Origin of the sequence: Streptosporangium sp. LJ11 (assembly GCF_051918945.1) — a bacterium.
Classification (GTDB): Bacteria; Actinomycetota; Actinomycetes; order Streptosporangiales; family Streptosporangiaceae; genus Streptosporangium.
The window spans coordinates 1-56,665 of record NZ_JBPXMB010000037.1 but is presented as its reverse complement, the minus strand read 5'-3'; the positions used below and the strand labels follow the sequence as shown (position 1 = coordinate 56,665).

The 56,665-nt window shown below is 69.2% G+C and carries 50 protein-coding genes (1 of these 50 cut by a window edge); 22 read left to right on the top strand and 28 right to left on the bottom strand.

Features of this window, described 5'->3' with window-relative positions:
• The 3 genes from ACTOQ3_RS38400 to ACTOQ3_RS38390 all read left to right on the top strand — a co-directional run.
• A protein-coding gene (locus tag ACTOQ3_RS38400) for an HD-GYP domain-containing protein (protein WP_440088588.1) crosses the window boundary here: on the top strand, positions 1-1,089 show its 3' portion. The gene continues 267 nt to the left of window position 1, outside the view; only the last 1,089 of its 1,356 coding nucleotides appear in the window; its start codon lies beyond the left edge, outside the window; its stop codon occupies positions 1,087-1,089.
• Positions 1,086-2,366 (top strand): HD-GYP domain-containing protein, encoded by a 1,281-nt coding sequence (locus ACTOQ3_RS38395; RefSeq protein ID WP_440088586.1) that lies wholly within the window; start codon positions 1,086-1,088, stop codon positions 2,364-2,366. Before ACTOQ3_RS38400 ends, ACTOQ3_RS38395 begins: the two co-directional genes overlap by 4 nt.
• A gap of 172 nt (positions 2,367-2,538) precedes the next feature.
• On the top strand, positions 2,539-2,751 hold the full coding sequence (locus ACTOQ3_RS38390) for a biotin/lipoyl-binding carrier protein (protein WP_440088585.1): 213 nt from the start codon (positions 2,539-2,541) through the stop codon (positions 2,749-2,751).
• Here the strand turns inward: ACTOQ3_RS38390 and ACTOQ3_RS38385 are convergent.
• Positions 2,741-3,139 (bottom strand): thioesterase family protein, encoded by a 399-nt coding sequence (locus tag ACTOQ3_RS38385; protein WP_440088584.1) that lies wholly within the window; start codon positions 3,137-3,139, stop codon positions 2,741-2,743. The two genes, ACTOQ3_RS38390 and ACTOQ3_RS38385, sit on opposite strands and share 11 nt — an antisense overlap.
• Here ACTOQ3_RS38385 and bsaP point away from each other — a divergent pair.
• Both bsaP and ACTOQ3_RS38375 read left to right on the top strand, forming a co-directional pair.
• Complete coding sequence (bsaP, locus tag ACTOQ3_RS38380) at positions 3,138-3,347, top strand: biotin synthase auxiliary protein BsaP (protein ID WP_440073019.1); 210 nt, start codon at positions 3,138-3,140, stop codon at positions 3,345-3,347. The genes ACTOQ3_RS38385 and bsaP overlap by 2 nt on opposite strands.
• Positions 3,348-3,671: 324 nt before the next feature.
• On the top strand, positions 3,672-5,465 hold the full coding sequence (locus ACTOQ3_RS38375; protein ID WP_440088582.1) for a serine/threonine protein kinase: 1,794 nt from the start codon (positions 3,672-3,674) through the stop codon (positions 5,463-5,465).
• A 102-nt stretch (positions 5,466-5,567) separates the two neighbouring features.
• Here ACTOQ3_RS38375 and ACTOQ3_RS38370 read toward each other — a convergent pair whose 3' ends face one another.
• From ACTOQ3_RS38370 to ACTOQ3_RS38350, 5 genes are all read right to left on the bottom strand, one after another.
• Positions 5,568-7,220 carry an acetolactate synthase gene (locus tag ACTOQ3_RS38370; RefSeq protein ID WP_440088580.1) on the bottom strand — a complete coding sequence of 551 codons (1,653 nt, stop codon included), beginning with the start codon at positions 7,218-7,220 and terminating at the stop codon, positions 5,568-5,570.
• Between the two features lie 247 nt (positions 7,221-7,467).
• A complete protein-coding gene (bioB, locus tag ACTOQ3_RS38365; protein WP_440088579.1) occupies positions 7,468-8,463 on the bottom strand; it encodes a biotin synthase BioB in 996 nt (331 codons plus the stop codon).
• Positions 8,464-8,502: 39 nt separating this feature from the next.
• Entirely contained in the window at positions 8,503-9,225 is a 723-nt protein-coding gene (gene bioD / locus ACTOQ3_RS38360) for a dethiobiotin synthase (RefSeq protein WP_440088577.1), read from the bottom strand.
• Positions 9,226-9,306: 81 nt separating this feature from the next.
• Positions 9,307-10,026, bottom strand: coding sequence for a GntR family transcriptional regulator (locus ACTOQ3_RS38355; protein ID WP_350976883.1), 720 nt, complete (start codon positions 10,024-10,026; stop codon positions 9,307-9,309).
• Complete coding sequence (locus ACTOQ3_RS38350; RefSeq protein WP_440088576.1) at positions 10,023-11,183, bottom strand: 8-amino-7-oxononanoate synthase; 1,161 nt, start codon at positions 11,181-11,183, stop codon at positions 10,023-10,025. The genes ACTOQ3_RS38355 and ACTOQ3_RS38350 overlap by 4 nt, the downstream gene beginning before the upstream one ends.
• 68 nt (positions 11,184-11,251) lie before the next feature.
• Between ACTOQ3_RS38350 and ACTOQ3_RS38345 the strand changes: the two genes are divergently transcribed.
• Positions 11,252-12,715, top strand: coding sequence for a sensor histidine kinase (locus tag ACTOQ3_RS38345; protein WP_440073013.1), 1,464 nt, complete (start codon positions 11,252-11,254; stop codon positions 12,713-12,715).
• 181 nt (positions 12,716-12,896) lie between these two features.
• On the opposite strand, the gene ACTOQ3_RS38340 is transcribed toward ACTOQ3_RS38345, so the two are convergent.
• Positions 12,897-13,151 (bottom strand): WhiB family transcriptional regulator, encoded by a 255-nt coding sequence (locus ACTOQ3_RS38340; RefSeq protein ID WP_440088575.1) that lies wholly within the window; start codon positions 13,149-13,151, stop codon positions 12,897-12,899.
• A 280-nt stretch (positions 13,152-13,431) separates the two neighbouring features.
• Positions 13,432-14,391, bottom strand: a complete 960-nt coding sequence (locus ACTOQ3_RS38335) for a diacylglycerol/lipid kinase family protein (protein ID WP_440088573.1) — start codon at positions 14,389-14,391, stop codon at positions 13,432-13,434.
• A 78-nt stretch (positions 14,392-14,469) separates the two neighbouring features.
• Here ACTOQ3_RS38335 and ACTOQ3_RS38330 point away from each other — a divergent pair, with 78 nt between their 5' ends.
• Complete coding sequence (locus ACTOQ3_RS38330) at positions 14,470-14,865, top strand: hypothetical protein (RefSeq protein WP_440088572.1); 396 nt, start codon at positions 14,470-14,472, stop codon at positions 14,863-14,865.
• On the opposite strand, the gene ACTOQ3_RS38325 is transcribed toward ACTOQ3_RS38330, so the two are convergent.
• The 3 genes from ACTOQ3_RS38325 to sodN form a co-directional block, all read right to left on the bottom strand.
• A complete protein-coding gene (locus tag ACTOQ3_RS38325; RefSeq protein ID WP_362697768.1) occupies positions 14,862-15,641 on the bottom strand; it encodes an RNA polymerase sigma factor SigF in 780 nt (259 codons plus the stop codon). The genes ACTOQ3_RS38330 and ACTOQ3_RS38325 overlap by 4 nt on opposite strands.
• 17 nt (positions 15,642-15,658) lie before the next feature.
• Positions 15,659-16,084 (bottom strand): anti-sigma factor, encoded by a 426-nt coding sequence (locus ACTOQ3_RS38320; RefSeq protein ID WP_030924831.1) that lies wholly within the window; start codon positions 16,082-16,084, stop codon positions 15,659-15,661.
• Between the two features lie 345 nt (positions 16,085-16,429).
• A complete protein-coding gene (gene sodN / locus ACTOQ3_RS38315) occupies positions 16,430-16,831 on the bottom strand; it encodes a superoxide dismutase, Ni (RefSeq protein ID WP_440088571.1) in 402 nt (133 codons plus the stop codon).
• A 90-nt stretch (positions 16,832-16,921) separates the two neighbouring features.
• Between sodN and sodX the strand changes: the two genes are divergently transcribed.
• Positions 16,922-17,224 carry a nickel-type superoxide dismutase maturation protease gene (gene sodX / locus ACTOQ3_RS38310; protein WP_440088568.1) on the top strand — a complete coding sequence of 101 codons (303 nt, stop codon included), beginning with the start codon at positions 16,922-16,924 and terminating at the stop codon, positions 17,222-17,224.
• A gap of 22 nt (positions 17,225-17,246) precedes the next feature.
• Here sodX and ACTOQ3_RS38305 read toward each other — a convergent pair whose 3' ends face one another.
• On the bottom strand, positions 17,247-17,777 hold the full coding sequence (locus tag ACTOQ3_RS38305; protein ID WP_362697777.1) for a CGNR zinc finger domain-containing protein: 531 nt from the start codon (positions 17,775-17,777) through the stop codon (positions 17,247-17,249).
• Positions 17,778-18,057: 280 nt separating this feature from the next.
• On the opposite strand from ACTOQ3_RS38305, the gene ACTOQ3_RS38300 reads away from it, so the two are divergent.
• Both ACTOQ3_RS38300 and ACTOQ3_RS38295 read left to right on the top strand, forming a co-directional pair.
• Complete coding sequence (locus ACTOQ3_RS38300) at positions 18,058-19,251, top strand: NAD(P)-dependent malic enzyme (protein ID WP_440088609.1); 1,194 nt, start codon at positions 18,058-18,060, stop codon at positions 19,249-19,251.
• 294 nt (positions 19,252-19,545) lie between these two features.
• Positions 19,546-20,904, top strand: coding sequence for a hypothetical protein (locus ACTOQ3_RS38295; protein ID WP_440088566.1), 1,359 nt, complete (start codon positions 19,546-19,548; stop codon positions 20,902-20,904).
• A 146-nt stretch (positions 20,905-21,050) separates the two neighbouring features.
• Here the strand turns inward: ACTOQ3_RS38295 and ACTOQ3_RS38290 are convergent, their stop codons facing one another.
• From ACTOQ3_RS38290 to ACTOQ3_RS38275, 4 genes are all read right to left on the bottom strand, one after another.
• Positions 21,051-22,556, bottom strand: a complete 1,506-nt coding sequence (locus ACTOQ3_RS38290; RefSeq protein ID WP_440088565.1) for a trypsin-like serine peptidase — start codon at positions 22,554-22,556, stop codon at positions 21,051-21,053.
• A 514-nt stretch (positions 22,557-23,070) separates the two neighbouring features.
• Positions 23,071-24,231, bottom strand: coding sequence for a trypsin-like serine peptidase (locus tag ACTOQ3_RS38285; RefSeq protein ID WP_440088564.1), 1,161 nt, complete (start codon positions 24,229-24,231; stop codon positions 23,071-23,073).
• A 134-nt stretch (positions 24,232-24,365) separates the two neighbouring features.
• Positions 24,366-25,586: a trypsin-like serine peptidase gene (locus ACTOQ3_RS38280; protein ID WP_440088563.1), complete on the bottom strand. Its 1,221-nt coding sequence runs from the start codon at positions 25,584-25,586 to the stop codon at positions 24,366-24,368.
• A gap of 211 nt (positions 25,587-25,797) precedes the next feature.
• Positions 25,798-27,354 carry a hypothetical protein gene (locus ACTOQ3_RS38275; RefSeq protein ID WP_440088562.1) on the bottom strand — a complete coding sequence of 519 codons (1,557 nt, stop codon included), beginning with the start codon at positions 27,352-27,354 and terminating at the stop codon, positions 25,798-25,800.
• 318 nt (positions 27,355-27,672) lie between these two features.
• Here ACTOQ3_RS38275 and ACTOQ3_RS38270 point away from each other — a divergent pair, with 318 nt between their 5' ends.
• On the top strand, positions 27,673-28,323 hold the full coding sequence (locus tag ACTOQ3_RS38270) for an SSI family serine proteinase inhibitor (RefSeq protein WP_440088560.1): 651 nt from the start codon (positions 27,673-27,675) through the stop codon (positions 28,321-28,323).
• Between the two features lie 122 nt (positions 28,324-28,445).
• Here the strand turns inward: ACTOQ3_RS38270 and ACTOQ3_RS38265 are convergent, their stop codons facing one another.
• On the bottom strand, positions 28,446-29,561 hold the full coding sequence (locus tag ACTOQ3_RS38265; RefSeq protein WP_440088559.1) for a trypsin-like serine peptidase: 1,116 nt from the start codon (positions 29,559-29,561) through the stop codon (positions 28,446-28,448).
• Between the two features lie 671 nt (positions 29,562-30,232).
• On the opposite strand from ACTOQ3_RS38265, the gene ACTOQ3_RS38260 reads away from it, so the two are divergent.
• Both ACTOQ3_RS38260 and ACTOQ3_RS38255 read left to right on the top strand, forming a co-directional pair.
• A complete protein-coding gene (locus ACTOQ3_RS38260; protein WP_440088558.1) occupies positions 30,233-31,117 on the top strand; it encodes a hypothetical protein in 885 nt (294 codons plus the stop codon).
• Between the two features lie 158 nt (positions 31,118-31,275).
• On the top strand, positions 31,276-32,238 hold the full coding sequence (locus tag ACTOQ3_RS38255) for a zinc-binding dehydrogenase (protein WP_440088556.1): 963 nt from the start codon (positions 31,276-31,278) through the stop codon (positions 32,236-32,238).
• A gap of 165 nt (positions 32,239-32,403) precedes the next feature.
• Here ACTOQ3_RS38255 and ACTOQ3_RS38250 read toward each other — a convergent pair whose 3' ends face one another.
• From ACTOQ3_RS38250 to ACTOQ3_RS38210, 9 genes are all read right to left on the bottom strand, one after another.
• The gene (locus tag ACTOQ3_RS38250) at positions 32,404-33,093 is read right to left on the bottom strand and encodes a PadR family transcriptional regulator (protein WP_440088554.1); all 690 of its coding nucleotides are present in this window, start codon (positions 33,091-33,093) and stop codon (positions 32,404-32,406) included.
• Positions 33,090-33,887 (bottom strand): DUF4097 family beta strand repeat-containing protein, encoded by a 798-nt coding sequence (locus ACTOQ3_RS38245; protein WP_440088552.1) that lies wholly within the window; start codon positions 33,885-33,887, stop codon positions 33,090-33,092. The genes ACTOQ3_RS38250 and ACTOQ3_RS38245 overlap by 4 nt, the downstream gene beginning before the upstream one ends.
• Before the next feature lie 70 nt (positions 33,888-33,957).
• Complete coding sequence (locus ACTOQ3_RS38240; protein ID WP_329094229.1) at positions 33,958-34,134, bottom strand: DUF6104 family protein; 177 nt, start codon at positions 34,132-34,134, stop codon at positions 33,958-33,960.
• Positions 34,135-34,281: 147 nt separating this feature from the next.
• A complete protein-coding gene (locus tag ACTOQ3_RS38235) occupies positions 34,282-37,980 on the bottom strand; it encodes a multifunctional oxoglutarate decarboxylase/oxoglutarate dehydrogenase thiamine pyrophosphate-binding subunit/dihydrolipoyllysine-residue succinyltransferase subunit (protein ID WP_440088550.1) in 3,699 nt (1,232 codons plus the stop codon).
• 193 nt (positions 37,981-38,173) lie between these two features.
• Complete coding sequence (locus ACTOQ3_RS38230; protein ID WP_440088548.1) at positions 38,174-38,839, bottom strand: B3/B4 domain-containing protein; 666 nt, start codon at positions 38,837-38,839, stop codon at positions 38,174-38,176.
• Positions 38,840-38,885: 46 nt separating this feature from the next.
• Positions 38,886-39,164, bottom strand: coding sequence for a helix-turn-helix domain-containing protein (locus ACTOQ3_RS38225; protein WP_362846078.1), 279 nt, complete (start codon positions 39,162-39,164; stop codon positions 38,886-38,888).
• Positions 39,165-39,171: 7 nt separating this feature from the next.
• Positions 39,172-39,531 carry a type II toxin-antitoxin system RelE/ParE family toxin gene (locus ACTOQ3_RS38220; RefSeq protein ID WP_440088547.1) on the bottom strand — a complete coding sequence of 120 codons (360 nt, stop codon included), beginning with the start codon at positions 39,529-39,531 and terminating at the stop codon, positions 39,172-39,174.
• Positions 39,532-39,645: 114 nt separating this feature from the next.
• The gene (locus tag ACTOQ3_RS38215) at positions 39,646-42,183 is read right to left on the bottom strand and encodes a glycoside hydrolase family 9 protein (protein ID WP_440088546.1); all 2,538 of its coding nucleotides are present in this window, start codon (positions 42,181-42,183) and stop codon (positions 39,646-39,648) included.
• A 217-nt stretch (positions 42,184-42,400) separates the two neighbouring features.
• On the bottom strand, positions 42,401-43,294 hold the full coding sequence (locus ACTOQ3_RS38210; protein ID WP_440088545.1) for a glutathione S-transferase family protein: 894 nt from the start codon (positions 43,292-43,294) through the stop codon (positions 42,401-42,403).
• A gap of 318 nt (positions 43,295-43,612) precedes the next feature.
• Between ACTOQ3_RS38210 and ACTOQ3_RS38205 the strand changes: the two genes are divergently transcribed.
• The 3 genes from ACTOQ3_RS38205 (at position 43,613) to ACTOQ3_RS38195 (ending at position 45,538) form a co-directional block, all read left to right on the top strand.
• Positions 43,613-44,395: an ABC transporter ATP-binding protein gene (locus ACTOQ3_RS38205; RefSeq protein WP_440088543.1), complete on the top strand. Its 783-nt coding sequence runs from the start codon at positions 43,613-43,615 to the stop codon at positions 44,393-44,395.
• Positions 44,392-44,913 (top strand): NADPH-dependent FMN reductase, encoded by a 522-nt coding sequence (locus ACTOQ3_RS38200; RefSeq protein ID WP_440088542.1) that lies wholly within the window; start codon positions 44,392-44,394, stop codon positions 44,911-44,913. The genes ACTOQ3_RS38205 and ACTOQ3_RS38200 overlap by 4 nt, the downstream gene beginning before the upstream one ends.
• Before the next feature lie 118 nt (positions 44,914-45,031).
• On the top strand, positions 45,032-45,538 hold the full coding sequence (locus tag ACTOQ3_RS38195) for a flavin reductase family protein (RefSeq protein WP_440088541.1): 507 nt from the start codon (positions 45,032-45,034) through the stop codon (positions 45,536-45,538).
• 361 nt (positions 45,539-45,899) lie between these two features.
• Here ACTOQ3_RS38195 and ACTOQ3_RS38190 read toward each other — a convergent pair whose 3' ends face one another.
• Positions 45,900-46,958, bottom strand: coding sequence for an NAD(P)H-dependent amine dehydrogenase family protein (locus tag ACTOQ3_RS38190; RefSeq protein WP_440088540.1), 1,059 nt, complete (start codon positions 46,956-46,958; stop codon positions 45,900-45,902).
• 339 nt (positions 46,959-47,297) lie between these two features.
• Between ACTOQ3_RS38190 and ACTOQ3_RS38185 the strand changes: the two genes are divergently transcribed.
• Complete coding sequence (locus ACTOQ3_RS38185) at positions 47,298-48,194, top strand: SDR family oxidoreductase (RefSeq protein ID WP_440088539.1); 897 nt, start codon at positions 47,298-47,300, stop codon at positions 48,192-48,194.
• 156 nt (positions 48,195-48,350) lie between these two features.
• Here ACTOQ3_RS38185 and ACTOQ3_RS38180 read toward each other — a convergent pair whose 3' ends face one another.
• Positions 48,351-48,842 (bottom strand): MarR family winged helix-turn-helix transcriptional regulator, encoded by a 492-nt coding sequence (locus tag ACTOQ3_RS38180; protein WP_440088538.1) that lies wholly within the window; start codon positions 48,840-48,842, stop codon positions 48,351-48,353.
• Positions 48,843-48,956: 114 nt separating this feature from the next.
• Between ACTOQ3_RS38180 and ACTOQ3_RS38175 the strand changes: the two genes are divergently transcribed.
• From ACTOQ3_RS38175 to ACTOQ3_RS38155, 5 genes are all read left to right on the top strand, one after another.
• Positions 48,957-49,760 (top strand): SDR family NAD(P)-dependent oxidoreductase, encoded by an 804-nt coding sequence (locus ACTOQ3_RS38175; RefSeq protein WP_440088537.1) that lies wholly within the window; start codon positions 48,957-48,959, stop codon positions 49,758-49,760.
• 477 nt (positions 49,761-50,237) lie between these two features.
• Entirely contained in the window at positions 50,238-50,861 is a 624-nt protein-coding gene (wrbA, locus tag ACTOQ3_RS38170; protein ID WP_440088535.1) for an NAD(P)H:quinone oxidoreductase, read from the top strand.
• Positions 50,862-51,698: 837 nt separating this feature from the next.
• A complete protein-coding gene (locus tag ACTOQ3_RS38165; RefSeq protein WP_440088533.1) occupies positions 51,699-55,157 on the top strand; it encodes a ThuA domain-containing protein in 3,459 nt (1,152 codons plus the stop codon).
• Between the two features lie 133 nt (positions 55,158-55,290).
• The gene (locus ACTOQ3_RS38160) at positions 55,291-56,472 is read left to right on the top strand and encodes an ROK family protein (RefSeq protein ID WP_440088531.1); all 1,182 of its coding nucleotides are present in this window, start codon (positions 55,291-55,293) and stop codon (positions 56,470-56,472) included.
• Positions 56,469-56,665 (top strand): ATP-binding cassette domain-containing protein (locus ACTOQ3_RS38155; RefSeq protein WP_440088530.1); only part of this gene is annotated, 197 nt, incomplete at its 3' end. The genes ACTOQ3_RS38160 and ACTOQ3_RS38155, both read left to right, overlap by 4 nt.

The window sequence follows — 56,665 nt, the reverse complement described above, 5'->3', positions numbered from 1 at the left end:
GTCGGCATGACGGCCATGTTCAGCGTGCGGCCCGGCCTGCCGCTGGTGAAGCGGCTGTTCAACAGCGCCCAGTTCGCGATCTGCGGCTATGTCGCGGGCCGGGTCTACGTGTGGCTCGGCGGCAGGTCCGGGGTGCCGACCATCGACGGGTTCGACGCCATCATCGTGCCGTTCGCGGGCGCGGCGGCCGTCTTCGTGCCCCTCAACTTCGTCCTGATCGCGATCGTGCTGAAGCTCACCGGCCAGGCCGACCAGGTGCCGTTGCGGGGCGTGGCGCAGTTCATGGTCTCCTACTTCGGCTACGCCACCTTCGGGCTGCTGATCGCCGGGCTGTGGGCCACGGTCAGCTCGATCTCCGCGGTGCTCGTGCTGCTTCCGCTCTTCGTGGCCCGCTGGGCCTTCGGCCAGTACCTCGCGCAGCAGCGCTCCTACGACGCGACGATCGCCGCGCTCTGCCAGGCCGTGGAGACCAAGGACTACTACACGCGCGGCCACTGCACCCGCGTCTCCCTGGCCGCCGGAATGATCGCCGAGGAGATCGGCATGGGGTCCGAGCGGCTGCGCGCGATCCGCTACGCCGGGATGCTGCACGACGTCGGCAAGCTGGGCGTGCCGACCAAGGTGCTGCAAAAGGACGGCCCGCTCAGCGAGGAGGAGTTCGCGGCCATCCAGCTCCATCCGATGCGCGGGCTGGAGATCGTGCGCGGCATCGACTTCCTGGACGAGGCGTTCGCCGGGATCATGCACCACCACGAGCGGCAGGACGGCAAGGGTTACCCGATGGGCCTGGCGGGGGACGAGATCCCGGAGTTCGCCAGGATCATCGCGGTGGCCGACGCCTTCGACTCGATGACCTCCGACCGCTCCTACCGCAACGCCCGCTCGCGCGAGGTGGCGATGGCCGAGCTGCGCAAGGGCGCCGGCACCCAGTTCGACCCGGTGATGGTGGTCGCCTTCGTCAAGGCCGTCGACCGTGACGGCTGGGAGCCGCCGCGCACGGTCGTCACGCCCCCGGTCGACGTGTCGGAGACCACGGCGAAGGACCACGACGACCCGACCGTGCCCATCCAGGTGGTGTCCGAGCGATGAACGGCTCCGGCGCCAACCGGGTTTTCCAGACGCTCGACTCGGGCCAGCTCCTGCTGATCTGCGCGGCGGGGCTCCTGGCGGTGGCCGGGGTGGCCCACACGGCCGCGACCGGCCTGCTCGACCCCCAGATCGCCGTCGCCTTCGGCGCGCTGATCGCGATCGGGGAGCTGGCCAGGCTCACCATGCCCGGCAACAGGGAGGTGGCGCCGATCGGCGCGGCGGCCGCGCTCGGTTACACGCTCCTGCTGGACATGGGCGGCGTTCCCGCGGAGCATTCGGCGCTGCAGGTCGTCGCGGTGCTGGCGGCCGGCATGGTCGCGGGGGCGCTGCCGCACCTCGCGGTGGGCCGCCCGCCCCAGCTGGACGGGATGGCACGCAGGCTCTTCACCGGCGCCCTGCTCGCGCTGGCCTACCGGCCCCTGGCCGGGCCGTTGTTCGACCTGGCCAGGGGCGGGGAGAGCGGCTGGTGGCCCGCGCTCGGCGTGATGGCCCTGTTCATCCTGCTCATGGTGGTGGTCGACGTGCTGCTGGCCGCCGTGCTGCGGGCCGAGCAGGTGCGTGCCGCTCTCAGGGTGGCCGTCCACGACGAGCTGTGGATGGCCGCGCCGCTGGGGGCCGCCGTCGCCGCCTCGGGCATCCTGCTCGCGCTCGCCTCGCACAGCATGGGCATGACCGCGCTGCTGGTCTTCGCCGCGCCGCTGCTGGTCACCCAGGTCGCCTTCCGCAAGTACGCCGGGATCAGGGCGACCTACCTGCAGACCGTACGGGCGCTGGCGCGGGTCACCGAGGTCGGCGGGTACGTCGAGCCGGGGCACTCCCGCCGGGTGAGCCGCCTGTCGGTGGCGGTCGGGCGGGAGCTCGGCACGGCGGAGCCCGAGCTGCTGGAGCTGGAGTACGCCGCGCTCATGCACGACATCGGCCAGCTGTCGTTGCGCGATCCCATTCCCGGCGGCGCCACGGTCCTCACCGACCCCGAGCAGGCGCGGCGCATCGCCGAGCTGGGCGCGGAGGTGATCAAGCAGACCGGGGTGCTGGACCGGGTGGCCGAGATCGTCCGCCGCCAGTGCGACACCTGCGCGGAGCAGCCTCCGATGGCCAGCCGCATCATCAAGGCGGCCAACGCCTACGACGATCTCGTCGGTGGTTCCAGCGACCGCGACCGGGCGGGTGCCGCCCTGGAACGGCTCCGGCTCGGCGTGGGCCGGGAGTACGACCCGACGGTCGTGGAGGCGATGGCCCGGGTGATCGACAGGCTGGCCCCGATTCACCGTCTCTAGGCCTCACGCGGGCTACGCGGAGGATCCCGGGCGGTTCCTCCGTTCTACGCCGGGTCGCCGGAACGGCCGGAACTCGTCGGCGAAAACCGCGACACGGAACTGGCGGTCCGTATACGGACGTGATCGGCTCTGTCTGGCACAGTTGAAGAACGTTGAACGATGGGAGTTTCCGGTGGCTGAGATCCGCGCCGAGATGGTGGCGAACGTCTGGAAGATCCTCGTGGCCGAGGGGGACCCCGTCGAGGAAGGCGACCCCGTGGTCATCCTCGAGTCGATGAAGATGGAGATCCCGGTTCTCGCCGAGGAGGGCGGCGTGATCGCCAGGCTTCAGGTCGCCGATGGCGACGTCATCCAGGAGGGCGACCTGATCGCCGTCATCGAGTAGTCCCGTCGTCGCTGACGAGCCGGGCGAGGAAGCGCTCGCGGTCGACGACGACGCGCTCGATCGTTCCCGAGGCGACGAGGGCCTTCCGGTCGCGGGCGGTGAAGCCGAAGACCAGGCGGCGCCCGTCGACCTCGGTGAGCTCGACGGCGATCTCGACGTGCGTGCCGATCGGGCTGGCCTCCAGGTGCTCCAGGGAGACCCGGGTGCCCACGGAGGTCTGGCCCGGGGCCAGGGCGCCCGCGATCGCCTGGACGGTGGCCCGCTCGGCGAAGGCGAGCAGGCGGGGAGTCGCCAGCACCGGCACGTCACCGCTGCCGACCTTCGTCGCGGTGTCCTCCCTTTCCACCATGATGAGAAGCCGTGCCTGCAGACCGGGAGCGAGCGTCATGCGCGTCAGCATAGGGTCTGGTCCCGTGACCCCGTACTGCGACCACTGCGGGCGCCCGGAGGGCGAGGCCGACCACGCCGCGTGCCTGGCGGCCCGTGCGATGGAGCCGCCCCGTTACTGTTCCCGCTGCCGCCGCCGGATGGTGGTGCAGGTGACCCCCGGCGGCTGGTCCGCGCGCTGCGCCGAGCACGGCACGACGAGCGGTTGACACCGGCCGGTTTCACCCCGGCTTAGGTGTTTTTTGCGTACCCTTGTAGGGTTTTAGGGAGTTCACCCCGGATATCTCGGGGTGACGCCGTGGCACCCGGGTTGGCTGTTTCCTGCGTGACTCCCGAGTGGCCCTGGACACAAGGGCCTGCAAGGTGCACAAGTACGCCCAAAAGCGCCGGGTTTTGTGCGATGCTACGGCACGCGTCTCGTTTGTGAGCCATCTGGCATGCAGGGTTTCGTTACAGCGCTGTGACGGTGCCGCGATACGGGTGCGCTTTGTTGAGAGCTCTGAGGTAGGAGTGGAGAGGGTTACGGGGGAGTCATGGTGGCCCAAGGCACGACGCTGGCGGGGCGGTATCGCCTAAGCACCCGCATCGGCGCCGGCGGTATGGGCGAGGTGTGGAAGGGCGAGGACATCGTCCTGGCCCGCACTGTCGCCGTAAAGGTGCTGCTTCCGGGCCGTACCGACGATCCGGGCTTCCTGGTTCGCTTCCAGGGTGAGGCCCGGGCGATGGCGACGATCAACCACCCCGGGGTCGTCGACGTGTACGACTACGGGGTTCACGAGGTGCCTGGCGCGGGGGCGACGGCATACCTGGTGATGAAGTTCGTCGACGGCGAGCCGCTCGACCGCCTGCTCGGGCGGCTGCGAAGGATCGCTCCAGGGGCCGCGATGGACCTCATCGCCCAGGCGGCCTCGGCACTGCAGGCGGTCCACGACCAGGGCATCGTCCACCGGGACATCAAGCCGGGCAACCTGCTGGTGCGTTCGGACGGCACGCTCGTGCTCACCGACTTCGGCATCGCGAGGTCCGACACCGCGAGCCGACTCACGGACGCGGGCATGGTGCTCGGCACCGCCGCCTACTGCGCGCCCGAGCAGGCCGAGGGTGCGCCCGTCACACCCGCCGTGGACATCTACGCGCTGGGCGTGGTGGCGTACGAGTGCCTGGCCGGGCAGCGCCCGTTCGACGGCGACACGCCCGTCACCATCGCGCTCAAGCACATCCGCGAGGCGCCGCCGCCGCTGCCGCCGGACATTCCGCCCGCGGTTCGCGCGCTTGTGGAGCGCTCCCTCGCCAAGGATCCGGCCCGGCGCTTTCCCAGCGCCGCGGCCATGAGCGCCGCCGCCAGGCAGGCGGCCTTCGGCACGGAGGGCGGCGACACGCTGTCGTCCGCGCAGCAGGCCGCGCCGCCGGAGACCGGCTGGCAGGCGCAGGCTCCCCAGGCGGGTCCGCAAGGGCAGACCGGCTGGCAGTCACAGGCTCCGCAGGCAGGCTCGCAGGGGCAGACCGGCTGGCAGGGCCAGGGATCGGCCACGCCCCAAACGGGCTGGCAGGGCGCTCAGAGCCCCGCCGGCGGCTGGCAGGACGCCCAGGCGCCGACCGGAAACTGGCAGGGATCGCAGGCGTCGACCGGCGGCTGGCAGGGAGGCTCGCAGCACTTCACCGCGCCGACGGCGGGAGCCGGGGCGGCCGTCGAGGCGGGCGGGCAGGGCCGTGGCCGCCGTGCCGCGCGGAAGCCGCGGAGCAAGAGCGGGCTGGTCGCGGCGTCGGCGGTCGCGGCCGTGATGTGCGCCGGCCTCGTCGCGGTGGCGATCAACGGCATGGCTGCCTCCCGGGAGGCGTCGACCATCGATTCCATGAAGCACCCGGTGGCCACGCCCGACGTCGGTGAGACGAAGAAGACGGGGACGAGGAAGCCCCCCCGCAAGACGACGTCGCCAACTCCGAGAGTGACGCGCGGGCAGGGGAACACCCGGCCCACCCCGGAGCCCACTCCGGATGAGAAGTCACCGACCCCCACCCCGACGACGGCGACGAAGACGCCGAAACCGACTCCCACCCCCACGCCGACCCCGACTCCGAAGCCGAAGAGGAGTGTCCCGGACACCGTCGGCATGAAGCCGGAGACGGCGAGCGCGACGCTCAAGCAGGCGGGTTTCAAGGTGACGCTCTCCTACAGCGCCGACGTCAAGCCGGAGAACTGCACCCAGATCGTCGAGTCCCGCCCGGGCGGGGGCACGATGTGGGACCCGTCCAAGCCGGTGGAGATCATCGCCGCCATCGCCGACTGCCCGCCGACGCCCTCCGCGACGCCGACCGGCAAGCCCTAGTCTCGCCAGGTGACGACCGGCAGGCCACGGTCCCGCGTGGTGTGACGACCGGCTCGCGCCGCGGACCTTCCGGTCCTCGTGCGCGAGCCCGGTGGCGCTCTCCTAGATGCCCGTGGTGTGCCGGGGGTAGGCCACCGAGGGGTCGGTGGCGATGTTGACCATGTAGGGGATGCCGGAGTCGAACGCGCGGCGCAGGGCCGGGCCGATCTCCGACGGGTCGGTGACGAGCTCGCCGCCGCCGCCGAGGGCGGTCACCACCTGGTCGTAGCGGCACTGCGGCTGCAGCTCGGCGGCCACGTCGTAGCCGTAGAGCATCTGCATGGGGTGCTTCTCCAGGCCCCACATGCCGTTGTTGCCGCAGATCATCACGACGGGCAGGCGGTGTCGTACGAGCGTGTCCACGTCCATCAGCGAGAAGCCGGCCGCGCCGTCGCCGAGCAGCAGCACCACCTGTGAGGAGGGACGGGCGATCCTGGCGGCGATGGCGTAGCCCAGGCCGGTGCCCAGGCAGCCGTACGGGCCCGGGTCGAGCCAGTTGCCCGGCTGCCGCGGCTCGACGTACTTGCCCGCGTACGAGACGAAGTCGCCGCCGTCGCCGATCACCACGGCGTCGTCGGCGAGGATCTTGCTCAGCTCCCCGTAGATCCGCATCGGGTGGATCGGGTCGGACGCGGACTCCAGCAGGGCGGTGTCGGCGGCGATGGCGGCCGAGGCGGCCTCGGACAGCTGCGTCACCCAGGGCGCGTAGGTCTTGGGGGAGACGCCCGCGTTGGCACAGGCCGCGCCGAGGCTCCAGAAGAGCAGCGAGAGGTCGCCGGCGGCGACGGCCGCGGGATCCATGTGCGTGGTCAGCTGCGACGGCGCGTCGGCCAGGTGCACGACCTTGGCGAGCGGGGCGCCGTCCTTGCCGCCGAACCAGCCGTAGCCGAGGCGGAAGTCGATCGGGGCGCCCGCCACGATCACCAGGTCGGCCTGCGAGAACGCCATCCCCCTGGCTCGGGTGACCAGCAGCTCGTGACCGGCGGGCAGGATGCCGCGGCCCTGGCCGTTGGGGATGACCGGCAGGCGGTACTCCTCGACGAAGCTCCTGGCGACCTCCTCGGCACGGTCCATCCACACGTCCGAGCCGAGCACCAGCACCGGGTGCTGGGCCTCGGCGATCAGCTGAGCGATCGTGGCCAGCGCCTCGGGGTCGGGCTCCAGCGGCGACGGGGTCAGCGTCTCGGGGGCCTCCTCGAGCGCGGGCGCGGCCGAGAAGAGGTGGTCCATGTGGAAGTCGAGGAAGACGGGACCGCGGTGCGGGGCGAGGGCCGTGCGGAAGGCCATCTCCACGTCCTGCGCGACGGAGTCGGCGCCGGAGCCGGTGAAGGCCAGCTTGGTGATGGGCGCGAACAGCGGCGGGTGGTCGATCTCCTGCAGCGCGCCCGACCCCCAGCGCGACTGCGGGGCGCGGCCTCCCATGACCACCACGGGGGACCCGTTGAAGTGCGCGGTGGCCACCCCGCTGACGCCGTTGGTGATGCCGGGGCCCGCGGTGAGCACGGCCAGCCCGGGTTTGCGTGTCAGCCGCGCGGTCGCCTCGGCGGCGAAGACGGCACTCTGCTCGTGGCGGACGTCCAGGATGGGCATGCCCTCGTGGACCGCACCGTCGTAGAGCGGGAAGACGTGCCCGCCGGACAGGGTGAACATGGTCTCGATGCCGTATGCCTTGGAGACGGCGACCGCTATGTCACCTGCGTGCTTGGGAGACTCCATATCGCGCAACCTACCAGTCAGTCACTTAGCCGGACAGGGATTGTTCTCCCTGCCCAGATCCCTTCGCCTAATGCGGCCGTCGCATATCGCGTCTATCCGGAAATAGGCCGTGCAACACCTGGTGGCGAGCCCGTGCGGGCCGCACGGGACCGGCGGGGGATCGGGTACGGGCCGGAGCGCGGGCCCGCCGGGGTGACCGCCGGCTCGCGAGGCCCCTCGCGTCTCTCGCGAGGAGCCTTCGCGGGGCTCAGAGGGTGTCGGAGAGCGCCTTGATGGGCATCTTGAGGTCCACCAGCAGGCCGAGGTCGGCCTCGGCCGTACGGCCCAGGGTGGTCAGGTAGTTGCCCACGATGATCGCGTTGATGCCGCCGAGCATGCCGTCACGGGTGCCCAGGTCGCCCAGGGTCAGCTCGCGGCCCCCCGCGTAGCGCAGGATCGTGCGGGGCAGCGCGAGCCTGAAGGTGGCGATCGTCCGCAGCGCCTCCGACCCCTCCAGCAGCGGGAAGGACGCGAAGGGGGTGCCGGGACGCGGGTTGAGGAAGTTCAGCGGGACCTCGTCGGGCGCCAGCTCGCCGAGCTGCCCGGCGAACTCGGCGCGCTGCTCCCGCGTCTCGCCCATGCCCACGATGCCGCCGCAGCACAGTTCCATCCCGGCCTCGCGCACCATCAGGCAGGTGTCCCAGCGCTCCTCCCAGGTGTGGGTGGTGACGACCTTGCCGAAGTGCGACCTCGCGGTCTCCAGGTTGTGGTTGTAGCGGTGCACGCCCATCTCGGCCAGCTCGTCCACCTGCTCCTGGGTGAGCATGCCCAGCGAGCACGCGACGTTGATGTCGACCGCCTCGCGGATCGCCTTCACACCCTGGCGGACCTGGTCCATCAGCCGCCGGTCGGGGCCCCGTACGGCGGCCACGATGCAGAACTCGGTGGCTCCCGTCGCCGCGGTCTCCCTGGCGGCCTCGACCAGCGAGGGGATGTCCAGCCAGACGGCGCGGACCGGGGAGGAGAACTGCCCCGACTGCGAGCAGAAGTGGCAGTCCTCCGGGCAGCCGCCGGTCTTGAGGGAGACGATCCCCTCGACCTCCACCTCCGGACCGCACCACTTCATCCGCACCTCGTGGGCGAGGGCCAGCAGCTCGGCCAGGCGGTCGTCGGGCAGCTCCAGGCAGCGCAGCGCCTGCGCCGCGTCGAGGCCGCGTCCCTCCTCCAGCACCTGGGTCCGGGCGATCTCGAGGATGTCGCTCATCAAATACCTCCAGTGTGGAGAGGAACTCCGCGGCTCCGGCTACGGGGAAAGCCTAAGGGTGGCGCGGAAGGAAGGGGGGTCGAAGCCGCCGCCCAGCGCCGGGCCCAGTCCCGCGCGGGCCGCGCGGGCGAAGGCGTCGCGCTCCAGCGACCCGGCCCCCTCCGGGAGGGCGCCCGCCAGCGGCCGGGCGGCCAGCATCTCCAGGTCCGCCACGTTGCTCCGCTCGGCGAGGCCGGGTTCGGCCGGCCAGGAGCCGATCACCACTCCGGCGGGCTCCAGCCCTCGGTGGGCCATCGCCTCCAGCGTCAGCGCGGTGTGGTTGAGCGTGCCCAGCCCGGCCCTGGTCACCAGGAGCACCTGGGCCGAGAGCGCCCGGGCGAGGTCGGCGAGGGTCGCCCCCTCCTCGTCGAAGCGGACGAGCAGCCCGCCCGCCCCCTCGACGATCACCAGCCGGTGCGAGTCGGCCAGCTCCTTGATCCGGGCCGCCGCCCGCGTGACGGAGACCGGCGGCAGGCCGGACAGGCGCGCCGCCGCGGCGGGGGACAGCGCGGCGGGGTACCTGGCCAGCTCGAAGGTCGTGCGTACCCCGGACAGCCGGATGACGTCGTCCACGTCGCCCGGCTCGGCACCGGACACCCCGGTCTGCGCGGGCTTCACCACCGCCACCGAGGAGCCCCGCTCCCTGGCGAGCGCGGCCACCGCCGCGGTGACGACCGTCTTCCCCACCCCGGTGTCGGTCCCGGTGACCACGAGAATGCTCACCCGTCTCACCTTAGGCGGGCGGGACCGCGCGGGCGCGTGCGTCCGCACGGCCCGGCGCCGTCGTGGGCGTCGGGGGCCGGGTCAGGGGCGGCGCAGGCGGGTGACGAACTTGTAGCGGTCTCCCCGGTACAGGGACTGGGCCCACTCGACCGGGTTGCCGTCCGCGTCGAAGGCGTGCCGGGTGAGCAGGAGCATCGGCAGGCCGACGTCGACGCCGAGCACCTGCGCGTCGTACGGGGTGGCCAGCACGGTCTCTATGATCTCCTCGGCGTCGGTCAGCCGCACGTTGTACGCGTTGTACAGCGTCTCGTACAGCGAGGAGTGCACCTCGAGCTCCCGCCGGAGGCGGGGGAAGCGCCGGGCCGACAGGTGGGTGGTGTCGATCGACATCGGCTCGCCGTTGGCCAGGCGCAGGCGGTGGATGCGCAGTACGCGGCCACCGGCGTTGATGGCCAGGCGGCGGGCCAGCGGCTCGTCGGCGGTGACGTAACTGGTGTCGAGGATCTTGGTGTCGGGTTCGAGGCCGGCGGTCCTCAGGTTCCCGGTGTAGGAGGTCAGCTGGAGGACCTGGGCGACCTTGGGCTGCGCGACGAACGTCCCCTTGCCCTGGATGCGCACCAGGCGGCCCTCGACCACGAGCTCGGACAGGGCCTGGCGCACGGTCGTGCGCGACGTCTCGAAGCGGACCGCGAGGGCCCGTTCCGGCGGCAGGGCGCTGCCCGCGGGCAGGCTCTTGGTGAGGGTGAGCAGGCTACGTTTGACGTCGTAGTACTTCGGGATCCTCGGGGAGTCGTCGCTCACATGGTCACCTTCATCTCGGCCACGGCGGTGAGTGCACCCCGGATCACCGCTAGATCATCGGAACTCAGATTGGCCCGTGCCGTCAACCGCAGACAAGAGCGGCCGACCGGCACCGAGGGCGGCCGGAAGCATCCGGCGCGCACCCCGTGTTCCGCGCAGATGAGGGCGGCCCGAAGCGCGGTCTCGGGTGGGCCGAGCACGATGGGGACGACCGCACCCGCCGGATCGCCGGTCTCCAGGCCGAGATCGCGGGCCATCGCGGCCAGCTCCCTCGCCCTGGTTCGCACGCGTCCGGGCAGTTCGGGCTGATGGTGAAGGATATCGACGGCGGCGAGTGCCGCCGCAACGCTGCCCGGTGCCAATCCGGTGTCGAAGATGAACGAGCGTCCCGTGTCGACGAGGGTCTGGATCACCTCGGGGGCGCCCAGCACGGCCCCGCCCTGCGATCCCAGGGATTTGGACAGTGTGATCGTTCTCACAACGCCCGGTTCGGCCGCGAGCCCGGCGGCGTGCACCGCGCCCTGCCCGCGAGCGCCGACGACCCCGATCGAGTGGGCCTCGTCGACGACCAGCAGCGCGCCCTGCCGCACCGCCGCCGCGTGCAATCCCGCGAGCGGGGCGAGGTCGCCGTCCACGGAGAAGACCGCGTCGGTGACCACGATCGCGTGCTCCTCGTCCCGGCCGGCCAGCGCCTTCTCCACGGCCGCCACGTCCTTGTGCGGGGTGACCACGACCCGCGAGCGCGACAGCCGGCAGGCGTCCACGATCGACGCGTGGTTGCCCGCGTCCGAGACCACCAGGGCGTCCCTGCCCAGGGCCGCGACGGCGGCCAGGTTGGCCAGGTAGCCGGAGGAGAACACCAGGGCATCCTGCGCTCCGGCGAAGGCGCGCAGGCGCGTCTCCAGGCGCGCGTGGAGGGCCGTGGAGCCCGTGACCAGGCGGGAACCGGTGGAGCCGGTACCCCACTCTCGCGTGGCCGCCACGGCCGCCTCGACCAGCCGCTCGTCCCTGGCCAGGCCGAGGTAGTCGTTGGAGGCCAGGTCGATCAGGCCGTCGTCGTCGGGGGCGCGGGCGCGCAGGACCCGCCGCAGCCCTGCCGCCTCCCTCGTGGCCGCCGCCGTGCGGAACCGGGCCAGCGGGTCGGGGGTCTGCTCCATAAGCGGCATCTTTCCAGCCGGACTCACCCGATTCGCGTTCGGGCCTGCAAAGAACGCATGATGCACGGGTGCCGACTCTAAGCGACCTGGCGGTCCGTCACACCGCGCTCGACGATGCGGACCTGGAGTGGATGCACTCGCTGGTCTCCGACTGGCAGCTCCTCGCCGACCTCTCCTTCGCGGACCTGATCTTGTGGATCCCGCTGAAGGAGGGCTCCGGCTGGATCGCGATCGCGCAGATGAGACCCACCACGGGACCGACGGTCTATCACGACGACATCGTGGGGATGACGGCGGCCAAGGGGGAGCGGCCGCTCCTGGAGACGGCCTGGAACGAGCGGCGCATCTGCCGCGAGGGCGATCCCGACTGGTCGAGCGGGGTGCCGGTCCGCGAGGAGACCATCCCGGTGCGGCGGGCCGACCACTTCCTGGGCGTCATCCAGCGCTCGACGAACCTGTCCTCCGCGCGCACTCCCTCCAGGTTGGAGCTGACCTACCTGCAGAGCGCCTCCGACCTGGCCCAGATGGTGGCCGAGGGCCGCTTCCCGTTCTCCGGCGCCGAGCCGATCCTGGTCCGCTCGCCGAGGGTCGGCGACGGCCTGCTCCGGCTCGACCGGGCGGGCCGCGTCACGTACGCCTCGCCGAACGCCCTTTCCGCCTACCGGCGGCTGGGCCTCAACGCCGACCTGGTCGGCGCGGAGCTGGGCCGTACGACCGCGACGCTCTGCTACTCCGACGAGCCGATCAACGAGAACCTGATGCTCGTCGCGAGCGGGCGGGAGCCCAGGGAGACGGAGGTGGAGTCGGGCGGCACGGTCGTGCAGCTGCGGGCGATCCCGCTGGTCGTCGGCGGCGGGAGGATCGGCGCGCTGGTGCTCATCAGGGACGTGACCGAGCTGCGGCGCCGCGAGCGGGAGCTGATGACCAAGGACGCCACCATCAAGGAGATCCACCACCGGGTGAAGAACAACCTGCAGACGGTGGCCGCGCTGCTGCGGCTCCAGGCCAGGCGGATGCAGCTGCCGGAGGGCAGGGAGGCGCTGGAGGAGGCGGTGCGCAGGGTCGGGTCGATCGCGATCGTGCACGAGACGCTCTCCCACACGCCCGAGGAACAGGTCGACTTCGACGACATCGCCGACCGGGTGATCGCGATGACGGGAGAGGTCGCGGCCCCGGAGACGCAGGTGGTGCCGCATCGCGTCGGGACGTTCGGGGTGTTGCGCTCGGAGGTCGCGACGCCGCTGGCGATGGTTCTCACCGAGTTGCTGCAGAACGCGGTCCAGCACGGGCTGGCACAGCGCCAGGGCAGGCTGCAGGTGATCGTGTCACGGGGGGCCGAGCGGCTGGACGTGATCGTGTCCGATGACGGCAGCGGGCTGCCCGAGGACTTCGATCTCGACCGGACCACCAGCCTCGGCCTGCAGATCGTCAGGACCCTGGTGGTGGGCGAGCTGTCCGGGCGGCTCGCCATCGAGCCGCGCCAGGGCGGCGGGACCGAGGTGAGCCTGAGCATTCCCCTCCCCGCGATCTGAGCGGGGGAGGGGGAACGGCGTCAGGTCACGCCCTCGCCGCGGGGCGTGCCCGTCGCCCGGTCCGAGGAGAGATGGGACCGGGGAAAAGGAGCGTTCTCATCGGGATGTTCCGGTGTGGCGGCCGGTTCGGAGGCTCGTACGGGAGCGGGCCTCTTCGAGATGATCAGGCGGGGCTTCGGCTTCAGACGCTCGTGCGGGTGCGGGCACGGGCCGTGCGGCGCTTGAGCGCACGTCGCTCGTCCTCGCTCAGGCCGCCCCAGACACCGGCGTCCTGGCCGGATTCCAGCGCCCACTTCAGGCACGCCTCACTGATGCTGCACGAGTTGCAGACCTGCTTGGCTTCCTCGATCTGCATCAGGGCGGGACCGGTGTTGCCGATCGGGAAGAACAGCTCGGGGTCCACGTCACGGCAGGCAGCGTTGTGGCGCCAGTCCATGCGTCCACTCCTTCGTATGAGGAGCCCTTGCGTCGGCTCCAGCGGCTCACTTTGTGAAGAGTTTCACTAACCAGCGCGAACGGTTCCCCGGTCCGTGGTTCGGGTCGGGGGTCCATCCGCTTGATCGCCGTTGGCCTGGGAGCGAGGTGGCCGCTCAAAGGTCCTACGTTCCGACGTCATTCCTGAGATTGTCAGCCACGCTTAGTGCACGCAAGAGGTTTGGGAGAACGTTTTACCTGAAATGGATGTCGGATGCGTCACACAGGCCGCACGTAACAGATCAGACCAAGACCTGTAACGCGTCAGGGATAGAGCGGAACGTTATCCGCTCGACCTCCCCCAGGTAGTCCCCGTCCAGCTGGAACGCCACCGGGCGCCTGGAACTCAGGGTGAACTCCTTCTCGTCGTGCAGCTGCACCAGGTGGCGGCCCGTCGGCAGGGTGTCGCGGGCGCCGAGGATCTGGGGCATCAGCTGGAGCATGGAGGGCAGGCCGAGGCGCTGCAGGCCCAGCAGGTCGAGCCCGGTCTCGAAGCTCGCCCACGGGGTCGGGGAGACCGGGCGGGGGCCGATGAACGACCACGGGGAGGTGTTGGAGATGACGGCCATGAAGATGCCGCCGGTCCGCGGCACCTCCGGGCCCTCCACGGTCATCGGCGGGTGGCGCTTGTCGGTCGACAGGTAGTGGTGTAACGCTGTGTTCACATAGCGGGTGGGCGTCGCCTTGCGGCCGGTGCCCCGCATCCCCTCGACCGCCCTGATCACCTCGGCGTCGTACCCCAGGCCGCTACAGAACGTGAAATACCTGCTGTGGCCATCCCAGATCGCCTGGCCGAGCCCGACGGTCCGCCTCCGGCCGTCGCGGATCGCCTCCAGGATCGCTCCCACCGCCTCCACCGGGTCGTTCGGCAGGCCCAGGGCCCTTGCGAAGACGTTGGCACTGCCGCCGGGGATGGCCAGCAGCGCGGGCCGGTCGGCCGAGCTGCCCTCGTCGCCCGCCTTGCCGTCCACCGGGTCGAGCAGCCCGTTCACCGCCTCGTTGATGGTGCCGTCACCACCCAGCACGGCCACCGCGTCGTAGCCGGAGGCGTGCGCCTTGCGGGAGAGCTGCGTCGCGTGCCCCCGGTATCCCGTCTCCTCGACGGTGAGGTTCATCGTCGCGCTCAGCGCCCTGATGAGAACGTCCCTGGTTCGCTGGTTGGTCGTCGTCGCCTTCGGATTCACCAGGAGCATCGCGCGCATGGCCTCAGCGTATCCGCCGGAAACCGAGCTGAGGCGGCGAAGAGGGGGGCGACGATACCCGGCGATAGGGTTGGCCCCGTGCCGAACCGCCCGCTGACCCTCACCGTCGCCGCCGCCGTCATGGCGCTGGAAGGCGCGACCGCCCTGATCCTCGGCGGCTACGCCGGCGTGGAGACGGTGATCGGCCGTCCGTCCGACCTGATGAGCTCGATCGCCGTCGCCGCGTTCGGGATCATCATCGGCGCCGCCCTGCTCTGGGTCGGCTGGGGAATGATCCACTCGGAGCGGTGGGCGCGGAGCCCGGGCGTGCTGACGCAGATCTTCGCCATCCCGGTCTCGGTCACGCTGATCCAGTCCGACCAGCTGGTGATCGGCTTCTCGCTGATCGCCCTCGCGGTGGTCGGACTGGTCGCGCTGCTGTCCCCGCCGACGACGCACGCCCTCTACGGGGACCAGGACCAGCCGTCCGGCTAGTCGTCGACGGTCAGACCCTCGCGGAGCTGGGCGAGGGTCCTGGCGAGCAACCGGGACACGTGCATCTGCGAGATGCCGAGCTCGGTGGCGATCTGGGACTGTGTCATGTTGCCGAAGAAACGCAGCAGCAGGATCCGCTTCTCGCGCGGAGGCAGCCGCTCCAGCAGGGGCTTGAGCGACTCGCGGTACTCGACGCCCTCCAGGGAGTCGTCCACGATCCCGAGGGAGTCGGCCACCGCCGGCGCGTCGTCGTCGCCGGAGTCGGGCGCGTCGAGGGAGACCGTGGAGTAGGCGTTGGCCGACTCCAGCCCCTCGAGCACCTCCTCCTCGCTCATCTTCAGGAACGCGGCCAGCTCGGCCACGGTCGGCGCGCGCCCCTCCCGCTGGGAGAGCTCGCTGATCGCCTTGGTGAGCGAGAGCTTGAGCTCCTGCAGCCGGCGCGGCACGCGGACCGCCCAGCCCTTGTCGCGGAAGTGGCGTTTGATCTCGCCCACGATCGTCGGGGTCGCGTAGGTGGAGAACTCCACCCCGCGGCCGAGATCGAAGCGGTCGATCGACTTGATCAGTCCGATGGTCGCGACCTGGGTGAGGTCGTCCAGCCACTCGCCCCGGTTGCGGAACCGGCGGGCGAGGTATTCGACGAGGGGGAGATGGAGCTCGACGAGCTCGTCGCGGATGCGCTGGCGTCGCGGGTCGTCGGCGGTCAACTCCACCAGTTCCGCGAAGAGCAGGCGCGCACGCACCCGATCGGGCACCGCGTGGTCGCTGGCGGCCATGGCACGAGTCCTTTCCGTCACGCCGGCCTCGCCGCGCCTCGGCGCTTGCGGAGGACGATCGCCATACGGTCGGGGGAGTCGGTTACGGCATCCACATCGTCAGCCAGGGCGGTGAGCACCATCCACGCGAAGTCGTCGCGCTTTGGAGGGGTGCTTCCCACCGTGCTGACCTCGACCCGCACTTTCATCAGCTGCCCGGTGAGCTCGAACTCGGCAGTCAGATCGGTGCCGGGAACGGCCTGGGTCAGTAACATCGCACACGCCTCGTCGACCGCAATCCGAAGATCCTCGATCTCGTCCAGCGTGAAGTCCAGCCGTACGGCAAGCGCGGCTGTCGCCGTACGCAGCACGGACAGATAGGCACTCGTCGCCGGCAGCCGGACGCTCACCACGTCACGGATCCCGCCCATGCCGACCGCGGGCGCCTCGGTGTGTTCGGTCACGTTCCTCCTCGCAGAGTCGCTGACTGCAACCTACAGCCCTGGGACGGTAGTTGGCCCGCTTGGACTCGCGATCGAGGCGATTTGCCACCGTCAAGAACCCCTGAAGATACGCAAAAGGGGCACTGTACTTATGGCGGCTCCGGCGCGTCGCGACCCGGCCCCGGGCCGGGCGACGCCGGCGCGCCGGGATCCGGCCTGTCAGGCGAGGTCGAGGCATCGCGGCCCGGACGACGTGCCGACGGCGGCGCGTCCTCGCGGACCCCGATCCGGATCAAGGGAGTGTCCCGGGGGACGTTTCCTTGATCCGGACTACCGGCGCCCCATCACGAGATCGTTGTGAGGGTTTTAGGCGGCCTTGGTCTCCCAGAAGATCTTGGAGATGTCGTCGATCTTGCCGAGGAGCTCGTCGGCCTTGGCGACGTCGACCGTGCCCTTGCCGCCGGCCGCGCCCGCGAGCTTGGTGGCCTCCCAGAACAGCTGGTGCAGCTGCGGGTAGGTCTCCAGGTGCGGGGGCTTGAAGTAGTCGGTCCACAGCACCCACAGGTGGTGCTTGACCAGCTCGGCCCGCTCCTCCTTGATGGTCAGCGCGCGGGCGCGGAACACCGGGTCCTCGTTTCCGGCGTACTTCTCCATGATGGCCTTGACGGATTCGGCCTCGATGCGGGCCTGGGCCGGGTCGTACACGCCGCAGGGCAGGTCGCAGTGCGCCGAGGCGATGTGCTTGGGGCGCATAAGTCGTGCGAGCATCGGAAATCCTTCCTTGATGCCGGGTTCAGAATGGTCCGGTTAACGACCTTACTCGTCTCCGAATGCCCGCGCGGGAGGGGGTTACGCTCCATGAGAGTCCGTGTCGCAGGTGAGTCGATGCTGCCCGCGCTGCGGCCCGGCGACTGGCTCTGGGTACGGCGCGGCGCGGCCGTGCGGCCGGGGGACCTGGTCGTCGCCCGGTTGCCGTCCGATCCCGCCGTGCTCATCGTCAAGCGCGCCGCGTGGGAGGCGGACGGCGGCTGGTGGCTGGAGAGCGACAACCAGCGCGCCTCCGGCCGGCGCGACAGCTGGGACTTCGGGGCGCTGCCGCCGTCGTCGATCGTCGGCCGGGTGATGTTGCGCTACTGGCCGGATCCCTGGCGGGCCCGGTGAGGCGCCTCCGGGTGTCTCCGGCTTACTGGACGACCTTCTGGCGGGCCCGGTAGGCGGCGACGTTGGCCCGGCTGGCGCACCGCTCCGAGCAGTAGCGGCGCGACCGGTTGGAGGAGGTGTCGAGGTAGGCCCTGCGACAGGGCGGCGCCTGGCAGAGGCCGAGCCGGTCGACGCCGAGATCGGTGATCATGGTGGCGAGTCCCATCACCGCGCCCACCGCGTACTGGTCGGCCATCCGGCCGCCCTCGGTGAGGTGCAGGTGCCAGCGCTCGCCGTCGTGACCGGAGATCTGCGGCTGGACCGGGTGGTGGATCAGCAGCGAGTTGAGCCGGTCGACCACCGCCTCCTCGTCGCCCGCCTCGGCGGTCTCGAACACGATCATCAGCTCCTCGCGCAGGTCGCGCAGGGCTTCCAGGTCGCTCCTGGTGATGCGGCAGCCGGGCCGGTAGCGGCCGCCCTCTTCCAGGAGCAGGCGCAGCCCGTCGAGGCCGGTCAGCCGGTCGGGACTGTTGATCAGTAGTACGGCCAGCTCCGCGTAGGAGGTCAGGTCCATCTGGGGATCCGTCGATGTAAGAGGCGGCATGGATTTTGAGTATTACACGATGTGGTGAGGTTAACACCGGGACGGCGAAAGTGAGCGACTTCCCTCCACGGGCGGCAGTCTCAACATGTGGCACAATCGAGCAACGGGTGACCCCCGTACCCCCTCCAGGCGACCGTGCTCAGTGGGCAGGTCCCGAGCGGCTACCGAAGCCCGGGACATGCTTCCTCCGGCCGCCTCCGAAGGAAACATCCGTCTGTCTGACTGAACTACAGGGGTCGCTGTGGCTGTCATGCCATCCTCCATCTCCCTCGAAGCCCTCGAAGCCCTCGATCTTGACCCGGCCTTCGCCCTGCACCGCGGGGGCAAGCTGGAGGTCCGCTCCACCGTCCCGGTCCGCGACGCCGACGACCTGGCGCTCGCCTACACGCCGGGGGTGGCCAGGGTCTGCAGCGCGATCGCCGAGGAGCCCGAGCTGGCCAAGGACTACACCTGGATCTCCAACGTGGTCGCCGTCGTCTCCGACGGCACCGCCGTGCTCGGCCTCGGGGACATCGGGCCCGCCGCCGCCATGCCGGTCATGGAGGGCAAGGCACTGCTGTTCAAGCAGTTCGCGAACGTCGACGCGGTGCCTCTCTGCCTTGACTGCACCAACGTGGACGCGCTGGTCGAGACGGTCGTCCGGCTCGCCCCCTCCTTCGGGGGGATCAACCTCGAGGACATCAGCGCGCCCCGCTGCTTCGAGATCGAGGCGCGCCTTCGCGAGCTCCTCGACATCCCCGTCTTCCACGACGACCAGCACGGCACCGCGATCGTCACGCTGGCCGCGCTGAAGAACGCCGCGCGGCTGACCGGCCGCTCGCTGGGAGAGCTGCGCGTCGTGGTCGCCGGCGCCGGCGCCTCCGGGATCGCGGTCAGCCGGTTCCTGCTCAACGCGGGCATCGGCGACATCGCGGTGGCCGACTCCAAGGGCCTCATCCACGAGGGCCGCGTCGGGCTCAACCCGGTGAAGGAGGCCCTGGCGCGCGACAGCAACAGGGCGGGCCTGCGCGGTTCCACCGAGCAGGCGCTGGCCGGGGCCGACGTGTTCGTCGGGCTGTCGGGCTCGACGGTCTCCGAGGAGGCCATCGCGTCGATGGCCCCGGACTCGATCGTCTTCGCGCTGTCCAACCCGACGCCCGAGGTGCGCCCGGACATCGCGCGCAAGTACGCGCGCGTGGTCGCGACAGGCCGCTCCGACTTCCCCAACCAGATCAACAACGTGCTGGCCTTCCCCGGCGTCTTCCGCGGGGCGCTCGACGTCCGCGCCACCACGATCACCGAGAACATGAAGGTCGCCGCGGCCGAGGCGCTGGCCGCGGTGGTCGGGGACGACGAGCTGTCGGCCGACTGCGTGATCCCCAGCCCGTTCGACGAGCGCGTCGCCCCCGCGGTCGTCGCCGCCGTCTCCGCGCAGGCCCGCGCCGACGGGGTCGCCCGCCTCTAGGGTCACCTCCGCTGCCTCCGGTCGTCGCCTCCGTACGGCCGCCGGCGCGATCGTGCACCCCATGCCCACCTCATGCTCATCGTGTGCCCACCAGGCATGTGACCACGGACGCCCCCCGCCCGACCGGCGAGGGGCGTTCGCGCTTTCCGGAAACCCCGATATTCGTCACGGATCGTGCTATAAAAAGAGCTCTCAGTTACCTATGTGCGTAAGGTGTGCATCAGGCAGCGATGCGCGCACGACCGGACCATGCGCGCTGCCGGCACGCAGATGGTTCTCGCGGTGAGGGGAGCTATGAGACGCGAGCCCAACCGACTACTCCAGAGGCTCATCGCCGAGGCGGGCTTCACCCACAAGGGTCTGGCCCGGCGGCTCAACGATCTCGGCGCGGCTCGTGGCCTGTCCGGTCTGAGGTACGACCACAGTTCCGTGCTGCGCTGGATCGCGGGCCAGCGGCCGAGAGACCCGGTCACCGGGCTGCTCGCCGAGATCTTCGCGCTCCGGCTCGGCAGGGCCGTGAGTCCCGAGGATCTCGGCCTGCCGGCCGTCCTGACGCCTCTCGACCTCGGGCAGGAGTTCAACCACACGTGGCAGGAGGGAATCTCGACCGTGACAGCACTGTGGCGCGGGGACGTGGAGAGACGAAGGTTCTTACTCGACTCCACCTTCGCGATCGGGGCCGGGTCCGCCGGGGCGGTGCGCTGGCTGACCCTTCCGCTGGAGGGCCGCCCCGAGGGGCGGGGCACCCGGCGCGTCGGCATGGACGACATCGCGGCGATCCGGGAGGTCACCCGGTCCTTCGGCGAGCTGGACAACAGGTTCGGCGGTGGGAGGGTCCGCCCCGCTGTCGTGAAATATCTGGATACGGCGGTGGCGCCGCTCCTCGGTGACGGCTCGTACGCCGAGAACACCGGCAAGGCGCTGGCGTCGGCCGCCGCCGAGCTGACCCGGCTGGCCGGATGGATGGCCTACGACCTGGAGCAGCACGGCCTGGCCCAGCGCTACCTGATCCAGGCGCTGCGCCTGGCGCGCGGGGCGGGCGACCACGGGCTCGGCGGCGAGATCCTCGCCGGGATGAGCCACCAGGCCATATATATAGGACAACCCGCCCACGCGCTCGACCTGGCCAGGGCCGCCCAGCTCTCCGCCCGCCGGGCCGGGATCTTCGCCCTGCTGGCCGAGACGCACGTGCTGGAGGCCCACGCGCACGCGGGGCTGGACGACCGCGCGGCGTGCGCGAGCTCCCTGCACGAGGCCGAGCTGTCCTTCGACCGGCGCCGGGCCGGCGACGAGCCCGACTGGATCTCCTACTTCGACGAGGCCTATCTTTCTGCGAAGTTCGCGCACTGCTTCCGCGATCTGGGCGACGGGCCGGGGACGGTACGGCACGCCAGACGCTCGCTGGAGATGGACGGGCGCTACGTACGCGGGCGGATGTTCAACCTGTCGCTGCTCTCGGCCGGGCTGCTCGCCTCGGGGGAGCTGGAGGAGGCCTGCTCCGTCGCGGTGGAGGCACTGGAGCTGGCGAAGGGCCTGGAGTCGGCCAGGACCCGGTCGTACGTCGCCGATCTGCGGCGGCGGCTGGATCCCCACGCCGGCGAGCGCCCGGTGGTGGAGCTGAACGAGCGGGTGGGGGAGCTCAATCCCGCCTGAGCCGGGTCGTTGTTCCTGTGGTTTCGGTGGGGAATGGCCGAAGGGGCCCGGCTGATGCCGGGCCCCTTCGGGTGGAGCTGGGTCTAACGGTGGTGCTGTGAGTCTGAGGTTTGGACGCTCAGGCTCGGGTGATCGTCAGGGAGCTACTACTTCTTGACGATCGAGCCGGACCACACCGCGGCGGCCTTGGCGTAGATGGCCGCGGTCTCACCGTCGAAGTACGGCGAGGTGATGGTGTCGAAGCGGCCGTTCTTGTCCTGGTCGCCGAACAGGCTGGTGACACCGTTGACGTAGCCGAGACGCTTGGCGTTGCTGTACTTGGCGAGCCAGGGGCCACCGTCGGCGCCGGGGGTGAAGGAGCTCTTGAGGCCGACGTGCTCCTCAACCTTCTCCGCAGCCGAGACGTACACCTTGCCGGAGGTCTTGCCGTAGGTCCACTTCGGCGTAACGCCGGTGTAGGCCTTGTTGCCGTCGGGGTGCGGCGCGGCGGGGTAGCCGAACACGAACACCGTCTGCTCGGGCTTCTGGTTCCAGGTGAAGCCCTGGCCGCCGACGTTGTCGCCCAGGCGACCGGCGTCCTTGATGTAGCCGTCGATGACGATGAAGACGGCCTTGAAGTACTTCTTCGAGGTGCCGGCCTTCAGCCACTTCTGCACGTAGTAGTGCGTGATGACGAAGTTGCCCTGGGCGTCCTTGACCTTGGTGCCCGGGCCCGTGTACGCGTTGTACTGGGACTCGGTGACGTGCTCGACCTCGGGCTCGCCCAGCTTGTTGCCGGTGCCGGGGCCAACCTGAGCAGCGTCGTAGACAGCCTTGGTGACCTCGGTGCGCTCGAGCACCGCGCCGGGGTGGTTCGGGCCCACGACGTCGGCCGGGGTGTCAGCACCCTCGGACCAGCAAGCACCCAGGTTCAGCACGCACTTGTCGTACTCGGCCTTGGTGATCTCGACCGGCTTGACTTCCTTGCGGCCCTCGAACTTCTTGTAGTCCGCCTCGGAAACTTCCTTGGCGGTGCCGCCACCGACCTGGATACCGTTGTACACGGTCACGAACGCGTAGTCGCGGTCGCGGTCGTTGTACGCGCTGTAGTCGTAGTGGGTGTAGGCGGTCTTGCCGACGTAGATGCCCCACGGGGTCTTGCCCTGGTAGTAGCCGGGGACGAAGACCCAGTTGTCCATGACGCTGGCGTTCTTCTTGTCGTCGTAGACGCAGTGACCGGCCGTGGCGACCAGGTTGCGGTACTTCGACTGGATCGAAGTGGCCGAGCACCACTTCAGCTCGTTCTCGGAGTCGACGAAGAACACCTTGCCGATGGTCTTCGGCAGGTTGATGTTCTTGACCTTGGCCGAGGACTTCTTCTCTTCGCCGATCGGGGCCACGATGCCCGGCTTGCCGTCGGGGGTGTAGCCGCCGGCCGCGCTCAGCTTCGAGGCCGCGATGGTCTCGTCGGTGTACGCGGTCGCCTTGGCGAGGTTGTTGGTGTGACCGTTGGCCTTGAGCCAGAACTCGGCGACGTCAACCGCGGCCGGGGCGTTCTTGGCCATGGTGTCGTAGGCCCAGTCCGGAACGGCGTTGGCGGTACCGGCCAGACCAGCGGCCAGCAGACCGGTGGCCAGAACGGCGCCACCGGCGGGGAGGAGGATGCGCTTCAAGGGGAGCTCCTTGGTCTGATGTGGAACGCTTCTTGCGTCCCATGCGTCAGTAAAGGGAATGCCAGAAACATACAGCGCCGATCTTGAACACCGGAAGCCGGTTCGAGAGGGAAGAAGCGGGCTTGGTGTGACGAGACCGTTTCGTGATGTTTGAAGACCCTTGATGCTGATGTTGCGATTGAGGTGGACCCGGGCTGTTTCCGCAGATAGGTGGAAGCCTGGGATGAAAGTGGCCGATGTGGCGTGTTCGGATGGTCACAATGAGCTGTAGCCCTCATGTGACGCAGATCACATCAACGTGATGGCACCGATTTCGCGGCGGGTACGTCTAACGCGTCCGTCCGCGACCGGAACGGCCTTCCCTGCCGCCCCGGGACACCTCTTCCCGGCTCCGGAAACCGGCCTCCTCGCCACGGAAACGCCCCGGAAAACGGGTGCGGGACCCGGCGCCGCGCGCCGGGTCCCGCCGATGTCTCGGAGGCCGAGGTAATCCCTCGCCCCCACGATGTGCGAGTTACCTGTAAAGCTCGCCGTTCGGGCCGACGATCCTGCCGGACCACACGTTGGCGGCCTTGCGGTAGATGTCGGCGGTCTCGCCGTCGAAGTACGGCGAGGTGATGAGGTCGTAGCGGTCGTTCTGGTCCTGGTCGCCGAACAGGCTGGTGACACCGTTGACGAGGCCCAGGCGCCGGGAGCTGCTGTACTGCGAGATCCAGGGGCCGCCGTCGGCGCCCGGCGTGAGGGCGCCCTTGAGACCGACGTGCTCCTCGACCTTCTCCGCGGCCGAGACGTACTCCTTGCCGGAGGTCTTGCCGTAGACGTACTTGGGTGTCACGCCGCTGTAGGGCTTGTCGCCGTCGGGGTGCGGGGCCTGGGGGTAGCCGAAGACGTAGACGGTCTTGCCGGTCCTCTGGTTCCAGGTGAAGCCCTGGCCGCCGACGTTGTCGCCCAGACGGCCGACGTCCTTGGAGAGCAGGATGTAGTAGTGCGAGCCACGTGACCACTTGGGCCCGGTGAACCCGTTGTACTCGCGCCTGGTGACCTGCTTGACCCCGTTGAAGGCGACGCCGTTGTAGACCGTGACGAAGGCGTAGTCCTTGTCGTAGTCCTCGTAGTTGGCGAAGTCGTAGTGCGTCCACGCCGACTTGCCGACGTAGATGCCCCACGGGGCCTTGCCCTGGTAGTAGCCGGGGACGAAGACCCACTTGTCGAGGGTGTCGCTGTTGCTGCCCGGGTCGTAGACGCAGTGCCCGGCCGTGGCGACCACGTTGCGGTACTTGCCCTGGATCGAGGTGGCCGAGCACCAGCGGTACTGGCCGTTGACGACGAAGAACACCTTGCCGATGGTCCTGGGCAGGTTGACGTTCTTGACGCGGCCGGACGGGGCCTTCTCCGAGCCGGTCGGACCGACGCTGCCGGGCCTGCCGTCGGGGGAGAAGCCGCCGCCGACCTTCATCTTCGGTGCACCGGGGTCGGGGTTGTAGACGGTCGCCTTCTTGAGGGCCGCGAAGTTGGAGGCGGCCCAGAAGTCGATGACCGAGACCGCCGAGGCGTTGTTCCTGGCCATCGGGTCGGTCGCCCAGTCGGGGGCGGCCTGGGCGGTGCCGGCCAGGGTGGTGGCCAGCAGGGCGGTGGCGGCTGCGGCGCCACCGAGGGGGAGAAGAGAGTGCTTCACGACAAAAGCTCCTTGCGCTGCAACGTTCCCGGACGGGACGTCCGGGAACTGCGGGACGACAAGCTACGAACCTATGCAGGGATCAAGGGAGCAAACACTGTATAAGGGTCCCTTAAGGATCTCTTAAGGCGGCGTTATGATCGGGGCGCCTGCTGGGCCGCGGCCCAGTGATAGACGGCGTAGGTCGACGCGATGAAGTACGGGGAGGAGATCCTGTCGTACTTGCGGTCGGTGTTGACGTCCCAGGCGAAGCTGTTGACGCCGTTGAGATAGCCGACGGAGTTCTTGTTGTCGTAGAAGATCAGCCACGGGCCGCCGCTCGCACCGTTGGTGAACGGGCAGGCCAGGGCGACGCCCTGCTCGACCAGGCGGGTGGGGGCCTTCACCCTGACGGTGAGCCCGCGGCACGACTTCAGCTGCTGGCCGTTGTAGGGCCTGCTGCCGTCGGGATGCGGGGCGGCGGGGTAGCCGAAGGCGAGGACGGACAGGCCGGCGCCGCGGTTGGTCGCGAGGCCCTGCCCGCCGACGTTGTCCTCCAGGCTTCCGACGCTCTCCATCTCGTAGCTGCCGGACGTCTTGCCGGCCTTCCACCTGAAGCCGTCGTGCACGGTGACGAACGCGTAGTCGTAGTCGTAGTCGCCCCTGCCGACGAAGTCCTCGTGCAGGTTGAGCGAGTGGCCGACGTAGATGCCGTACGGGGTGTTGCCCTTGTCATAGCCGGGGATGAAGATCCAGTATTCGGCCGGGCTGCCGGTCTTGGCGTCGTAGGCGCAGTGCCCGGCCGTGGCGACCAGGTTGCGGTTGCTCGCCGCCACGGAGGAGGCCGAGCACCAGTAGTCCTTGGAGCCGATCCGGAAGAACACCTTGCCCACGGTCACCGGCGAGTTGCCGGAGGCCGGGGCCCGCTTCTTCGGCAGGGTCGGCTTGACGACCGGTGCGGAGCCTCCCGAGGCGGAACCCTTTCCGCCGGTGGTCGCACCGGCCTCCGCGGTCATGGCCGTCGCGGCGGCGGACTTCCCGGTGGCGGACGCCGCGGCGGCCGTGGCACTCCCGGCCGTCGCACTTCCCGGGGTGGCCGCCGAGGTGGGCGACGCCGAGGAGGGAGGGCCGTCGCTCTTCATCCCTGGCGAGGCGGGCACGTTGTCCATGGCCTGCTTGAGCCTCGCCGGACTCCAGTACTCCGCGATCCGCCTCATGTCGGCGCTGCTCTTGGTCAGGGTGATCGAGGTGATCCCGTTGGGCACCCCGTCCAGCGGGGTGGCTGCGGCGCTCCCGGCGAACGCGGACGTCATGGTCACACAGGCGGCGACCAGCCCGCCGAGTGTGGCCGTGATCCGCCGAGCGCGGGAGGACATGGTGTTCCTTTCGGGGGATCGTGACGTTCGGGGAGTTACGGGAGGCGCAAGGGATGATTTTTCCAGATCAACTTAGTTTTGGGCAGTTCGTTGGACCGATCCGCTCATACTCTGTTATCTGATCAGTGTGGCCGAAGGTGTATAAGCACCCCGTGAAGGCAAGAAAGGGCCCGGTGCGTACCGGGCCCTTCCTCGTTCACGAAGCCCGTGTCTAGGCGGGGAGCTTCCCGGTCCAGAGGTTGGCGGCGTGCTTGTAGATGCCGTACGTGTCACCGTTGAAGTACGGGGTGGTGACGCGGTCGTAGCGCTTGTTGTTGTCGCTGTCGACCGTCAGGCTCACGACACCGTTGAGGTAGCCGGTCCGCTTGCTGTTCTTGTACTGCAGCAGGAAGGGACCGCCGCTGGCGCCCGGGGTGAAGGCGCACTTGATCGCCTGGTGCTCCTCGGCCTTGTAGGCCGACACGACGGGCGCGGCGCCGGTCTTGCCGTAGCACCACTTCTGGGTGTGGCCGGAGTACGGCTTGTCACCGTCGAGGTGGGCCGAGGTCGGGTAACCGAACGTGAAGACCTTCTTGCCCAGCTTCTGGTTCCAGCTGAAGCCCTGGCCGCCGACGTTGTCGCCCAGGCGGCCGGCCGCGGTCACGAAGGTGATGTAGTGCCGGAAGATGATGTACTTCGCTGACGACGTCTTCGCGATGTACTTCACCACGAAGTAGTACGTGATCGTGTAGTTGCCCCGGGAGTCGACCTCCTTGTGGCCGGGGCCCTTGTACGCCTCGTACTCGGTCTTGGTGACGTGCTCGACTCGGGGCTGGAGCTTGGAGCCGCTCGCGGGCCAGTCGGCCTGGTCAAGCGTCCTGCCGAGGGTGACCTTGTCGTCGTGCAGGCCGTAGACCTGGCCGGGGACCTTGTCCCAGCTGGACTTGTCGGTCTCGACCGCGACGGCGATCGCGCCCTTGTACTGCGGACCGACCTGGTCTTCCTTGTCCACGCCCTCGACCTTGCCGAGGCCGCCCTTCTTCGTCCACGCGTCGTAGGTGTTCCGGTCGACCGAGATGGCGGCCTCGCGGCCCACCCCGCCCTTGTCCATGTGAGCCTTGAAGGTCTTGTAGTCGACCTCCTTCTCGGGCTGCTGCTTGATGCCGTCGTAGACGTTGACGAAGGCGTAGTCGTAGTCGTAGTCCTCGTAGACCGTGAAGTCGTCGTGGGTGTTGACCTTGGCGCCGACGTAGATGCCCCAGGGAGCCTTGCCCTGGTAGTAGCCGGGGATGAACACGAAGTTGCCGAACGGCTTGTTCGTGTCGGTGTCGTAGACACAGTGGCCGGCGGTGGCGACCAGGTTGCGGAACTTCGACTGCACGGAGGTGCCGGAGCACCAACGCTCCTTGCCCTTGTCGTCGACGAAGAAGACCTTGCCGACGGTGATCGGGAGGTTCACGTTCCGCGACCTGCCGGCGGTCTTGCCCTCCTCGCCGGTCGGGGCGACGATGCCGGGCTTGCCGTCGGCGGCGGCCCTGGCGGCGCCGGTCTTGTTCAGCTTGGCGGAAACGGTGGAGTCGGCGAGGTAGGTCGTCGCCGACTTCAGCTTCGAGGCGGTCCAGTAGCCCGCGATGGCCTTCGCGTTACCGGAGGGGGTGAGCGCCGACGACTTGACGTCGGGATCGGCCGTGCTCGCCTGGGCGGTGGCGGGGAGGGAGGCGCCGACCATGGTGGCGGCGGCGAGGACGCCGCCGAGGGGGAGGGCGAGGCGCTTGGCTCGGGAGTTCAATGGAGCTCCTTCTTTGTCATGAGTCGCTCGGGACGCAACTCACGCATGCGTAAAGAGACAAGAGGTGACCGTACTCGGCAAAGATGGGTTAAAAAGCTATAAATCGGGCACGGGGTCGGACCGTTATATTTTTGTTACTAAATCCGTGGAACCAGGAATCCTCGGAGTCCGTCTGATCTACCTGAACTTGATCGAGAGGTCCCCCGCGGGTCATGTGACCGTATGAACTGCGGAAACACCCAGGCTTGTCGGTGTCCCGCGAGAGCGTCCGAGGGCAGGCTGAGCCGGCATCCGCGTCACACGTCATCGGGGGATCTCATGCGGCGTCTTCTCTGTCTGGCCGTTGTCGGCCTCTTCCAGCTCTCGGGTACGGCCGTGGCGTCCACGGTGCCGCCCCGCGATCCCGGCCCGGGGTGGCAGGAGACGAGACCGTACCCCTACCCCGGCGACTCGGGACCGCAGGTGACGCAGCCGCTCCCGCTCCATCCGGGCGGGCCCGCCCACGTCATGCCAGGACCGGTCGAACCGTTTCCCGGCGCCAGGCCTCCGCGCAGCGCCAGGGCGCTCGTGCTGAGCCTCGCGCAGGGCGACAAGCCCGTGCCCGTGGCGGGCCACGCCCTGCTGCTGTGCGACCGGCCCGGCGGCACCCATCCCGACGCGGTCCGCGCCTGCGAGGCGCTGGCCGAGGTGCGGGGTGACCCCGCCAGGCTCAGGGCGAGGACGGGGGTGGCGTGCACCCTGCAGTACGACCCGGTCACGGTGACCGCCAGCGGGATCTGGAACAACCGTTTCGTCCGGTTCGAACGCACCTACGGCAGCCCGTGCGCGCTGCGGGCCGCCACCGGCGCGGTCTTCGCCCTGGGAGGCGATTCCCGGCGACCGGGATGGAGCGTTCCGGACACGGTGACGGCCCTTCCCGGGCCGCTGCCCGGAACGTTCCCCGGGCCGATCCGGCGGCCGGGTTCGTAGCCGTCCCCGCTCTCTTCGGGAAAGGGCCCGGTCCTGGGACCGGGCCCTGCTCGTTCCCTGCTTGTTCACTGCCCGTCCGCCGCGGCCGGCCGAATGGCCTTACGGTCGGCCGCGGGTGCGGGTCAGCTGGTCCAGCGGTTGGCCGCGGCCTTGTAGACCTTGTAGGTGTCGCCGTTGAAGTACGGCGAGGAGATCTTGTCGTACCGGTCGTTCTTGTCGGTGTCCCAGGCGATGCTGTTGACGCCGATCAGGTAGCCGGTCCGGCTGGAGCTCTTGTACTTGTAGAGCCAGGGGCCGCCGCTCGCGCCCGAGGTGAAGGCGCACTTGAAGCCGATGTGCTCCTGGACGTTGTACTTCGGCGCGGCCGGCATGGCGCCGGTCTTGCCGTAGCACCACTTCATCGTGCGGCCGGAGAAGGGCTTGTCGCCGTCGGGGTGCAGGCCGGCCGGGTAGCCGAAGGAGAAGACCGTGTTCTTGACCTTCTGGTTCCAGGCGAAGCCCTGGCCGCCGACGTTGTCGCCGAGACGGCCGACGTTCTTGATGACCGGCTTCCACTTGTTGTCCTTGTCCTTCTCCCAGTTCACCTTGAACCCGGAGTGGACGTTGACGAAGGCGTAGTCGTAGTCGTAGTCCTCCTTCACCACGAAGTCGTCGTGCGCGTTGAACCACTTGGCCGCGTAGATGCCGTAGGGGTTCTTGCCGTCCCACGCCTGGTTGCCGTCCCAGTAGGACGGGATGAAGATCCAGTTGTCGTAGAACTGGTTGGTCTTCACGTCGTAGACGCAGTGCGCGGAGGTGGCGACCACGTTGCGGTACTTGCCCTGGACCGAACTGCCGGAGCAGTACTTCCAGCTCTTCGGGTCCGACGGGTTGGCGCCGGGCAGGGTGAAGAAGACGCGCCCGACGGTGTTGGGCAGGTTCACCTGCTTGCTCTTGGAGGACTTGGTGCCCTCCGCGCCGATCGGCGGGACCGACCCGCCGGGGCCGTCGGGGCCCGCCGCGCTGGAGGCCTTGCCGCCCTTGACGCTCAGGTCGAGGTCGCCGGTGGCGTCCGTGGCCTTGCGCATCCGCTCGGGCGACCAGAAGGAGGTGGCCTGGCCGGCCGTCTCCGAGGCCTGGGAACTGACCACGTCCTTGGGGGCCGTACCGGCGTTGGCACCGGTGGTGGCGCCGATCGCTCCGGCGATCATGAGAACGCCGGTGAGGGGGATCGTGAGGCGCCGTGCTCGGGAATTCATGAAGCTCCTTTCGTTCTCAGCGCGGAGACGGGACTTCTCCTCGCCGGGAAAACGATCGGAACGTTACTGACTGGATCAAGCGGCGGGCAGGAATTGACGGGAAAAAGTCTGAGATGGTTCCATCCGATGCTGTCTTGTTATTTAAATAGCTATTTGTTATAAGTTAACGAATAGGCATTTCCGCAGCTCATCGCAGTTGCGGGGCGATCTCAGAGGCATCGCCGTCATCACCGGTAACAGCGATTACCGAAGGTTTCTCGAGCAACTTCGACACCTTTGGAGTGTCGGGTGCGGTGACGTTCTCGATGCTGTTCCGCGGTTTCTCATGGTCATTTTCCGTGAGGTGGCCGCAGCGGACGAGCCGAATACCGGAACAGCGGTCCCGGGACACGGGTGCCGCACCACGGATCCCGCGACGTGACCCTCGGAACACGGATACCGGAACGTCACGGGGCACCGGCGCACGGACCGCACGACCCGGCCACCCGAGAGCGGGCGCCGGGACCCGGGTGCCGGAACCAGGGCGCAGGAACGCGGACGTCGCGGTGTGACGGCGCCCTCTCTCCGAGGCATCGATTCTGATTCGTGACGGTACTGACGCGGACGCCGAGACCGCCGGACCCCGAAGATGGGGCCGGGAACCGTACCTTCTGCAGGAGGCGGCCGAGGACGTGGCCGGTGGTCAGCACGACATCATCGAGGCGAGGTCCCGGAAGGGACCGTGGCCCTGGATCGGCGTCGCCGCGCTGGCGGCGCTCGTGGCGTGGAACCTGACGACGGCCCGGGAGCGGCCGGACACGATCTCGCCGCCGTTCCCGCCGCCGGTGCCCACCCGGGCGGGGACCGTCGCGGAGCAGGTCCCGAACGTGCTCAACCCGGGATTCCGCAAGAAGGGCGGCAGGGAGATCCTCGACGTGGTCTTCCCCGACGGCTCGGCGGCGGAGGTGAGCTACCCGGCGGAGCTGGGCCTGGCCGGGCTGGGGGTCCGGCCCGCGATGTCGGGCCGGCTCGACGGCGACACCGGCCCGTACCGGCAGCTGACCGTGCCGTCAGGCGGTCCGGCGGGGGTCTCCCGAGGGCAGCCGATGATCAGGCGACTGGCCAAGCGGGTCACCCTCTGGCATCCGATGAGCCCTGCCGAGGGCGAGGTGCTGCTGTTCGCGTTCGACCCGTGGTTCGTGGCGCTGCGCGATCTCAAGGACGGCATGCCCTTCGAGCAGCGCATGCTCTGGGCGCGCAACCTGCGCGGCAAGGTGACCAAGGGCGGCTACCTCGTGCTCGAGGCCACGCCCCCGGTGCGGCTGGCCACGCAGGGGGAGATCCTCGACGGTGAGCCGCTGGGACCGCAGCTGTGGTTCGGCGGGGCCAGGGAGACGCTGCTGGTGCTGGCTCCGGTGCCGGGCTGCGACGTCGCGTCGATCGAGCTCTCCGTCATCGAGCAGCGGCGCCGCTTCTCCGCGGAGACCTGCCAGGACGGCGTGTACGTCGCGGCCTCGGGGGAGCGGGGACACGTCGAGCGGACCATGGCGGGCATGACCGTCAGGCGGACGGCGTAACGGCGGCCCGTTCACCGTGATCGCCGCGCGGGGGACATGAGGCGCGGCCCCGTTCACCGCGCGAAGGGTGTGAGACACGGCCCCGGTACGCCGCGCGGAGCGCGTGAGGCGCGGCCCCGTACGCGGTGGTGGCCGCGCGGACGGCGTAGGGTGCGGCCATGTTCGCTGTAACCGCCACGCGGATCGATTCCGACAACCCCCTCGCCGGACTCACGCTCGGTGAGCGCCCGGAACCCGAGGTTCCCGACGGGTGGACCACCGTCACGGTGAGGGCCGCCTCGCTCAACCACCACGACCTGTTCAGCCTGCGGGGGATGGGCCTTCGCCAGGAGCAGCTCCCGATGGTGCTCGGCACCGACGCCGCCGGGCTCGACGAGGAGGGGAACGAGGTCGTCGTGCACTCGGTGATCGGCAGTGGTGCCGACGAGACGCTCGACCCGAAGCGCTCGCTGCTCTCGGAGAAACACGACGGCACCTTCGCCGAGCGGGTCGTCGTGCCCCGTCGCAACCTCGTGCCCAAGCCCGCCGCGCTCAGCTTCGAGGAGGCCGCCTGCCTGCCGACGGCCTGGCTGACCGCCTACCGCATGCTGTTCGACAAGGCCGGGCTCGAGCCGGGCTCGACCGTGCTGGTCCAGGGCGCGGGCGGGGGCGTGGCCACCGCACTGATCCTGCTGGGCCGGGCCGGGGGATACCGGGTCTGGGCGACCAGCCGCTCGGAGAAGAAGCGGGCGCGGGCCCTGGAACTCGGCGCCGACCAGGTCTTCGAGAGCGGCGCCCGGCTGCCCGAGCGGGTCGACGCGGTGATGGAGACCGTCGGCCAGGCCACCTGGGGGCACTCGCTGAAGGCGCTGCGCCCCGGCGGCCGGATCGTGATCTCCGGCGCGACCAGCGGCGCCGTCCCGCCGGCCGACCTGAACCGCGTCTTCTTCCTGCAGCTGTCGGTGATCGGCTCCACCATGGGCACCCGCGACCAGCTGGGCAGGCTGGCCCGCTTCCTGGAGCAGACCGGCACTCGCCCGCTGATCGACCGCACCCTCCCGCTGGCCGAGGCCCGCGAGGGCTTCGCGGCCATGCACGAGGGCGAACTCTTCGGAAAGGTCGTCTTCACCCTGCCGGGATGAGCCCGGCAGGTCCCGGGGGCGGCTCGCGGGCCGGGGTGGCTCGGCGTTCCCGCGGGGGTGGCCCGGCGCCGGGGGTGGCTCACCCGTGCCGTGCGGGCCGCCTCACGGAGGCCGCCGGCCGTGACGTGCCACTCCCGGCGGGCGTCTTACGAGGCGTCGCCGGGATCACCGGAGCGCGTCGCGGATGCGGCGGGCCGCGTCGTACAGGGCGTCCTGGGCGGTCGCCAGGGTCTCCTCGCTGACCTGCGCGGCCGCCGCGTCCCTGCGAACCTCCTCGACGAACTCGGCCAGCATCTGCCCGAGCCGGGCGTCTCCGGCCCGTGATCCCTCGCCGGTGAAGCCGTCGGCCCAGACGCGCTTCCACTCGTCCTTCCACTCGCCGGTCTGGCGCTGCCACTCACGCTTCTGGCGCTGCCACTCCGTCTTCTGCTCGCGCCAGACCTTGCGCGGGTCCTGCTCGGGGCTCTGACGCACCTCGCGCGCCATCTGGGTGAGCTCCTCGCGCAGCGACTTGACCGTGTCGCGCACGTCCTCCTTGACCTCGCGGGCGATGTCGCGGACGGAGTCGGAGATCTCCTGCTCCAGGTCGGCGAGCTCGTCGAGCCGCTCGTTGAGCTCGTCGCGGCCCCGGTCGCTGATGGTGAAGACCTTCTTGCCGTCCACCACCTCGTGGGTGACCAGGCCCTCCTCCTCCAGGCGGGCCAGGCGCGGGTAGATCGTGCCGGGGGAGGGAGAGTAGACGCCGAGGAAGCGATCCTGGAGCAGCCGGATCACCTCGTAGCCGTGGCGCGGGCTCTCCTCCAGCAGCTTCAGGAGATAGAGCCGGAGCCTTCCGTGGCCGAAGACCGGGCTCATGCCTGGACTCCCTTCAGAAGAGTGACGTCGGCGGAGACGGTGTTGGCCGTCAGCGACGCCATGCCGCCGCCGATCCGGCCGCCCAGCGTCTTCGCGCCGGGCTGGGCGGAGTGGTCGAGTTCGGAAAAGGCGGCGTCGAGCCTGCCCGAGTTGGAACGGATCTTGACGTCGGTCTCGACCGTGTGCGGGAGCCGCAGCACGATGTCGCCGGAGACGCTGTTCATCGTGACGTGGCCGGTCGGCGGGAGCTCCAGATCGGCGGTGATCCGGCCGGAGACGGTGGTGACGCTCAACCGCCGGGGCGTGCCCTGGGCGACGGTGAGATCGCCGGAGATGCTCTTGAACGACAGGTCGCCGACCAGGCCGCGGCTCTCCACGTCGCCGGAGACGGTGTCGGCGTTGATCTCGCCGCTCACCCCGTCGAGCACGATCCCGCCCGAAACGCTTCTGACCGAGGTGTGGCCCTCGAACCCGGTGACGACCGCGGACGCGGAGACGACCCCCACGTTGACCGGGCAGTCCTTCGGCACGGTCAGCGCGAGCGTGGCCCGGCGGCGGCCGGGGCGCAGCCAGCCCAGCAGGCCGTCCCAGGTGAGATCCCTGTAGGTGACGGTGAGCGTGCCGTCGTCGTCGTGGGTGACGAGCAGCGGGGGGCTGTCGACCTCGGTGACCTCGAGCCTCGGAGGGCCGTCGCTGGCCAGCACCGCCAGCTTCCCCGCCACGATGCGCACGTTGAGTTTCCTGACGGAGTCGAAGGTGAGCTGCTCCGGCTTCTCTATCGTCCATTGCCGCATGTAGATGACCTCCTTGTAATGAACACGATATGTCGCGTTATTCGGAGGGTCAAGATATATCGCGTTTTTCTCAGTCGTCCTCGTCGTCCAGCCGGGCCAGCCAGGTGGCCAGCCGTTCCACCGGCGTCTCGAAGTCGGGGTTCAGGTCGACGAACTCGCGCAGCCGCTCGGCCAGCCACACGACGGTGACCTCCTCCTCGCCCCGGCGCGCGACGAGTTCCTCGATGCCCCGATCGGTGAAGTACATCGCGTTCTCCCTCAATGACACTGATGACGCTGTGGTCGTGCTCGCGACCTCGTGATGACGCTCGCGACAAACGGGGAAGTCCCCCGCAGAGGCTCCTGCGGGGGACTTCCGTGGTGATGCCTGCGCGGACCGGCCGGGGCCGGTCGCCTAGTTGAAGATCTCGCCCAGCATCTGCTGCAGCTCCGCCTCGTGGGTGGAGTGCGAGCCGGTCGCCGGCGAGGAGTTGGCCTTGCGGGAGACCCGCTTGATCGAACGCCCGCCGAAGACCCCCGGGTTCTCGGCCATCTTGAGAGCCAGGAACGGCCACGGACCCATGTTGAGCGGCTCGTCCTGCGCCCACACCAGCTCGATGTCGGCGGCGTAGCGGCTCAGCTCGGCCTCCAACGGGTCGGCGGGGAACGGGTAGAGCCGCTCGAGGCGGATGATCGCCACGTCGTTGCGGCCCTGCTTGTCACGGGCCGCCGCCAGGTCGTAGTAGAGCTTGCCGGAGACCAGCACGACCTTGCGGACGCCGGCCGGGGGAGCCGTGGTGTCGCCCAGCACCGGCTGGAACGACCCCGAGGTGAAGTCGCCGACCGCCGAGATCGCCGCCTTGTGCCGCAGCAGCGACTTGGGCGTGAACACCACCAGCGGGCGGTGCCGGTTCGACAGCGTCTGCCAGCGCAGCAGGTGGAAGTAGTTGGCCGGCAGTGTGGGCTGCGCCACGGTCATGTTGTCCTGGGCGCACATCTGCAGGAAGCGCTCGATGCGGGCCGAGGAGTGGTCGGGCCCCTGCCCCTCGTAGCCGTGCGGCAGCAGCAGGGTGACGCCGGAGCGCTGGCCCCACTTCTGCTCGCCCGACGTGAGGTACTCGTCGATGATCGACTGGGCGCCGTTGACGAAGTCGCCGAACTGCGCCTCCCAGGCGACCAGTGCCTCGGGCCGCTCCACGCTGTAGCCGTACTCGAAGCCGAGCGCGGCGTACTCGCTCAGCAGGGAGTCGTAGACGTAGAACTTCGTGGTGCCCTGGTTGAACGTCTTGAGCGGGGTGTGCTCCTCGCCCGTGACGCGGTCGACCAGCACGGCGTGCCGCTGGGTGAACGTGCCGCGCCGCGAGTCCTGGCCGACGAGGCGGACCGGGTGGCCGTCGATCAGCAGCGACCCGAAGGCCAGGGTCTCGCCCATGCCCCAGTCGATGTGGTCCTCGGCGACCATCTGCCCGCGGCGCTGCAGCACCGGCAGCAGGCGCGGGTGGACGGTGAAGCCCTCGGGCATGTTGAGCTGGGTCTCCACGATCCGCTTGACGGTCTCCTCGGAGACGGCCGTCTTGACGTCCTCGTGCGACCAGGGGACGTTCTCCATGTCCACCGGGCGGGAGAACTCGCCCGTCGGGTCCTTGGCCGCCGCGCGGGTCTCGGCGAAGGCGTTCTCCAGCTTGGCCTGGTAGTCGCGGAGCGCGCCCTCGGCCTCCTCCACCGTGATGTCGCCCCGGCCGATCAGCGCCTCGGTGTAGAGCTTGCGGGTGGAGCGCTTGGCGTCGATCAGGTCGTACATCAGCGGCTGGGTGAAGCCCGGGTTGTCGGCCTCGTTGTGCCCCCGGCGCCGGTAGCAGATGAGGTCGATCACCACGTCCTTGCGGAACGCCTGGCGGTACTCGAACGCCAGCTTGCCGACCCGGACCACGGCCTCGGGGTCGTCGCCGTTGACGTGGAAGATCGGGGCCTGGATCATCCGGGCCACGTCGGTGGCGTACACGCTGGAGCGCGAGCTGGCCGGGCTGGTGGTGAAGCCGACCTGGTTGTTGACCACGATGTGCACGGTGCCGCCGGTGCGGTAGCCCCGCAGCTGCGACAGGTTGAGCGTCTCGGCCACCACACCCTGGCCGGCGAAGGCCGCGTCGCCGTGCACGAGCACCGGCAGGACGGTGAAGCCCTCCTCGCCGCGCTCCAGGAGGTCCTGCTTGGCGCGGACCACACCCTCCAGGACCGGGTCGACCGTCTCCAGGTGGGAGGGGTTGGCCACAACCGAGGTCTTGAGCTTGGAGCCGTCGGGCGAGACGAAGTCGCCGCTGGCGCCCAGGTGGTACTTCACGTCGCCGGAGCCGTGGGCGCTGCGCGGGTCGATGTTGCCCTCGAACTCGCCGAAGATCTGCCCGTACGACTTGCCGACGATGTTGGCCAGCACGTTGAGGCGGCCGCGGTGGGCCATGCCGACCACGGCCTCGTCGAGCCGCTCCTCGGCCGCGGCGCTCAGCACCGAGTCGAGCAGCGGGATCAGCGACTCGCCGCCCTCCAGCGAGAAGCGCTTCTGCCCGACGAACTTCGTCTGCAGGAACGTCTCGAACGCCTCGGCGGTGTTCAGCCGCTCCAGGACGCGCAGCTGCTCCTCGCGGTCGGGCTTGGCGTGCGGCCGCTCGATGCGGGCCTGGATCCAGGCCCGCTCCTCGGGGTTCTGCATGTGCATGTACTCGACGCCGATGGTGCGGCAGTAGGAGTCACGCAGCACGCCGAGGATGTCGCGCAGCTTCATCAGGGGCCGGCCGCCGAAGCCGCCGGTGGCGAACTCGCGCTCCAGGTCCCACAGGGTGAGGCCGTGCGACTTGATGTCGAGGTCGGGGTGCTTGCGCTGCTTGTACTCCAGCGGGTCGGTGTCGGCCATGAGGTGGCCGCGGACCCGGAAGGCGTGGATCAGCTCGATGACCCGGGCCGACTTCGCCACGTCGTCGTCGTGGGTGGTTGAGATGTCCTGGACCCAGCGGATCGGCTCGTACGGGATCCGAAGGGCCTCGAAGATCTCGTCGTAGAAGCCGTCCTCGCCGAGCAGCAGCCGGTGGACCTGCCGCAGGAAGTCACCCGACTGGGCGCCCTGGATGATGCGGTGGTCGTAGGTGCTGGTGACCGTCATCACCTTGCTCACCGCGAGGCGGGAGAGCGTGTCGGGGGAGGCCCCCTGGTACTCGGCGGGGTACTCCATCGCGCCGACGCCGATGATCGTGCCCTGCCCCGGCATCAGGCGCGGCACCGAGTGCACGGTGCCGATGGTGCCCGGGTTGGTCAGCGAGATCGTCGTGCCGCTGAAGTCGTCGACGCCCAGCTTGCCCGCCCTGGCCTTGCGCACGACCTCTTCGTACGCGACCCAGAACTGGCGGAAGTCCATCCCCTCGGTCGCCTTGATCGACGGGACCAGGAGCTGGCGGGTGCCGTCGCTCTTGGCGACGTCGATGGCCAGGCCCAGGTTGACGTGCTCGGGCTTGACCAGCACCGGCTTGCCGTCGACCTCGGTGTAGGAGTGGTTCATCTCCGGCAGGACCTTGAGGGCCTTGATCACCGCGTAGCCGATGAGATGCGTGAACGACACCTTGCCGCCGCGACCGCGCGACAGGTGGTTGTTGATCACGATCCGGTTGTCGATGAGCAGCTTCGCCGGGACCGCGCGCACGCTGGTCGCCGTCGGCACGACGAGGCTGGCCTCCATGTTGGCCGCTGTCCTGGCGGCGGCGCCGCGTAGTCGGACTTCCTCGGCACCGGCGGCGGCGGGCAACTGCGTCTCCTGCTTGGGTTGGGCCGCCGGGGCGGGCTTGGCCGCCGTCGGCGCTGGGGTCGTCGCCGCGGGGGCCGGGGTGGCCTGAGCCGCAGCCGGGGTGGCCGAGGGCGCAGCGGGGGTCGGTGGAGCGGGCGCGGCGGCAGCCGCCCCCGGGGGTGCGGCACGGCCGGACCCCGAATCAGGGCTGTAGTCGGCAAAGAAGTTCCACCAGGCCCGGTCGACCGACTCGGGGTCCTGGAGGTACTTCTGGTACAGCTCGTCGACAAGCCATTCGTTCTGACCAAAGGCTGCCAGCGGGTTTGTCCGCGACGACTCAGACGACACGGCGGAAATCGCCCTCTTCCGCAGATCGGCGTTGATGATAGAGAACCTGTCCAAGGCTACTCGCCTCGGCTCGGACCTGCGCCAGTCTGACGACAGCTTCCTTGCCGATCCTCTCAGCATGGGTTAAAACGGTCAGCAACCGGGTAACTGTTTACCCGCTCAGGCCCTGGTCAGCCCGATGTGGCAGGCATGATCAGCCCGGCCAGACCAGCCGGGACTCCACCCGTATCCCCGGGGTGACATCTTCGAGCAGCCCGGCCAGGTCGTCCCCGGCCGCGCGCAGCTCCTCCAGGGACAGGGGGGCGAGCCGCTCCAGCAGGAACAGCGCGTCCGTCGTCTCCTCGGTGATCCGGGTGCGGACGCACTGCCGCCAGTTCCAGCGGCGGCAGGTGACGCCCATGTCGTCGCGCCAGACGACCTCGCCGGCCTCCGGGTGGTCGATCGCGGGCTCGCCCTTCTCGATCACCTCGAACGGCTCGTCGCCGCTCGCGCGCACCAGCCTCGCCGTCCCCTCGTAGCGGGCCAGGTCCTCCCCGCCGATCGGCAGGCCGTGCCTGATGCTGATCGCGTTGTAGGCGTCGACCGCCCGGTTGATCTCCGGCGGCGGCATCCGCCTGACCAGCGCGTCCACCGACGGCCTGGTCCGCTGCGGCTTCGCCCCGAACCCCCGGTAGGCCTCCCGCCACGCCTCGATCCTCGGGTCGTCGACCGCCACGGCCTTCTCCGCCGCCTCCGCCAGCCAGGCCCGCGACCTGTCGTCCGTGGGCCCGTTGCGCAGCCCGTACACCTCCATCAGCAGCACCCCGAAGTCGGGCCTGAGCATGCTGACGGCGGGATCCACCCGGATGTCCTCGATCACGCCCCCAGTTTAGGGCGCCCACCGCCCCTGTCCCCCGGGAGCGGCGTCAGGCGGCCGCGTGGGGGGTGAAGGTGACGTTCAAGTCGGCGTCCAGCGCTTTCGCCAGGCGCCGGAGCAGTGCCAGCGTCGGGGTGACCCCCCCTGTTTCCAGGCGGGACACCTGCGGTTGGGTCATCCCGGCCCGCTCGGCCAGCTCGGCTTGCGAAAGGCCGAGTTCCGTCCGGCGGTTGTAGACCTGCTGCCCCAGAAGCAACGCCTCGCGGGCCTCCTGGTAGGCGTCGGCCCGGCGCTCGGCGCCCGTCCGCTCCCACGTGCTGTGAGCCATGCCCCACTCAGTCCTTCCAGACGCGGTCGTAGACCTCCGAGGCGACCACATGAAGATTCTCACATTCGACCTGTGCTCGACGAGCGCGTTCAATCCGACCGGTCTCCCTGCGGCGTGTCTTGGTGAAGACGGTGAGAAGGATGATGCGCCGGCGGGGAGCGAGCCAGTAGGTGATCCTGACCTGACGGCGTGTGAGCGAGAGGCGCAGCTCACACACTTTGCCGCCAACGTGCTTGGAGTACGGCTCGTCGAGCGTCTCGGCCTGTTCGGAGAGGAGATCGGCCAGGGCTTCGACCTTCACGTAGTCGCGCTCGGACAGCGACTCAAGCCAAGATCGGATCTCGGGCTCGATGACATATAGCCTCACGGAGCGTGAGGCTATATGTCATCGATTATATAATCCGCGATACGCCGAGATCGGTAACCGCAGGTCACCGGCTCGGGCCTCCGATTATGGGCGTACGGCGTCAAGCCGCGCCGGTCACGTGCAGAGGGTGCCGTTGAGGAGGAAGCGTTCCGGTCTGGGGTTGGGTCCGGGGGCGTCGGCGCCGAGGAAGCCGAAGGTGACCGAGCCGCCGGGCTTGATGGTCTTGTTCCAGGTGAGGTTCCTGGCCGTCACGGTCGCGCCGTCCTGGCCGAGGTCCGCGCTCCAGTGTCTCCGGACGGCCTGGCCGCCCAGGAAGGACCAGCTGAGGGTCCAGCCGTCGATCGCCTTGGGGCCGGTGTTGGTGATGGTGACCTGGGTGGTGAACCCCCCGGTCCACTGGCCGTGGTTGGTGTAGGCGACCTCGCACGGGCCGGGGGCGGCGGGGGTGGCGAGGTAGGAGGCGATCCAGGAGAGCGGGGAGTTCCAGTTGATCGTCAGCTCGTTGGTGGCCCACGACTCGATGTCGTCGATGTAGCAGAACTGGGGCTTGCAGCCCCGGAGCTTGGCCTGCGCCACCGGGTCCTGGATGGCGGAGTTCGGGCCCCCGGCCAGGGTGCCGCGCGGCGGGTTGGGCAGGGACGGGTCGAGCTGGTGGGCGTACCAGCGGCTGTGCTGGTTCTTCGAGGCGACCTCGCCGTAGCCGGTCACGTACGACTGGTTGAGGGCGTTGCGCCCGAAGATGTAGTCGAGCCCCTCCAGCACCCCGTCGCGGTATTTCGCCTCGCCGCTCAGGTCGTGGGCGACGGCCATCACGACCATGTTGTTGAGCACCAGGTTGTTGGAGCCCCAGTCGTAGTCCGGCGGGTTGTACGGAACGCCGTACGGGTGGGCCTTCTGGACGGCGAGATACTTGTCCGCGCCCTCCAGGACGGATTGGCGCACCCGCGCCCGGTCGGGGAGCGCGCTGGGCACGGAGGCCAGCTGCAGGCGGCCGAGCTGGGCGGTGTTGCCCCAGTCGAAGCCGCGCTCGCGCCAGATGTCGCCGGTGTGGTGCGGTGAGGCGAGCACGTAGTCCATGAACTCCTTCTCGCCGGTGGCGAGATAGAGCTCGGCGGCGGCCCAGTAGAACTCGTCGGTCACGTTGTCGTCGTTGTAGGCGCCGCCGCCCACCCCGTCCGCCGGGTCCGCGTACCGCGCGGGGTTCGCCTTCGCCGCCGCCCACGCCTTCCTGGCCGCCGCGAGGTTGCGCGCGGCGAACGCGGCGTCGTATGGGGCGAAGAGGCGGGCCGCCTGGGCCGCGGTGGCGGCCAGGTTGAGGGTGGCGGCGGTGGAGACCGGGTGCAGCTCGCGTGGCTGGGGGTCCAGGTGGGGCAGCAGGGGCAGGCCGGTCCACGCGGCGTCGTGGATCTTGTGGTGGGCCATCCCCGCGTACGGCTTGCCGTCGGGGACCTGCATGCTGAGCAGGAACTCCTGTTCCCAGCGGGCCTCGTCGAGGATGTCGGGCACCTCGTTGCCGCTCTCGGGGATGTCGAGGTCGCCGTCCTTGTGGACGCCGTCGGCCTTGGCGCGCTCGAAGGCGGACATCAGCTGGTGGACGGAGATGCCGCCGTTGACGACGTACTTGCCGTGGTCGCCCGCGTCGTACCAGCCGCCCTTGACGTTCAGCGTGTAGTCGCAGACGCCCGGCTGGCAGGGCACCTCGACGTCGCCCCGGTTGGGGGCGACCCCGACGTGGCCGGCGGGCCTTCCGTAGCCGGGGCGGAGCTCGTCGAGGATCGGGATGCCGCTGCGCTGGGTGTAGTAGAACTTCAGCGCGTCGGTCCTGAGGTCGCCGTAGACGTCCGCGCCGATGTCGAAGGGGCGGCTGGTCTCGCCGTCGGCCTCCAGCGTGTAGCCGGTGCCGGGGGCGGTGACCGTGCCGAAGTCGATCGAGTGCACGTTCTGGCCGGAGCTCCCGTCGACGCCGCGCGGGACGGTGTCGCCCTCGGCGACGACCTCCCCGCCCTCCCCGCCGCGCCTGAGCTTCCAGGCGACCGGCTCCGTCTTCTCGGTGACGAGGGTGGCGTTCTTCGGCCCCGAGGGCAGGTAGCCGACCATGTTCACCCGGACGCGGGGCCCGGTGTCCGGTTCGTAGACGTCGGGTTCGGCCCCGCCCTTGAGGGAGACGTTGTCCACGCAGAACCTCCATGGGGTGGCGCTGCCCCCAAGCTGGAACGCCACCTGCGCGCCCGGCAGGTCCACGGGCGAGGTGAAGGTGTAGCGGTAGTCGTTGCCGGACACGCTCAGCTCCGGGTTGGCCGACAGGTACTGCGTGTAGGGGTCGACCGGGAGCTGGACGAGGGCCTTGGCCACCCGGCCCGGCGTGGCGGTCCCGAAGAAGGAGAACTCGTACGTCTCGTCCTTGACCAGGGGGATGTCGTTCTGGCCGATGATGACGTCCCAGGGGTTGGCGGTGCCGCCGGGGATGTCGGCGCACAGACGGCCGCCCTCGACCTCCAGCGCGGTGTTGCCGGTGCTCCACCAGGGAGCCGTGCCGGTGTCGAAGGTGCCGTTGACGATCTGTTCCGGGCCGTCCGCGGCGGCGGGCAGGGGGGTCAGGGTCACCAGGGCGGCGGCCGTGGCGAGGGCGAGCCAGGCAGGTGGTCTGATCACGGGGGGTCCTTTGAGCGGGGGAGGTGCCAGGTTGCGGGAGCTTGGGTCCGAGGATCCCCGTCAGAGGGATCCAAGTGGGAGCGCTCCCACAACCTGGGTGCCCGATGTTTCCAGCGCGTTTCACCCACCGTCAACCGGTCACTCTCCCCGACCACCCGCCGACCGGGTGAATGACCGATTTGTCGGATGAAACTTTCAGGCCCTCCCGGAGTCCGTCTCAGGGAGCGGTCCAGTCGACCTCCGGCCCCCGGGGCACGATCCCGCTCGGGTTGACGTTCGTCTGCGTCACGAAGTAATGCCGCTTGATCTGATCGAAGTCGGTCGTGTCGCGGAACGCGGGAACGGCGTACAGGCCGCGGGCGTAGGCCCACAGGGCCGGGTGGTCGGTCAGCCGCCGCACCGAGCACTTGAAGTGCGAGTTGTAGACGGCGTCGAACCTGGCGAGCGTCGGGTAGAGCCGCACGTCGCTCTCGGTGAGCGCGTCGCCGTGCAGATATCGGCGGGTGGACAGCCGCTCCTCCAGCAGGTCGAGCGTGGCGAACACCTCGGTGACCGCCTCGTCGTACGCCTCCTGCGAGCGGGCGAACCCGGCCCGGTAGACGCCGTTGTTGAGGCCGTGGAAGATCACCTCGTTGAGCGCGTCGATCTCCTCGCGCAGTTCCTCGGGATAGAGGTCGGGGGCGCCCTCGGCGTGCCAGGGCGCGAAGGCCGTTTCCAGGGTGAGGGTGATCTGCGGGTAGTCGTTGGTGACCAGGCGCCCGGCGGCGACGTCCCAGACGCAGGGCACCGTGTAGCGGCCCTCGTAGCCGGGGTCGGTCGCCAGGTAGAGCTCGGAGAGGTACTCCACCCCGGTCACCGGGTCGCCCCCGGGGATCCGCCAGCCCTTCTCGTCCCTGATCGGGTCGACGATCGTCACCCCGACCACCTCCCGCAGGCCCAGCAGCTCACGGACGATGAGGGAGCGGTGCGCCCACGGGCAGGCGTAGGAGGCGTAGATCTGGTAGCGGCCGGGCTCCGGCGGGTGCTCGCCGCCCGCCTCGATCCGCGTCGTGAACCGGTTCGGCTGCCTCTCGAAGCGACCGCCGCCGGAGATCTCCTTTTCCAGCTTCATGCTTCGACGGTACGGGACCCCGGCCGTGAGGGCACCCGCTCCGCCGAGGTATTCCATGTACAACCAGTAGGAAATATTGACTTACCGCGAAGTGGTGCGTAGCTTCTCCGGTATGGGCATCTATCTGACTCGGTGCGCGCACGTCGACCTCTGCCGCGTGTTCAGCGCACAGTGTCCGTGATCATGAATCCACCCGCCGTCCCATCCCACACCTCACAGGACGCATAGGACGCATCTCGTGATCATGATCAGACATGTCCCCATCCCCCTCCTCGCCGGTCCCGTCATCCCCGCCCGCGCCTTTCCGGGAGGTGTCCGGTGAGGCTCCGGATCCAGGGGGTCGGCAAGGAGTTCACCGGCCGCGACACCCACCGCTCCTTCGCCGCCCTCGACGACGTCAACCTCGACGTACGGGAGGGAGAGCTCCTCACCCTGGTCGGGCCGAGCGGCTGCGGCAAGTCCACCCTCCTCGACCTGATCGCCGGGTTGGCCGCGCCGACCACCGGCCGGATCCTGCTGGACGGCGTCCCCCTCGACGGCCCCGGTCTCGGCCGGGGGATCGTCCTGCAGCAGTACGCGTTGTTCCCCTGGCGCACGGCACTGTCCAACATCGAGTTCGCGCTGGAGGGCAGGGCCGCCACGAAGGGGGAGCGCGCCGAGCTGGCCAGGGAGTATCTGGACCTGGTGGGGCTGGGCGAGTTCGGTGACCGTTATCCCCACGAGCTCTCCCTCGGGATGCCCCAGCGCGTGGCCGTCGCCAGGAGCCTGGCCGCGGATCCGGCCGTGCTGCTGCTGGACGAGCCGTTCTCCGCGCTGGACGCCGGGACCAGGGAGTCCCTCCAGGAGGAACTGGTGCGGATCTGGGAGAGGACCGGTACGACGATCCTGTTCGCCACCCGGAGCATCGACGAGGCCGTCTACCTCGGCCGGAGGGTCGCGGTCATGACGTCCCGGCCCGGCCGGATCGGGCGGACCGTCGAGGTGGATCTCGGCCCCCGCGAGGGAGATCCGAGGGGCGGTTCCCGCTTCGGGGAGTACCGACACGAGGTGTGGAAGCTTCTCCGTTCCGACGTCGACCAGGAAGCGCCGGTGGCCTCATGAGCATCGTGACCGTGGTGGGAAATCCGCGGCCCGGATCGCGCACCCACGGGGTGGCCGTCCGGGCGGCGGAGGCCGTCGCCCGGCGGATCGGGGACGGGGAGGCTCCCGAGGTCGTCGACCTGGCGGCCCTGGCCCCGCTGCTGTTCGCCCCGGGGACGGCGCCGGAGGTGAGGGCCGCGCTGGAACTGGTGGCCGGAGCCGACGTGCTGGTGGTGGCGAGCCCGACCTACAAGGCCACCTACACCGGCCTGCTCAAGGTGTTCCTCGACCGGCTGCCGGGCGGCGCGCTCGCCTCGGCCGTCGCGCTGCCGCTCCTGGTGATGGGGGACGCCAGGCACTCGCTGGCGGTGGAGGTCCATTTCCGCCCGCTGCTGGTGGAGCTGGGGGCGACGGTGCCCACCCCGGGCCTCGCGCTGCTGGAGTCGCAGATTCCCGACCTCGACGCCGCCCTCGGTCCCTGGGCCGACCGGGTCGGCCCGCAGGTGATCGCGGCACTCGGGAAAAGGGCTCTCGCGTGACGCGGGAAGAGATAGAGACCCCTACGGGTTTTGAGTAGTGTCCTTTGTTCCTTAAAGGGGAAAAAGTGACCAAGTGGATCATCTTCACAGTAACCCACACAGTCCTAAGCGAGGCGGCATGACCGAGACACTGTCCGGCAGAGCGGTCGACGCGGAGCGTTTCCGGCAGGCGCTTGCCGTCCACGCGGCGGGAGTCGTCGTCGTCACCGCTCAGGTCGAGGGCATGCCGGTCGGCCTCACGGCGACCTCGTTCTCATCCGTCAGCCTCGCGCCCCCGCTGGTCTCCTTCTACGTGGACCAGTCCTCGACCACCTGGCCCTGGCTCAGGCAGGCGGACCACTTCGCGGTGAACGTGCTGGCCAGCGACCAGGCCGAGGTGGCCTCGCGCTTCGCCAGGAAGGGCGTCGACCGCTTCGCCGCCCCCACCTCCTGGACCCCCGGGCACCTGGGCGTCCCGCTGCTGGAGGGCGTCTCGGCCCACCTGATCTGCGCTCCCCACTCCACCGTCGACATCGGCGACCACGTCCTGGTCGTCGGACTCGTGATCGAGACCAGCCTCGAACCCGGCGGACGCCCGCTCCTGTATCACCAGGGCCGCTTCGGGCGCTTCACCCCGCACCCCTGACCCCTCTCGATCCCTCCTGATCCCGCGGGAACCCTCCGGCCGATCTCGCGGGGGACGTCCGCGCCGGAGCGTTCCTCGCGGGTGCCGCGGCCGGCGCGGGAGGGGGAACGCGGCGCGGGAACCGGAGGTGTCGCGGCCGGCCGGCGCATTGGCGCACGCGCGGAGGCCCGCAGATCCGTTTGTTGAATGAAATGTTGATTGCCGCGATTTCTCACTTATGGCATTACATATGCCAGTTGTCGTGGATGAGACTTCTATCTGTCGTACTCAGGCTCATCATGCGGCTCGTCCGGCCCGCCGCGGGGCGGAGCCGTGGAGTGTCCACGCGGGGGATGCCTCGGAGGGGGGCCGAGGAGGATCCTCAGGCGAGGCGGACGGTGCCCCGGCCGGTGGCCAGGGGGAGCTCCACCGCGGTGCGGATGCCCGGTGGGGCGGCGCAGAGGGCGGCGACGGAGTTCACGGCGTGGGCGGCGGCGCCGGCCAGACCGTGCGAGATCTCGTCCACGGTGAGCATCAGCTGGGGCACCCCCTCGATGTGGACGCTGAAGCCGGGATCGGCCCAGCGTTCCACCCGGGTGGCGTCGGCCTTGTAGACGCACTCCACCGTCATGAAGGGACGGCCGCGGACCAGCCCGCTGAACATCCAGCGGGACGCGCACACGGTGCCCGCCCTGACCAGCCCCGCGCTGATCTCGAACTCCTCGGACGCGAGCTCGAACTCGTCGCTCTCCTCGACCTCGTCGAGGGCCACACCGAGGTTGTCGGCCACGAACTGGACGCTCTCGGCGAACAGCGAGCGCTGGAAGGCGCGGAAGGGGCGCACGGCGGCGACGTAGTCCTTGGCCGAACGCGTGAAGCCGAACAGGTCCACCACGATCTGCCGGGACGGGTGCCCCCGGAAGTCGGACGACTCCCGGACGTAGATGTGGTCGACGCGGCTGGACAGGCCGGTCAGCGTGAGCGGCAGGATGTCGCTTATGAAACCGGGGTTGACGCCGGTGCCGTGCAGGGACGTGCCCCCCGCGCGACAGGCGGCCTCCAGGCGCTCCACCACCCCCGGGCCGTAGCACTTGGGATACACGAACCCGGTGGTGGTGATGACGTTCTTGCCGGCGGCGAGCAGTGCGCAGATGGTCTCCACGTCGCTCGGATACTCCCCGCCGAAGTAGGACGCCGGCAGCGGCATGTGCAGCACGCAGTCGGCCTCCGTGGCGAGAATCTCCTCGACGTCGTCGGTGCAGGTGACACCGGCCTCGGGGAGCCCCACGAGGGTCCCCGCGTCCTGTCCTACCTTGTCCGGGTCGTAGACCAGGACTCCGGCCAGTTCGAACTCCGGCCGGGTGATCACGCTGCGCAGGGAGTATCTGCCGACGGCGCCCGTGGCCCACTGGACCACGCGCAGGGGCGGCGATAAGGACATATAGGGCCTCCAGCCCAAAATATTGGGCGGGGCCGTACTAGGAAAAAGTGAGGGGTGTCGTCGTTGACCCTCGCCCGTGTGGGGCAAAAACTTTAGCAGAAATTAACACGTGTGCTTACTATCCGCAATGATCCCACGCGTTTTTTGTTACCACTCCACGCCTTTCTTTTCATGGGCCGGACCGGTGCCGGGAAGGTCCCGCCGACGGTTCGTCATGGTTCGGCGGATGTCGTCCCGGTGATTTCGCAGGCGGTGTCCCGAGGATCCCCATGGCATCACGAGGGCCGGGCGAGCTATTGTTCAAACGACTAGAATTATGTTCTCGTGGGAGGGTTGCGGATGTCAGAGCTGCGGTTTGACGGCAGGGTCGCGGTCATCACCGGCGCCGGGCACGGACTCGGCCGCTCGCACGCGCTGTCGCTCGCCGAGCGCGGCGCCAAGGTGGTGGTCAACGACCTGGGCGGGGCACTGGACGGCACCGGCGCCTCCGCGGGCCCGGCCGCCGAGGTGGTCGAGCTGATCAGGAAGAACGGCGGGGAGGCGACCGCCAACACCGACAACGTCGCGACCCCCGAGGGGGCCCAGGCGATCGTGGGGACCGCGATCGACACCTACGGGCGGCTGGACATCGTCGTCAACAACGCCGGCATCCTGCGGGACAAGTCCTTCGGCAAGATCAGCGTCGAGGAGTTCGACCAGGTCCTCGCCGTCCACGTCCGCGGCTCGTTCCTGGTCAGCCGGGCGGCGTTCCCGTACCTCAAGGAGCAGGGGTACGGCCGGATCATCAACACCTCCTCGCCCGCCGGGCTGTTCGGCAACTTCGGCCAGGCCAACTACTCCACCGCCAAGATGGGCCTGGTCGGCCTCACCAAGACGCTCGGTATCGAGGGCGCCAAAGCCGGGATCAAGGCCAACGCGATCGCGCCGATCGCCTGGACCCGGATGACCGAGGAGATCCTGCCCGCCGAGTTCGAGGCCAAATTCACCGCCGAGCGGGTCAGCGCCCTGGTGACCTTCCTGGCGCACGAGGCCTGCGAGACCAGCGGCGAGGTCTTCAGCGTCGGCGGCGGCCGGATCGCCCGGGTGTTCGTGGCCGAGGGACCCGGCTGGCGGCAGGACGACCACACGGTGGAGGACATCCGGGACAACTGGGAGGCGATCCTCGCCGAGCAGCCGTACCTGACCCCGACCACTCTCGGGCGGCAGGCGACCGCCTCGATGAAGGCCATGCTTTGACGGTCACGTACCGGCCGCGGTGGCCGCCGTGGTCGTGACGGCCGGACATTCGAGGGCGTTCTCGTTTCGAGGGCGCCCTTTTCTTTCGCGTCGAAGGGGGCGGGGGGTGAATCCCCTCGGCGCGGGCCGGCTCTTCCGTCCGAGGCTTCGCGGGCGTCACTGCGACGGCCAGCCCATCGTGATGAGCTTCCGCACGTCGACCATCCCGGTGGCCAGCGCCTCGCTGATCTCCCGCAAGGACTCTTGCTGCTCACGGGTGAGGCGGTCGAACATGAGTGCCCGAACCTGCTCGGCGTGGCGGGGGGCGGCCCGCCGGACCTGCTCCATGCCTTCGTCGGTGAGTTCCGCCAGCTGGCCACGCGCGTCCGAGGGAGACGGCACCCGGCGGACCCAGCCGTCGCGCACCAGCCGGTCGACCGCGTGGCTCAGCCTGCTGCGGTCGAAGACACACGCGGCCGCGAGGTTGGCCATCCGCATCGAGCGCCCGGGCGCTTCCGAAAGCCGGGTGAGGATCTCGTAGTAGGTGAAGGAGAGATCCGCCTCCTCCTTCAGGTCTCGTTCCAGCCGATCGAACAACAGCCTGCTGGCGATCAGGAAGCTGCGCCACGTCCGCTGCTCCTCCTCGTCAAGCCACCGGGTCTCCGTCATCTCGACCTCGCACGAGTTAGTTGAAATTTCAGCACCTTATGCTAGCGTAGGAGAAGGTGCTGAAATTTCAACTACTTCGCGAGGAGGAGATAGATGGACCGTTTGAAGGGCAAGGTGGCGATCGTCACCGGTGCCGCGGGCGGCCTTGGGTTCGCGGGAGCGCGGGCCATGGCGGCCGAGGGGGCACGCGTGGTGATGATGGACCTGTCTTCGTCCGTCCACGAGCGGGCGAAGGAGCTCGTGGGGGAGGGCTTCGACGTCGCGCCGTACGGCGGTGACGTCAGCGTCGAGAACGACATCGCAGGAGTCGTGGCATTCGCCAAGGAGACCTACGGCGGGCTCGATGTGCTGTGGAACAACGCCGGATTGGTAGGCAGCGACTGGATCAAACAGGACACCGACGTGGTGGGTGTCAGCCGTGACTACCTGATGCGGACCTTGGAGGTGAACATGGTCAGCGTCTTCCTCGGCAGCAAGCACGCGATCCCCCTGATGGCCGAAGCCGGGGGTGGATCGATCATCAACACTTCGTCGGTTCAGGCCGCAGGCGGAGACCTCGCGCTGGTCTCGTACGGCACGAGCAAAGCGGCGATCGACTACTTGACGAAGTCCATCGCCACCTCGTTCGGCCATCTCGGCATCCGCTGCAACGCGGTGGCTCCGGGGCTGATCCCGCCGCCCGCCGCACCGGAGGCGCCCGGTGGCGCACACCCCCTGGAGGACGTCGCGCCGGTGAAGCTGGTGCTCGACTCCCAGATGCTCGCGTACGTCGGAGAACAAGCCGATGTGGCCAACGCGGTCGTTTTCCTCGCGTCCGACGAGTCGAAGTTCATCACCGGCCAGCGGATCAACGTCGACGGTGGAACGACCGGTCACCTGCCGACGCTCTCGGATCGTCGCAAACTGGCCGGAGCCTGAGCAGCCGGGCGCACGACCGCCTGGACCACGACCACCGTCAAGGGACGTCCGGGTGAACTCGGTGACCATGCCCGAGAGTTCCCTGTTCGGATCCGCATCGACGATGCGAGCTGTTCTCGCCGGAGGGCGTGCGAATGCCCCCGCCACCGCGGATCACATCCAAGGGGGACATCGTCGGATACGAAATGCGTGCCATGCAGGTCATGATCCGTTGGTCATGGATCAGCAGACCCCATGACCGCTCAGCAAGACGTCGGAACGCCGAGACGCGGAAATAACGACGCAACGATGTGAACCGTGCCGCCCGCGTGCCCGGCCGGATGCCGCGGGTGACCGGCCCTTCTCCCCAGGTCTCGCCCATCGGAGCGAACTGGCCGGAACCCTCGACCGCGGGCTTTTTTCCGCATACCGCAGATCAGCCGCGCAGCCGCCCGGCACATCACGAATTCCTGAACCCTTCACAAGAGAGGACCAACCATGTCCGATATCGTCAACCTTGCCGTGATCTACTACTCCTCGACGGGCACCGGAACGGCGATCGCCAAGGAAATGGCCGAAGCGGCTGAGGCCGCCGGTGCGAATGTCCGCGTCCGCAAAGTACCCGAGCTGGCACCGCAGACCGTGATCGACTCGAATCCGCTCTGGGCCGCCCACCACGCGGCCACCGCCGAGGTGCCGGCTCCGAGCCTTGACGACGTCTCTTGGGCGGACGCCGTCATCTTCGGCTCACCGACCCGGTTCGGCAACGTCGCCGCTCAGCTGAAGCAGTTCATCGACACGTTGTCTCCCCTCTGGCAGACGAATGCGCTGGCCGACAAGGTCTACAGCGCCTTCACCTCGACCGGCACCCGTCACGGTGGGCACGAGTCGACCTTGCTCGCCATTTACAACAGCATCTACCACTTCGGTGGCCTGATCGCGCCGCCCGGCTACACCGACCCCGTCAAGTACGTCGACGGCAACCCGTACGGCACCTCACACCACGCGGTGTTCGGCCCCGACCTGGGCTCGATCGACAATGACACCCGCAACGCCGCCCGCCACCAGGCCGAACGTGTCGTGCGGATCGGGCGGGCGCTCAAGCGAGGAAACGCGGCCTGACGGACGGCTCTTTCGGCGATTGCCGGCCGCACGGAGCGGAAGAGCCCCAGGAAGGTGTCCTGGAACGCGCCAGGCCTGCCACCGGAGCGGGCGCCGGTCTCGACCGGCGCCCGAAAGGGGTGGTGGCGCTGCGACGCAAGGAAACCGAGGTGGCGCGGTGCGGCGGGCCGCATCGCGAGCGCACCTTTCCGGGAGGTGATCACAAGGAGGAGAGCTCCTCAGGAGAAGAAGCCGCTGAGCTGTGCAATCCACCGACCGGGTCGACCAGCGGCAGCCTCCTTGGTGACGAACCGAGTGACAAACTTCTCGTACAGGAACGGACAGCCACGAAACACCAAAAACCACTTCTGCTGTTCGAACTGATGTGGGGCGCCCTTTTCGCTGCTCGAAGGTTCGTCACATGAAAGGTTCATGGTGACTTCCGGCGATTGTGGAACGGTCCGGACGGTGCGCTGAGGTTGTGGAAATCAGATGAATTGCCCGGTAGGACGGGCGGAAGGGGTCGGGGGGACCGTGGCCGCTTTCGCAGTACGGGTGAGAGGTTCTGCTTGACAAGAGCAATCTTTTGCTTGACGGTCGGCAGAACTCGTCCCTACCATCCTGAAATGAGGAGGAAATAAGCTAGAAATCAGCAGATTTCGAGATTTGTACCACTCTGCCGGTGCCGCAACCGGCTCGCCCACCATCTTCCTCCTGATCTTCCGGCATGCCCGCCCAGGCCGCCCGGTCCGTTTCGCATGTCCTTCTCGTTCCCCCCCAGGAGATTCCATGCGCCGCCCGCTCACCGCCTTAATGGTCCCGATCCTGCTCTTGTTATCCGTGGTCTCCGGTTTGTCGATGTCTCCGGCGAACGCGGGAGCCGCGAAGGCGGCCGCCTTCCGGGTGCTGCTGTTCACCGAGACCGCCGACTACGTGCATGCCTCGATCCCGACCGGCATCACGATGGTCCAGCAGCTCGCCGCCGCCAACGACTTCGAGGTCGTCCAGTCGGCCAACTCCTCCTCGTTCAACGACGCGAACCTGGCCACCTTCGACGCGATCATCATGCTGCAGAACTCCGGCATGGTCTGGGACAACGACGCCCAGCGTCAGGCCACCCAGAAGTTCGTCAACGACGGCGGTGGGATCGTGGCGATCCACAACACCACCGACATGAACGTCGAGACCCAGTTCCCCTGGTGGGACCAGCTCGTCCTGGGCGGCGCGCACATGACCGCGCACTCGTCCATCTTGCAGGGCACCGCCAAGGTCCTGGACAAGAAGCACCCCTCCACCGTGGGCCTGCCCGACCGCTGGGTCCGTACCGAGGAGTGGTACAACTTCAGCAAGAACATGCGCGGCGACGTCCACGTCCTGGTCGCCGCCGACGAGAGCACCTACGACGCCGGCGGCAGCAGGATGGGCCCCGACCACCCGATCTCCTGGTGCCGCACCACCGAGGGCGGGCGCGTGTGGGCGACCGCGATGGGCCACGAGAGCGCCTCCTACAACGAGGCCAACTTCCGCCAGCACGTGCTCGGCGGCGTCAAGTGGGCGGCCGGCAACGCCGCGGGCGACTGCGGCGGCACCGTGTGGAACCGGTACCAGAAGGTGACGCTCGACGGCGCGCCCGACCAGCCGATGGGCCTGGACATCGCCCCCAACGGCGACGTCTACTACATCGCCCGCTCCGGCAAGCTCATGCTGGTCCGCAAGAGCAACGGCCAGATCGTGACCACCGGCACGCTGAGCGTCTACACCGGCGGTGAGGACGGGCTGATCGGCATCGCCCTGGATCCGAACTTCGCGACCAACCGCTGGGTCTACCTCAACTACTCGCCCACCGGTTCCGCGGCGATCAACCAGGTCTCCCGGTTCACCCTCAACAGCGCCGGTGACAGCCTGGATCTGTCCAGCGAGAAGAAGCTTCTGGCCATCCCGGCCACCAGGGTCGACGAGCCGGGGCACACCGGCGGGTATCTCACCTTCGGGCCCGGCGGGAACCTCTACATCGGCGTCGGCGACGACATCAACCCCTTCGCCTCCGACGGGTACTCGCCGATCGACGAGCGTTCGGGCCGCGCCAACTTCGACGCGCAGAAGACCAGCGCCAACACCAACGACCTGCGCGGCAAGATCCTGCGGATCCACCCCGAGACCAACGGCACCTACACGATCCCCTCGGGCAACATGTTCGCGCAGGGCACCGCGCAGACCCGCCCGGAGATCTACGCGATGGGCTTCCGTAACCCGTTCCGCTTCTCGGTGGATTCGGAGACCGGCTGGATCTCGGCGGCCGACTACGGCCCCGACGCGGGATCGGCCAACGCCAACCGCGGGCCCGAGGGCACCGTGGAGTGGAACCTGATCAAGTCGCCCGGCTTCTACGGCTGGCCGTACTGCGTGGGCAACAACATCCCGTTCAACGACTACAACTTCGCCACGAACACCTCGGGGGCGAAGTTCAACTGCTCGGCGCCGGTGAACAACTCGCCCAACAACACGGGCATGACGAACCTGCCCGCGGTCAAGCCCGCCAACGTCTGGTACAACTACCACCTCGTGAACGAGTGGCCGGAGATGGGCAACGGCGGCGGCGCGGCTCCGATGGGTGGCCCGTTCTACCACTACGACGCGGCCAACCCCTCGGAGACGAAGTTCCCCTCCTACTTCGACGACACCCCGTTCTTCTACGAGTGGAGCCGCAACTACCTGATGGAGATGCGGCTGGACGGCAGCGGCAACGTCCTGAAGACCAACCGCTTCCTGTCCAACCTCGGGTTCAGGTCACCGCTGGACATGAAGTTCGGCCCCGACGGCGCGATGTACCTGATCGAGTGGGGCGTCGGCTACGGCGGCACCAACCCCGACGACGGCGTCTACCGCATCGACTACATCAACGGCGGCTCACGCTCCCCGATCGCCAAGGCGGGCGGGACGCCCACCTCCGGCCAGGCCCCGCTCACCGTCCAGTTCTCCTCGGCCGGCTCCTCCGACCCCGACGGCGACGCCTTCACCTACGCGTGGGACTTCACCAGCAACGGCTCGACCGACTCCACCGCGGCGAACCCCTCGTTCACCTACACCTCCAACGGCACCTACACCGCCAAGCTCACGATCACCGACACGTCGGGCAAGAGCGGCTCGGCGACGGTGCCCATCACGGTCGGCAACACCGCGCCGGTCGTACGGTTCGGCTCGCCGCCCGACGGCACGACGATCAACTTCGGTGACTCGGTCCCGTACACGGTGACCGTCACCGACCCCGAGGACGGCACGATCGACTGCTCCAAGGTCAGGGTGGTCACGGCGCTGGGCCACGACACCCACAGCCATGACACGGGCCAGTTCACCGGGTGCTCGGGGACCGTCGTGACCACGAACTCCGGACACGACGCCGACGCCAACACCTTCTACGTGCTGACCGCGACCTACACCGACGCGGGCGGCCTGTCCAACACCGCCAACCTGATCCTGCAGCCCCGCCAGAAGCAGGCCGAGTACTTCACCGGCTCCTCCGGGGTCCGGGTCGTCGAGCAGGCCGGCGCGCAGGCCGGCAAGCGCGTCGGGGACATCTCCGGCAACGACTGGATCTCCTTCTCGCCGATGAGCGTCCAGGGGATCACGTCGGTGTCCTACCGGCTGTCCTCGCCGTCGGGCGGCGGCACCATCGAGCTGCGCGCAGACTCGCCCACCGGGCAGCTGCTGTCCACCACGACCGTGCCGAGCACCGGAGGCTGGGACACCTACCAGCAGACGGCCGCCACATCCGTGACGGCGCTGTCCGGCAGCCACCCGCTGTTCCTGGTGTTCAAGCCCTCCGCGGCGAACCAGTTCGACCTCGACTCCTTCACCCTGAACACGACAGGAGGACCGACCGGGCCGGTGGCCGGCGGCGTCTACACCCTGGTCGCCGCGCACAGCTCCAAGGCGGCCGACGTCGAGGGCCAGTCGACGGCAGACGGGGCCAGAGTGGTCCAGTGGACGGCCGGCACCGGCACCAACCAGCGGTGGAGGTTCACCGCCGCGGCCGGCGGCGCCTTCACCCTCACCGGAGTCCAGAGCAGCAAGTGCCTGGACGTGAACGGCGGCTCCACCTCGCCGGGTGGGCTGATCATCCAGTGGACCTGCCACAATGCCGCCAACCAGCAGTGGAGGTTCACCGCCGGGTCCAACGGCACCTACAGGATCGCCTCGGCCGCCAGCAATCTCTGCCTTGAGGTGCCCGGCGCCTCGACGGCCAACGGCACGCAACTGACCCAGGCCACCTGCGGCACCGCCACCAACCAGCAGTGGAGGCTCACCCGGATCAGCTGACCCGACATGGTCAAGTTCGCCGACTTTTGCCGATTGAGGCAAAAGTCGGCGAACTGTTAGGTAAAAGTGATTCACAAACTGGTCTAAAGAGGGTTAGCTTCTGCACACCTGCTCGGAACAGGGAGGGTGTGTAGTGAAGCGGACCGTCGTCCGGCCGGAGAACGCGTACCAGGCCGCGTTGCTCCGGCTGCTGCGCGAGGGGGCGCGGTCGCGCGCCGAACTCGGCGACGTGGCCGCCCTGTCGCGCTCCCGGCTCAACCTGGAACTCGACCGGCTCGTCGAGCTGCGCCTGGCCGAGCAGGCCGGGCTGGCGGCCTCACGCGGCGGGCGCAGGTCCGGCCTGGTGCGGATCTCCGGAGATCTCCGCTTCGCCGGGATCGACATCGGCGCGACCTCCATCGACGTGGCCGTCACCGACGGCGAGATGGAGATCCTCGGCCACCTGAGCGAGCGGTGCGACGTGCGCGACGGTCCGGCGGCCGTGCTCGACCAGGCCATGGAGATGATCGCCAAGCTGGGCGAGCAGGGCCTGTTCACCCAGCTGTACGGCGCGGGGATCGGCCTCCCAGGGCCGGTCAGCTTCCGCGAGGGGGTGCCGGTGGCGCCCCCGATCATGCCCGGCTGGGACCGCTTTCCCGTCAGGGAGGCGGTCGGCCAGGCCCTTGGCTGCCCCGCCGTGGTCGACAACGACGTCAACATCATGGCCCTCGGCGAGCTCCACTCGGGGCTGGCCAGGCAGGTGGACGACTTCCTGCTCGTCAAGATCGGCACCGGCATCGGCTGCGGCATCGTGGTGGACGGCAAGATCTACCGCGGTGTCTCCGGCAGCGCCGGCGACATCGGCCACATCCGCGTCGACGACCAGGGTCCCGTCTGCGCCTGCGGCAACGTCGGCTGCCTGGAGGCCTACTTCGGCGGGACCGCCCTCGCCAGGGAGGCCACGGCCATCGCCGGGCGCTCGGCCTACCTGAGCCGGCGCCTCGACCTGACGGGCACCCTCACCGCCGAGGACGTCGCCAAGGCCGCCGAGATGGGCGACGCCGAGGCGGTACGGCTCATCCGCGACGGCGGGCGCAGGGTCGGCACGGTGCTGGCCGGCCTCGTCAGCTTCTTCAACCCCGGCCTCGTGATCATCGCGGGAGGAGTGGCCCAGCTGGGTCACGTCCTCCTGGCGGAGATCAGAAGTGTCGTCTACCGCCGGTCGCTGCCCCTGGCGACCGGCAACCTGCCCATCGTGCTCTCGGAGCTCGGACCCGACGCCGGCGTGGTCGGCGCGGCCAGGCTCAGCAGCGACCACGTCCTCTCGGCCCCATGATGAACCAGCGAGGCCCCATGTCAGAAGCCAACCCCCTGCTCCTCATGCGCGGGATCGTCAAGCAGTTCCCCGGAGTGCGCGCCCTCGACGGCGTCGACCTGGAAGTGCTGCCCGGAGAGGTGCACTGCCTGCTCGGCCAGAACGGCGCCGGGAAGTCCACGCTGATCAAGACTCTGGCGGGCGCTCACCAGCC

Excerpts from the sequence above, each read along its gene's own strand:
- ACTOQ3_RS38370 (WP_440088580.1), bottom strand. The coding sequence starts at position 7,220 with ATGGAGTCTCCCAAGCACGCAGGTGACATAGCGGTCGCCGTCTCCAAG.
- bsaP (WP_440073019.1), top strand. The coding sequence starts at position 3,138 with ATGCGCGTCAGCATAGGGTCTGGTCCCGTGACCCCGTACTGCGACCAC.
- ACTOQ3_RS38225 (WP_362846078.1), bottom strand. The coding sequence starts at position 39,164 with ATGGCTCACAGCACGTGGGAGCGGACGGGCGCCGAGCGCCGGGCCGAC.
- ACTOQ3_RS38250 (WP_440088554.1), bottom strand. The coding sequence starts at position 33,093 with ATGAGCCCGGTCTTCGGCCACGGAAGGCTCCGGCTCTATCTCCTGAAG.
- ACTOQ3_RS38180 (WP_440088538.1), bottom strand. The coding sequence starts at position 48,842 with ATGACGGAGACCCGGTGGCTTGACGAGGAGGAGCAGCGGACGTGGCGC.
- ACTOQ3_RS38325 (WP_362697768.1), bottom strand. The coding sequence starts at position 15,641 with ATGGCCGCCAGCGACCACGCGGTGCCCGATCGGGTGCGTGCGCGCCTG.
- ACTOQ3_RS38395 (WP_440088586.1), top strand. The coding sequence starts at position 1,086 with ATGAACGGCTCCGGCGCCAACCGGGTTTTCCAGACGCTCGACTCGGGC.
- ACTOQ3_RS38240 (WP_329094229.1), bottom strand. The coding sequence starts at position 34,134 with ATGTACTTCACCGATCGGGGCATCGAGGAACTCGTCGCGCGCCGGGGC.
- ACTOQ3_RS38295 (WP_440088566.1), top strand. The coding sequence starts at position 19,546 with ATGAGACGCGAGCCCAACCGACTACTCCAGAGGCTCATCGCCGAGGCG.
- ACTOQ3_RS38185 (WP_440088539.1), top strand. The coding sequence starts at position 47,298 with ATGTCAGAGCTGCGGTTTGACGGCAGGGTCGCGGTCATCACCGGCGCC.
- ACTOQ3_RS38165 (WP_440088533.1), top strand. The coding sequence starts at position 51,699 with ATGTCTCCGGCGAACGCGGGAGCCGCGAAGGCGGCCGCCTTCCGGGTG.
- sodN (WP_440088571.1), bottom strand. The coding sequence starts at position 16,831 with ATGCTCGCACGACTTATGCGCCCCAAGCACATCGCCTCGGCGCACTGC.
- ACTOQ3_RS38300 (WP_440088609.1), top strand. The coding sequence starts at position 18,058 with ATGCCATCCTCCATCTCCCTCGAAGCCCTCGAAGCCCTCGATCTTGAC.
- bioB (WP_440088579.1), bottom strand. The coding sequence starts at position 8,463 with ATGAGCGACATCCTCGAGATCGCCCGGACCCAGGTGCTGGAGGAGGGA.
- ACTOQ3_RS38195 (WP_440088541.1), top strand. The coding sequence starts at position 45,032 with ATGACCGAGACACTGTCCGGCAGAGCGGTCGACGCGGAGCGTTTCCGG.
- ACTOQ3_RS38255 (WP_440088556.1), top strand. The coding sequence starts at position 31,276 with ATGTTCGCTGTAACCGCCACGCGGATCGATTCCGACAACCCCCTCGCC.
- ACTOQ3_RS38340 (WP_440088575.1), bottom strand. The coding sequence starts at position 13,151 with ATGGACTGGCGCCACAACGCTGCCTGCCGTGACGTGGACCCCGAGCTG.
- ACTOQ3_RS38335 (WP_440088573.1), bottom strand. The coding sequence starts at position 14,391 with ATGCGCGCGATGCTCCTGGTGAATCCGAAGGCGACGACGACCAACCAG.
- ACTOQ3_RS38385 (WP_440088584.1), bottom strand. The coding sequence starts at position 3,139 with ATGACGCTCGCTCCCGGTCTGCAGGCACGGCTTCTCATCATGGTGGAA.
- wrbA (WP_440088535.1), top strand. The coding sequence starts at position 50,238 with ATGTCCGATATCGTCAACCTTGCCGTGATCTACTACTCCTCGACGGGC.
- ACTOQ3_RS38265 (WP_440088559.1), bottom strand. The coding sequence starts at position 29,561 with ATGAATTCCCGAGCACGGCGCCTCACGATCCCCCTCACCGGCGTTCTC.
- ACTOQ3_RS38200 (WP_440088542.1), top strand. The coding sequence starts at position 44,392 with ATGAGCATCGTGACCGTGGTGGGAAATCCGCGGCCCGGATCGCGCACC.
- ACTOQ3_RS38270 (WP_440088560.1), top strand. The coding sequence starts at position 27,673 with ATGCGGCGTCTTCTCTGTCTGGCCGTTGTCGGCCTCTTCCAGCTCTCG.
- ACTOQ3_RS38190 (WP_440088540.1), bottom strand. The coding sequence starts at position 46,958 with ATGTCCTTATCGCCGCCCCTGCGCGTGGTCCAGTGGGCCACGGGCGCC.
- ACTOQ3_RS38245 (WP_440088552.1), bottom strand. The coding sequence starts at position 33,887 with ATGCGGCAATGGACGATAGAGAAGCCGGAGCAGCTCACCTTCGACTCC.
- ACTOQ3_RS38305 (WP_362697777.1), bottom strand. The coding sequence starts at position 17,777 with ATGGACCTGACCTCCTACGCGGAGCTGGCCGTACTACTGATCAACAGT.
- sodX (WP_440088568.1), top strand. The coding sequence starts at position 16,922 with ATGAGAGTCCGTGTCGCAGGTGAGTCGATGCTGCCCGCGCTGCGGCCC.
- ACTOQ3_RS38280 (WP_440088563.1), bottom strand. The coding sequence starts at position 25,586 with ATGTCCTCCCGCGCTCGGCGGATCACGGCCACACTCGGCGGGCTGGTC.
- ACTOQ3_RS38350 (WP_440088576.1), bottom strand. The coding sequence starts at position 11,183 with ATGGAGCAGACCCCCGACCCGCTGGCCCGGTTCCGCACGGCGGCGGCC.
- ACTOQ3_RS38210 (WP_440088545.1), bottom strand. The coding sequence starts at position 43,294 with ATGAAGCTGGAAAAGGAGATCTCCGGCGGCGGTCGCTTCGAGAGGCAG.
- ACTOQ3_RS38375 (WP_440088582.1), top strand. The coding sequence starts at position 3,672 with ATGGTGGCCCAAGGCACGACGCTGGCGGGGCGGTATCGCCTAAGCACC.